The organism is Pseudomonas phytophila (genome assembly GCF_025643095.1).
GTDB classification, from domain to species: Bacteria; Pseudomonadota; Gammaproteobacteria; order Pseudomonadales; family Pseudomonadaceae; genus Aquipseudomonas; species Aquipseudomonas quasicaspiana.
On the sequence record NZ_CP081201.1, the window covers coordinates 3,209,247 to 3,266,735 of the forward strand.

The 57,489-nt window shown below is 58.2% G+C and carries 50 protein-coding genes, 1 pseudogene and 2 riboswitches (1 of these 53 cut by a window edge); of the genes and pseudogenes, 33 read left to right on the forward strand and 18 right to left on the reverse strand.

Annotated features, from left to right (window positions below):
• Positions 1–94 precede the first annotated feature (94 nt).
• Both K3169_RS14600 and K3169_RS14605 read right to left on the reverse strand, forming a co-directional pair.
• A complete protein-coding gene (locus tag K3169_RS14600) occupies positions 95–1,171 on the reverse strand; it encodes an NAD(P)H-dependent flavin oxidoreductase (RefSeq protein ID WP_263272127.1) in 1,077 nt (358 codons plus the stop codon).
• Positions 1,155–1,310, reverse strand: coding sequence for a hypothetical protein (locus tag K3169_RS14605; protein ID WP_263272129.1), 156 nt, complete (start codon positions 1,308–1,310; stop codon positions 1,155–1,157). The genes K3169_RS14600 and K3169_RS14605 overlap by 17 nt, the downstream gene beginning before the upstream one ends.
• Between K3169_RS14605 and K3169_RS14610 the strand changes: the two genes are divergently transcribed.
• Together K3169_RS14610 and K3169_RS14615 are read left to right on the forward strand one after the other, a co-directional pair.
• Positions 1,309–1,941 carry a TetR/AcrR family transcriptional regulator gene (locus K3169_RS14610; RefSeq protein ID WP_263272131.1) on the forward strand — a complete coding sequence of 211 codons (633 nt, stop codon included), beginning with the start codon at positions 1,309–1,311 and terminating at the stop codon, positions 1,939–1,941. The two genes, K3169_RS14605 and K3169_RS14610, sit on opposite strands and share 2 nt — an antisense overlap.
• A 46-nt stretch (positions 1,942–1,987) precedes the next feature.
• A complete protein-coding gene (locus K3169_RS14615; protein ID WP_263272132.1) occupies positions 1,988–2,971 on the forward strand; it encodes an MDR family oxidoreductase in 984 nt (327 codons plus the stop codon).
• A 168-nt stretch (positions 2,972–3,139) separates the two neighbouring features.
• On the opposite strand, the gene ada is transcribed toward K3169_RS14615, so the two are convergent.
• From ada to copC, 3 genes are all read right to left on the reverse strand, one after another.
• Positions 3,140–4,252: a bifunctional DNA-binding transcriptional regulator/O6-methylguanine-DNA methyltransferase Ada gene (ada, locus tag K3169_RS14620; RefSeq protein ID WP_263272133.1), complete on the reverse strand. Its 1,113-nt coding sequence runs from the start codon at positions 4,250–4,252 to the stop codon at positions 3,140–3,142.
• Positions 4,253–4,339: 87 nt separating this feature from the next.
• Positions 4,340–5,212 (reverse strand): copper homeostasis membrane protein CopD, encoded by an 873-nt coding sequence (gene copD, locus K3169_RS14625; RefSeq protein ID WP_263272134.1) that lies wholly within the window; start codon positions 5,210–5,212, stop codon positions 4,340–4,342.
• 3 nt (positions 5,213–5,215) lie between these two features.
• Positions 5,216–5,605 carry a copper homeostasis periplasmic binding protein CopC gene (gene copC / locus K3169_RS14630; protein ID WP_027898553.1) on the reverse strand — a complete coding sequence of 130 codons (390 nt, stop codon included), beginning with the start codon at positions 5,603–5,605 and terminating at the stop codon, positions 5,216–5,218.
• A 908-nt stretch (positions 5,606–6,513) separates the two neighbouring features.
• Here copC and K3169_RS14635 point away from each other — a divergent pair.
• The 10 genes from K3169_RS14635 to K3169_RS14680 all read left to right on the forward strand — a co-directional run bounded on the left by K3169_RS14635 (position 6,514) and on the right by K3169_RS14680 (position 18,851).
• On the forward strand, positions 6,514–6,906 hold the full coding sequence (locus tag K3169_RS14635; RefSeq protein ID WP_122398310.1) for a cupin domain-containing protein: 393 nt from the start codon (positions 6,514–6,516) through the stop codon (positions 6,904–6,906).
• The gene (locus K3169_RS14640; RefSeq protein WP_263272135.1) at positions 6,899–8,398 is read left to right on the forward strand and encodes a methionine--tRNA ligase; all 1,500 of its coding nucleotides are present in this window, start codon (positions 6,899–6,901) and stop codon (positions 8,396–8,398) included. The genes K3169_RS14635 and K3169_RS14640 overlap by 8 nt, the downstream gene beginning before the upstream one ends.
• A 15-nt stretch (positions 8,399–8,413) precedes the next feature.
• Positions 8,414–9,550: an NAD(P)/FAD-dependent oxidoreductase gene (locus tag K3169_RS14645; RefSeq protein WP_263272136.1), complete on the forward strand. Its 1,137-nt coding sequence runs from the start codon at positions 8,414–8,416 to the stop codon at positions 9,548–9,550.
• Entirely contained in the window at positions 9,547–10,515 is a 969-nt protein-coding gene (locus tag K3169_RS14650) for an ABC transporter substrate-binding protein (RefSeq protein WP_263272138.1), read from the forward strand. Before K3169_RS14645 ends, K3169_RS14650 begins: the two co-directional genes overlap by 4 nt.
• Before the next feature lie 32 nt (positions 10,516–10,547).
• On the forward strand, positions 10,548–11,864 hold the full coding sequence (locus K3169_RS14655) for a SidA/IucD/PvdA family monooxygenase (RefSeq protein ID WP_263272139.1): 1,317 nt from the start codon (positions 10,548–10,550) through the stop codon (positions 11,862–11,864).
• A gap of 10 nt (positions 11,865–11,874) precedes the next feature.
• On the forward strand, positions 11,875–13,884 hold the full coding sequence (sbnB, locus tag K3169_RS14660) for a 2,3-diaminopropionate biosynthesis protein SbnB (RefSeq protein ID WP_263272141.1): 2,010 nt from the start codon (positions 11,875–11,877) through the stop codon (positions 13,882–13,884).
• Between the two features lie 11 nt (positions 13,885–13,895).
• The gene (locus K3169_RS14665) at positions 13,896–15,632 is read left to right on the forward strand and encodes an FAD/NAD(P)-binding protein (RefSeq protein ID WP_263272292.1); all 1,737 of its coding nucleotides are present in this window, start codon (positions 13,896–13,898) and stop codon (positions 15,630–15,632) included.
• Between the two features lie 46 nt (positions 15,633–15,678).
• Positions 15,679–16,311, forward strand: coding sequence for a LysE family transporter (locus K3169_RS14670; RefSeq protein ID WP_263272142.1), 633 nt, complete (start codon positions 15,679–15,681; stop codon positions 16,309–16,311).
• Between the two features lie 228 nt (positions 16,312–16,539).
• Positions 16,540–17,694 carry an iron-containing alcohol dehydrogenase gene (locus tag K3169_RS14675; RefSeq protein WP_263272144.1) on the forward strand — a complete coding sequence of 385 codons (1,155 nt, stop codon included), beginning with the start codon at positions 16,540–16,542 and terminating at the stop codon, positions 17,692–17,694.
• On the forward strand, positions 17,691–18,851 hold the full coding sequence (locus K3169_RS14680; RefSeq protein ID WP_263272146.1) for a serine hydrolase domain-containing protein: 1,161 nt from the start codon (positions 17,691–17,693) through the stop codon (positions 18,849–18,851). The genes K3169_RS14675 and K3169_RS14680 overlap by 4 nt, the downstream gene beginning before the upstream one ends.
• Here the strand turns inward: K3169_RS14680 and ftrA are convergent.
• Complete coding sequence (gene ftrA, locus K3169_RS14685) at positions 18,838–19,791, reverse strand: transcriptional regulator FtrA (RefSeq protein WP_027902353.1); 954 nt, start codon at positions 19,789–19,791, stop codon at positions 18,838–18,840. The genes K3169_RS14680 and ftrA overlap by 14 nt on opposite strands.
• Positions 19,792–19,924: 133 nt before the next feature.
• Between ftrA and K3169_RS14690 the strand changes: the two genes are divergently transcribed.
• The 4 genes and pseudogenes from K3169_RS14690 to K3169_RS29610 all read left to right on the forward strand — a co-directional run bounded on the left by K3169_RS14690 (position 19,925) and on the right by K3169_RS29610 (position 22,647).
• Positions 19,925–20,530: a DJ-1/PfpI family protein gene (locus K3169_RS14690; protein WP_027902354.1), complete on the forward strand. Its 606-nt coding sequence runs from the start codon at positions 19,925–19,927 to the stop codon at positions 20,528–20,530.
• A gap of 370 nt (positions 20,531–20,900) precedes the next feature.
• Positions 20,901–21,212 (forward strand): LysR family transcriptional regulator, encoded by a 312-nt coding sequence (locus tag K3169_RS14695; RefSeq protein ID WP_231667441.1) that lies wholly within the window; start codon positions 20,901–20,903, stop codon positions 21,210–21,212.
• Positions 21,182–21,754, forward strand: a complete 573-nt coding sequence (locus K3169_RS14700) for a LysR family transcriptional regulator substrate-binding protein (protein ID WP_263272148.1) — start codon at positions 21,182–21,184, stop codon at positions 21,752–21,754. The genes K3169_RS14695 and K3169_RS14700 overlap by 31 nt, the downstream gene beginning before the upstream one ends.
• Before the next feature lie 648 nt (positions 21,755–22,402).
• A pseudogene (locus K3169_RS29610) lies at positions 22,403–22,647 on the forward strand (hypothetical protein).
• Positions 22,648–22,906: 259 nt separating this feature from the next.
• On the opposite strand, the gene K3169_RS14705 reads toward K3169_RS29610, so the two are convergent.
• The 3 genes from K3169_RS14705 to K3169_RS14715 all read right to left on the reverse strand — a co-directional run bounded on the left by K3169_RS14705 (position 22,907) and on the right by K3169_RS14715 (position 25,422).
• A complete protein-coding gene (locus K3169_RS14705) occupies positions 22,907–23,806 on the reverse strand; it encodes a hydroxymethylglutaryl-CoA lyase (RefSeq protein ID WP_263272150.1) in 900 nt (299 codons plus the stop codon).
• Positions 23,807–23,846: 40 nt separating this feature from the next.
• Positions 23,847–24,236: a MerR family transcriptional regulator gene (locus K3169_RS14710; protein WP_027899355.1), complete on the reverse strand. Its 390-nt coding sequence runs from the start codon at positions 24,234–24,236 to the stop codon at positions 23,847–23,849.
• A 256-nt stretch (positions 24,237–24,492) separates the two neighbouring features.
• Entirely contained in the window at positions 24,493–25,422 is a 930-nt protein-coding gene (locus tag K3169_RS14715; RefSeq protein WP_255878507.1) for a LysR family transcriptional regulator, read from the reverse strand.
• A gap of 171 nt (positions 25,423–25,593) precedes the next feature.
• Between K3169_RS14715 and K3169_RS14720 the strand changes: the two genes are divergently transcribed.
• From K3169_RS14720 to K3169_RS14730, 3 genes are all read left to right on the forward strand, one after another.
• A complete protein-coding gene (locus K3169_RS14720) occupies positions 25,594–26,817 on the forward strand; it encodes an acyl-CoA dehydrogenase (protein WP_263272151.1) in 1,224 nt (407 codons plus the stop codon).
• A 483-nt stretch (positions 26,818–27,300) separates the two neighbouring features.
• Positions 27,301–27,597 (forward strand): transposase, encoded by a 297-nt coding sequence (locus K3169_RS14725; protein WP_095096866.1) that lies wholly within the window; start codon positions 27,301–27,303, stop codon positions 27,595–27,597.
• Positions 27,513–28,427, forward strand: coding sequence for an IS3 family transposase (locus K3169_RS14730; RefSeq protein WP_231677976.1), 915 nt, complete (start codon positions 27,513–27,515; stop codon positions 28,425–28,427). The genes K3169_RS14725 and K3169_RS14730 overlap by 85 nt, the downstream gene beginning before the upstream one ends.
• A 475-nt stretch (positions 28,428–28,902) precedes the next feature.
• Here the strand turns inward: K3169_RS14730 and metH are convergent, their stop codons facing one another.
• The gene (gene metH / locus K3169_RS14735; RefSeq protein WP_263272153.1) at positions 28,903–32,610 is read right to left on the reverse strand and encodes a methionine synthase; all 3,708 of its coding nucleotides are present in this window, start codon (positions 32,608–32,610) and stop codon (positions 28,903–28,905) included.
• A gap of 165 nt (positions 32,611–32,775) precedes the next feature.
• Between metH and K3169_RS14740 the strand changes: the two genes are divergently transcribed.
• The 3 genes from K3169_RS14740 (at position 32,776) to nfuA (ending at position 37,188) form a co-directional block, all read left to right on the forward strand.
• Positions 32,776–35,079, forward strand: coding sequence for a fatty acid cis/trans isomerase (locus K3169_RS14740; RefSeq protein ID WP_263272155.1), 2,304 nt, complete (start codon positions 32,776–32,778; stop codon positions 35,077–35,079).
• Between the two features lie 419 nt (positions 35,080–35,498).
• Positions 35,499–36,524, forward strand: a complete 1,026-nt coding sequence (locus K3169_RS14745) for an acyltransferase family protein (protein WP_099271299.1) — start codon at positions 35,499–35,501, stop codon at positions 36,522–36,524.
• Positions 36,525–36,594: 70 nt separating this feature from the next.
• A complete protein-coding gene (gene nfuA / locus K3169_RS14750; protein WP_027902653.1) occupies positions 36,595–37,188 on the forward strand; it encodes a Fe-S biogenesis protein NfuA in 594 nt (197 codons plus the stop codon).
• A gap of 211 nt (positions 37,189–37,399) precedes the next feature.
• Here nfuA and cobM read toward each other — a convergent pair whose 3' ends face one another.
• From cobM to K3169_RS14770, 4 genes are all read right to left on the reverse strand, one after another.
• On the reverse strand, positions 37,400–38,146 hold the full coding sequence (gene cobM / locus K3169_RS14755; protein WP_263272157.1) for a precorrin-4 C(11)-methyltransferase: 747 nt from the start codon (positions 38,144–38,146) through the stop codon (positions 37,400–37,402).
• Between the two features lie 37 nt (positions 38,147–38,183).
• Entirely contained in the window at positions 38,184–38,600 is a 417-nt protein-coding gene (locus K3169_RS14760) for a cobalamin biosynthesis protein (RefSeq protein WP_263272294.1), read from the reverse strand.
• 206 nt (positions 38,601–38,806) lie between these two features.
• Positions 38,807–39,514 (reverse strand): CbtA family protein, encoded by a 708-nt coding sequence (locus tag K3169_RS14765; RefSeq protein WP_263272159.1) that lies wholly within the window; start codon positions 39,512–39,514, stop codon positions 38,807–38,809.
• A 9-nt stretch (positions 39,515–39,523) separates the two neighbouring features.
• Entirely contained in the window at positions 39,524–39,709 is a 186-nt protein-coding gene (locus tag K3169_RS14770; RefSeq protein WP_122805329.1) for a CbtB domain-containing protein, read from the reverse strand.
• Positions 39,710–39,805: 96 nt separating this feature from the next.
• A riboswitch (cobalamin riboswitch) is annotated at positions 39,806–40,030 on the reverse strand.
• 57 nt (positions 40,031–40,087) lie between these two features.
• A riboswitch (cobalamin riboswitch) is annotated at positions 40,088–40,327 on the forward strand.
• A gap of 124 nt (positions 40,328–40,451) precedes the next feature.
• On the opposite strand from K3169_RS14770, the gene cobW reads away from it, so the two are divergent.
• The 4 genes from cobW to K3169_RS14790 are packed head-to-tail and all read left to right on the forward strand — an operon-like array spanning position 40,452 to position 47,001.
• On the forward strand, positions 40,452–41,516 hold the full coding sequence (cobW, locus tag K3169_RS14775; protein WP_263272161.1) for a cobalamin biosynthesis protein CobW: 1,065 nt from the start codon (positions 40,452–40,454) through the stop codon (positions 41,514–41,516).
• Positions 41,517–41,519: 3 nt separating this feature from the next.
• On the forward strand, positions 41,520–45,281 hold the full coding sequence (gene cobN / locus K3169_RS14780) for a cobaltochelatase subunit CobN (protein WP_263272162.1): 3,762 nt from the start codon (positions 41,520–41,522) through the stop codon (positions 45,279–45,281).
• A 20-nt stretch (positions 45,282–45,301) separates the two neighbouring features.
• Entirely contained in the window at positions 45,302–46,336 is a 1,035-nt protein-coding gene (locus K3169_RS14785; RefSeq protein ID WP_411567049.1) for an ATP-binding protein, read from the forward strand.
• A 26-nt stretch (positions 46,337–46,362) separates the two neighbouring features.
• A complete protein-coding gene (locus K3169_RS14790) occupies positions 46,363–47,001 on the forward strand; it encodes a vWA domain-containing protein (protein ID WP_263272165.1) in 639 nt (212 codons plus the stop codon).
• A gap of 229 nt (positions 47,002–47,230) precedes the next feature.
• Here the strand turns inward: K3169_RS14790 and K3169_RS14795 are convergent, their stop codons facing one another.
• Complete coding sequence (locus K3169_RS14795) at positions 47,231–47,497, reverse strand: hypothetical protein (protein WP_027901210.1); 267 nt, start codon at positions 47,495–47,497, stop codon at positions 47,231–47,233.
• A gap of 378 nt (positions 47,498–47,875) precedes the next feature.
• Here K3169_RS14795 and K3169_RS14800 point away from each other — a divergent pair, with 378 nt between their 5' ends.
• Positions 47,876–49,204, forward strand: a complete 1,329-nt coding sequence (locus tag K3169_RS14800) for a sigma-54 dependent transcriptional regulator (RefSeq protein ID WP_263272167.1) — start codon at positions 47,876–47,878, stop codon at positions 49,202–49,204.
• A 13-nt stretch (positions 49,205–49,217) separates the two neighbouring features.
• Here K3169_RS14800 and K3169_RS14805 read toward each other — a convergent pair whose 3' ends face one another.
• On the reverse strand, positions 49,218–49,745 hold the full coding sequence (locus tag K3169_RS14805) for an AAA family ATPase (protein ID WP_263272168.1): 528 nt from the start codon (positions 49,743–49,745) through the stop codon (positions 49,218–49,220).
• Positions 49,746–50,123: 378 nt separating this feature from the next.
• On the opposite strand from K3169_RS14805, the gene K3169_RS14810 reads away from it, so the two are divergent.
• Positions 50,124–50,954, forward strand: a complete 831-nt coding sequence (locus K3169_RS14810; protein WP_263272170.1) for an undecaprenyl-diphosphate phosphatase — start codon at positions 50,124–50,126, stop codon at positions 50,952–50,954.
• Between the two features lie 5 nt (positions 50,955–50,959).
• Positions 50,960–51,391 (forward strand): DUF1294 domain-containing protein, encoded by a 432-nt coding sequence (locus tag K3169_RS14815; RefSeq protein WP_263272172.1) that lies wholly within the window; start codon positions 50,960–50,962, stop codon positions 51,389–51,391.
• Between the two features lie 20 nt (positions 51,392–51,411).
• Here K3169_RS14815 and K3169_RS14820 read toward each other — a convergent pair whose 3' ends face one another.
• Positions 51,412–51,756, reverse strand: a complete 345-nt coding sequence (locus K3169_RS14820; RefSeq protein WP_263272173.1) for an MmcQ/YjbR family DNA-binding protein — start codon at positions 51,754–51,756, stop codon at positions 51,412–51,414.
• A complete protein-coding gene (locus K3169_RS14825) occupies positions 51,746–52,687 on the reverse strand; it encodes a LysR substrate-binding domain-containing protein (protein ID WP_099271310.1) in 942 nt (313 codons plus the stop codon). Before K3169_RS14825 ends, K3169_RS14820 begins: the two co-directional genes overlap by 11 nt.
• A gap of 129 nt (positions 52,688–52,816) precedes the next feature.
• Between K3169_RS14825 and K3169_RS14830 the strand changes: the two genes are divergently transcribed.
• The 4 genes from K3169_RS14830 to K3169_RS14845 form a co-directional block, all read left to right on the forward strand.
• Positions 52,817–53,428 (forward strand): FMN-dependent NADH-azoreductase, encoded by a 612-nt coding sequence (locus K3169_RS14830; RefSeq protein WP_122398044.1) that lies wholly within the window; start codon positions 52,817–52,819, stop codon positions 53,426–53,428.
• Positions 53,429–53,653: 225 nt separating this feature from the next.
• Positions 53,654–55,720 carry a maltose alpha-D-glucosyltransferase gene (treS, locus tag K3169_RS14835; protein WP_263272175.1) on the forward strand — a complete coding sequence of 689 codons (2,067 nt, stop codon included), beginning with the start codon at positions 53,654–53,656 and terminating at the stop codon, positions 55,718–55,720.
• Positions 55,721–55,815: 95 nt separating this feature from the next.
• On the forward strand, positions 55,816–57,150 hold the full coding sequence (locus K3169_RS14840) for a sensor histidine kinase (RefSeq protein ID WP_049827031.1): 1,335 nt from the start codon (positions 55,816–55,818) through the stop codon (positions 57,148–57,150).
• A gap of 55 nt (positions 57,151–57,205) precedes the next feature.
• A protein-coding gene (locus tag K3169_RS14845) for a DUF3830 family protein (protein WP_027901218.1) crosses the window boundary here: on the forward strand, positions 57,206–57,489 show its 5' portion. Its footprint extends 142 nt past the window's final position; 284 of the gene's 426 nt are visible here — the first part of the coding sequence; the start codon lies at positions 57,206–57,208; the stop codon falls past the right edge of the window.

Sequence of the window (57,489 nt, forward strand, 5' to 3'; positions counted from 1 at the left end):
TCCATGGCGTAGTCGGTATCCGAACGACCTCAATGTCGGGGCGTTCGCTATATAACGGAATATATAGCGAGGTCAGACCCCATGGAAGCTAAGTTTATGAATGGGTCAGTTTTTCCAGCGCCCGATTGGCAATCATGCGGGTCAAATCTTCGGCACCCTGCTCATGCTTGATCCCGACCGCCTGGCCAGCCCAGAGATTCATGAAATCGCCATTGCCCTGCGGTTCAGCAATCGCTCGCAACGGCATTAGCGCACCTCCGGCCAGAGGAAAAGCCGGTGCCAAAGGGCTCATCGGGCCCAGTTCCGACATGATCCGATTGACAATGCCCCGCGCCGGGCGGCCGGTAAAAATATTGGTCAGTGCGGTCTGGCTTTCGTCAGCGGTCCGCAGCGCCTGGTAGTGAGGCTTGCTGACTTTGGCCTCCGCGCAGAACAGGTAGGCCGTACCGACCTGTACTGCTGACGCGCCCAACATGAAGGCGGCTGCGACTCCACGGCCGTCAGCGATTCCCCCGGCGGCAATCACCGGCACGCTGACTGCGTCGACGATCTGCGGTACCAGGGCCATGGTCCCCACCTGTGTGTCCAGTTCAGTGCTGAGGAACATCCCGCGGTGCCCGCCAGCCTCGTAGCCCATGGCAATGATCGCGTCGCAGCCGTGGCTCTCCAGCCAGACGGCTTCGGCGACGGTGGTGGCGCACGCAATGACCTTGGCTCCGGTGGCCTTGACCCGCAAAAGCAAGGCGGTTTCGGGCAGGCCGAAGTGAAAACTGACCACTTCAGGTTTCAATGCTTCGACCAGCTCACAACTGACAGCATCGAAAGGTGCTCGGCTGGAGACAGGTGGCGGTGCGTCATAATCTGCGCCGAGCTCCTGATAGTAAGGCTGCAGCGCTTCCTTCCAGCGTACGTGGCTTTGCGGGTCATCCTGCGGTGGCTGGTGGCAGAAGAAATTGAGGTTCAGCGGGGCAGTGCTGTGCTGACGGATGAGGGCCACTTCATCGCGAATCTGCTGCGGGCCCAGCATCGCACAGGCAAGGGAGGCCAGGCCGCCCGCGTTGCCTACCGCAATGGCTAGTGCCGAACCGCCAGCACCCGCCATGGGCCCAAGAAGAATCGGCAGTTGAATGCCAAACAGGTCGAGGATACGGGTATCAGGCCAGGCGCTCATAGACGGCTCCATGCGATGTGGTTGAAGGGCTTTTTGAATAGTTGTTCGAGGCGCTATTGAGCGTCGGCGCGGGGCGTTTGGCAACCACCGGGGTAAGCGTATTGACATAAAAGACGATCGGTCTAATATTGCGCATCATGAATGCACCTGAATTGAAACGCCGTCCAGGCCGCCCGCCCAAGGTCGACAGAGAGAACTTCGAGACCCGTGAAGCGCTGATTCGCTGCGGCACCGAAGTGCTCACCGAACAGGGCTTCACGGCCACTGGCATCGACTACATCCTCAAGCGGGTTGGCGTGCCCAAGGGCTCGTTCTATCACTACTTTCCCAGCAAAGAAGCCTTCGGCCATGCGGTGCTGAACAACTACGCCGGTTACTTCTCGCAAAGGCTTGATCGCTGGCTGCTGGATGAAACCCTGACTCCACTTGAGCGTCTGGTCGGCTTCGTGCAAAACGCCAAGACCGGCATGGCCCGTCATGAATATCGCCGCGGCTGTCTGGTGGGCAACCTGGGGCAGGAAGTCTGTCTGTTGCCGGAAGGCTTCCGGGACATCCTGGAAGGCATCTTTCTCGACTGGCAAGCGCGCTTGAGTGCCTGTTTCCGGGCTGCTCAAGCCCATGGCGAACTGGCTCGCGGTGCAGATTGCGATGAGCTGGCGGCATTCTTCTGGATTGGTTGGGAAGGTGCGGTGTTGCGGGCGCGTCTGGTTGCCAGCGATGCGCCACTCAACACCTTCATCACGGGGTTTCTGCGCGGGCTACCGCAATGAACCTTTTTGGCTATTAAAAGACGATCGGTCTAAATTGGAGGCACCCATGTTCAAAGGCATCCTCATCGAAAAAGACGACAACGGCTATCGTTCAAGGCTGGCTGAGTTGAGCGAGGATTCGCTGCCCGAAGGCGACGTGACAGTGGACGTCGCCTACAGCACGCTCAACTACAAAGACGGGCTGGCAATTACCGGTGATGGGCCAATTGTGCGCAGTTTTCCGATGGTGCCGGGTGTCGATCTGGCTGGCACCGTCACTGCCAGCAGTGACCCTGATTTTGCGGTGGGCGACCAAGTGGTGCTCAACGGCTGGGGAGTCGGTGAAGGGCATTGGGGCGGGCTGGCGCAGAAAACCCGCTTACAGGGCAAATGGCTGATTAAACTGCCCGACACGTTCAGTGCTGCACAAGCCATGGCCATCGGCACCGCAGGTTACACGGCAATGCTCGCAGTGATGGCGTTGGAGAGTAACGGCGTAACCCCTGACAAGGGTGATGTGCTGGTCACTGGGGCCAACGGCGGCGTGGGCAGCTTTGCCGTAGCGATCCTGTCCCGGCTGGGGTATCGGGTGGTGGCATCCACCGGGCGTCTGAATGAAACCGCTTACCTTGAACAATTGGGTGCGGCTGAGGTGATCGATCGCAAGACCCTGTCCGGGCCGGGTCGTCCGTTGAGCAAGGAGCGTTGGGCAGGCGCCATTGATTCGATCGGCAGCCACACCCTTGCCAATATCTGCGCCGCTACGCGCTATCGCGGCACCGTCGCTGCGTGCGGACTGGCCCAGGGTATGGACTTTCCAGCGTCTGTGGCGCCATTCATTCTGCGCGGCATCACCCTCGCGGGCATCGACAGCGTCACCCGTCCTCGTGCCGACCGGATCGCCGCGTGGGAGAGGCTGGCAACCGACCTGGATCTATCGTTGCTGCCACTGATCAGTCGTGAAATCGGCTTGAGCGAGGTTGTCGATATTGCGCCGAAGCTATTGGCGGGTGAGGTCAGGGGCAGGGTGGTAGTGGATGTGAACCGGTAGGAGGTGTCCCCGAGCGCTGTCGTGCAGCAAATATGCCCCCCTGTAGGAGTGAGCTTGCTCGCGATAGCGTCAGGCGGGCGGTAATTTCTCAACGGGTCTACCGCTATCGCGAGCAAGCTCACTCCTACAGGGGCCGGTGTTTGGAGCGCAATAGCGGTGTCCTGCGGATTACTGGCTTTCTTTGAGCGACAGCGCAACGCCGGGCTCTCGTGCCAGTTCAACCTCCCGATCCAGCAACTGCTGCTTGCGCTCAACGCCCCATCGATACCCTGAAAGACTGCCGTCGCTGCGCACCACTCGATGGCAGGGAATGGCCACTGCCAGTTGGTTGGCACCGCAGGCCATGGCCACTGCACGGAAGGATTTCGGGGCGCCGATGCGCTGAGCGATTTGCGCATAACTGGCGGTGCTGCCAGGCGGAATGTCTTTGAGCGCCAGCCACACCCGCTGTTGAAACGCCGTGCCCCGCATGTCCAGCGGAAGGTCCAGACCCAGGTTCGGCGATTCGATAAAGCCCACCACGTTGGCGATCATCTGCTCGAAGTCATCGTCCGCACCGACCAATGTGGCCTGGCGAAATTGATCCTGAAAGTCCCGCACTAAAACTTCCGGATCATCGCCAAGCAGAATGGCGCAAACGCCGCGCTGACTTTGAGCCACCAGAATCGAGCCTAATGAGCACTCACCGATGGCGAAGCGAATCTCTGTGTCGTTACCGCCCTGACGATACTGGGCCGGTTTCATGCCGAGCAGCGCATCCGATGCAGCGTAAAAACGGCTGCTGGAGTTGAAACCTGCATCGTACAGCGCGTCGGTGATCGAGCCGCCCGAGCTCAGTTGCTGGCGTATCCTTTTTGCTCGATGCGCATCGGCGTAAGCCTTGGGTGTCAGGCCGGTGACGGTTTTGAACACCCTGTGGAAGTGGTACGGACTTAGCCCCGCATCCTGCGCCAGCGCTTTGAGGCTGGGGGCCGACTCAGCCTGTTCAATGCAGCGACAGGCGCTGGCCACCAGGGCAGCATGCTGTTGAGCAACGTGGCTTTGGTCGGCTGCTATGCGTTTGCTGGGCCGATAACCGGCCGCTTCCGCCTGCTCCGGGTTATCAAAAAACACCACATTGTCCGGGTTGGGCAGCCGCGACAGGCTGCTCGGGCGGCAATACACGCCGGTTGTCCGCACCCCATAGACAAACTGCCCGTCAGCCGACGCATCCCGGGCCAGCACTGAGAGCCAGCGCGGATCATTTTCAGTGGCCGAAGAGGACGATCTGTTGCGAGTCATGAGCCGATACCTTGCACCGATACAATGAGTTCCAGCTTATGCAGTGGCCGAAGAGACTGCACCCCGAGTCTTGCGGTCAAACTCGACCTATTCGGCAAGCATCGGCGGCAATGTTCCCAGCAGTGACACTGCCGCCAGTGCAGCCATGCCAAACAGGCATTCGACCATGATGCTCACTCGCACGATGTCGAGGCGTAACTCGTGACGACTGAGCATCAACCTGTTGAACAGGGCCAGCGCCAACATGCACAACACCATGCTCACTTTGACGGCGAGCACCAGACCGAAGCCGGAAAAAGCCGGTGCAGGCCATGGTGCGCCACTCATGACGCGGACGTTGATCAGCCCGGTCACGATGATCAGCGCCACCATGAAGTACCCAAACCCGCCAAAACGTAGCAGGACGGCCCGCATATCAATATCTGCGTGGCGGCCCGGCACCAGTAGCGACATCAGCAACAGGCAAAGACCACCCAGCCAGGCGCCGACCGCGAGCAGGTGAACGAACTGATTAAGGATCAACATCCCGCCGTAGAACCCGTCGAACATTGCCACATGCCCAACGGGGGCCAAGGTAGCCAGAAGCAGGATCGCGAGTAGCAGGCGCAATGAGGGAGGCGGGCTACCCGGCTTGAGCAGCAGCGCCAGCAACACCAGATTCAGAGCCATATGCCAGGTCCAGAACTTGCCGAATGATGTGTGGCTCAGCACCAGCAGTAGGGTCTGTGGGTCAACGCTCTGCGCCCAACTGCCTGCCATGCTCGCGGCGGTCAGCATCAACCAGGCAATGGCGCTGATCAGTGCTGACCCGGCAAGCCAGCGCATCACCCGATTGGGCAGCAGATGTTTACCGCGCGCGAGTCGTGAGCGCAGCAACAGGTCGTGGGACAGGTACATTCCAAACAGCGTCAACAGCACCCAGAAGTGCACAAAACGACACAGGATGAGTGCGGTCTGCATGGATCAGGGGCTGACAGTAAAACTGTAGCTGCCTTCGCTTTTGTGGGTATCAACCGAGACGGCGTGCCATTCAACCTTGTAGTCGCCCGCAGCCAAAGGTGCTGCGGGTGTCACGATCAGGGTTTTCTTGTCCGCCGGATCGGTTGCGATAGCCGGAACTGGCTCAACCATGTTTTTTCCGCTTTTCGCGGTTGAGGTGATGGTGACCTTGGTGAATTTCTCTTCGACACCTTCCGAGAATTGCAGGCGCAGCTCTTTTGGGCTGGTGACAGTGCTTTTAGCCGCGGGCAGTTGACTCTCAAGATGCGCGTGAGCGGAAGCGTTTGCAGCCACGGTCAGGGACGCGAGAACGGTAAAGGTCGTGAGGATGTGCTTGAAGCGTTGGGCAGACATCAAAAATTACCTGTATGCGGAAGCTGAATGTGCGCTTTGAATCGGCAGTCGATGGGCTAATAGACCAGAAACTGCCGTGCGACTCCAGTGCTGAGCACCACATCAGGGCAAAACCCAAAAAAAAGCCACCGCACAAAAAGTGAGGTGGCTGAAAGTCTTAACCAAAGGAGTGATGAAGCGGGAGCATCAATCTGGCGCTTTCTGATGCGGAGTCAGAAAACGATTGAAACATGTTCTTCATCGCCGCCAACACTAACACCGGCCGGAAGATTTGGACTATTACGAAAGTTGATAGTGACTATTATCGGTTTTGCATGATGGCTCTTCGGCGTGATTTATTGCAGTTTCGATTATTTAAGAGTAACTGTTCGATGAAATTCTTTCATGTCAATAACGCGGTTTTTCGTTGTATTTCGTGGTGTTTCTAAATGGGTAGTCCTGCCGCCACATAAAAGTCGTACGTGCCCAGTCATTATATGTTGTTGAGAAGGCGTCGCTCCCCGAAGCAACTGAGACCTGTAGGTGCTTGTGCGCTCTCATCAAACTTAAGATAACTAACTTGATTTAAATGCGTTTTCTGTTGGAGCGAGGCTTGCCCGCGAACCAGTCGACTCGTTAGCCAGGCGCACCGCGTTAACGTTCTTCGCGGGCAAGCCTCGCTCCAACAGATCCCGTGTTTGCTACGAAAAAACCGGGACTGCTCCCGCAGAAAAGCTTTCTGATAGATGCATTGGTTTATAAAAGCTAACCCATGTAGATAACGATAAAAACCTCGCTCGAAGCGCGACCCTGCCGCCCTGAAAATCTAAAAATTCGATACGCAGCTGTTGTTATATCAATGGATCCGATAGCCACTTTTCGTCGTCGATAGCATGCTCCTGGCCATCAATTAGCCACGGAGGCTGAACATGCAGAAGTTCGAAATACTTCGACAAACCCGCTTCGATAATCTCGTCCATGAGTACGGCCTGGATGGCAGTCGTTTACTGCCATGGGAGGGCTATCCCATGCCGTTCGCCGGGGGCTGGTGCGTGGTCCGGCCCGGAACAAGTAGTGAAGCGCATACCCAGATCGATCAGGAAATCTTCATCGCCATCAAAGGCCGTTCGCGACTGATCGTGGGCGAGCGTGAGCTGGAGTTCGGCGTGGGCGATATCGCGGCGATTCCGAAACACACCAATCACTACATCATCAATGACTCGCAAGAGGACTTTCACTTCTACGTGGTCTGGTGGGACATGAACTACGTCAATGACTTCGTCGCGCAGCACAGCGAAACCACGGGGTGCCTGAATGACTAGGTTCGTTGTCACCATCACGCCGCCGACACCCAATGGGGACCTGCACATCGGGCACATCGCCGGGCCTTTTCTCGGGGCGGATGTGTTCACCCGGGTCCAGCGCCAAAAGGGTCACGATTGCGTACTGGTTTCCTACTCCGACGATTACCAGTCGTACATGCTGCGCAAAGGGCTGGAGCAGGGCGTGGATCCGGTGGAACTGGCCGGCCGCAATTCCGACCGGATTGAAGCGTCGCTGGCGGCGATCAATATCAGACCCGACAACTGGATGCGGCCCCACGGTAACGCGTTCTTCGCTGATGCGGTGCGAGAGGTTTTTGACAAGGCCCGTGAGGCGGGTGTTATCGAATTTCGTAACTCCAGCGAAGCGTACTGCCCGGATTGTGACGTCTGGGGCTATGAAGCATTCGCTCGTGGTATGTGTAACTACTGCGGTGCCGAGTCCGATGCCAGCCAGTGTGAAAACTGCGCTCAGGCTCCCGACTCCGAACTGATGACCGGACTGCGTTGCAAGCTCTGCAGTGAGCCGGTTCAGTGGCGCAACAGCCATCGGGCATTCCTCAAGCTGGCGCAGTTCAAGCCCGCGTTACGCGACAGCCTGCTCAATCGCAAATGGCGCAAACCGCTGGACAGCTGGCTGCCCGAGACGCTCGAACATCTGCACGACTGGGGCGTGACACGACCCGGCGACGCGGGGCTGGATCTGGCCGAAGGTGATTCGTGCCGGGTACACACCTGGTTTATGGGGCTGGCCGGTTACATGGCCGCGTTCCGCGAACATGCCGCTCAGACAGCCGAACCTCAACTGTTCCAGCAGTACTGGCAATCGGGGCAGGGCACGCTGGTGCATTTTCTCGGTTTCGACTGTGTGTTCAGCCACGCGGTGGTCTACCCGGCCTTATTGTCGGTGCTGGACGATCTGCAAATCCGCCAACATTTCATGCCCAACCAGTTCCTCAAGCTTGATGGCCTGAATCTATCCACCAGCCGCAACCATGCGATCTGGGTAGCCGATCTGGCACGGCAGGCCTGTGCCGACAGCGCCCGGCTGTATCTGGCGAGCATTGCGCCGGAGGAATGCGAAGGCGATTTCCGTCTGCAGCATTTCCTGCTCTGGCGCGAAGCTCTGTTTGGCGATTTTTTCCCTGCTTTGCTTGAGACAGGTGCGCAGCAACGCGGCAGTTGGTGGAGCGGCATGTGTGGACCTGACGCCGGATTGCTCGAAGCGCTGCGGCTGCAATGGATCAAGGCCACCCAGCCGGAACAGTTCTCCATGAAAACCATGGCGAGCGTGCTCCTCGACGTTATTGCCATCGCCCGTATCCGTCTGGGCGAAGGGCGCCCGGTCAGCCACTTCGCGGCGTTCATCGCGGTCACCGGTGAGGCGCTGATCCCCGACACCGCAGCACGCATCGTCGAGTCATTCGAGCTGCCACTGGACAGGGTCAGCGCAACGATTCTCACCGGCTCGGCCGCTGAATACTGCATTTGAACGGACGCACACCTCATGTTGATGGACTATGACGTCGCAGTAATCGGCGCGGGCATTGTCGGCGCCAGTATTGCGGCCCGGCTAAGCACCGCCGGGCTGGCTGTGGCCTTGATCGATAAGGGCGCCGCAGGCGCTGGCGGAGCGAGTGCGCTTTCCGGCGGACTGGTGCGGCTGTATGACCCTGATCCACTGTTGATGGACCTGGCTGCGTTTTCCATCGACCTGATGGACGACGGTATTTTCGCCAACACATACGCCCGGGCCTTGCGGCGCAGCGGCGCCATTTACCGCGCTGCGCCTGAGCAAATGGACAACCTTTGCCGAGCCATCGAGCAGCATGCCAGCCCTCGTTATCCCATGCGCCTGATTGCCAGTCGCGAACTGGACGGCGTGCAGTTTCCACATTGCCCGGATCAGGCCCGGGTCAATCTGTACGAGCCGCATGCCTGCATCGGCAATGTACGGCTGGCGACGCAACTACTGGCAGATGTCGTGCGGCGCAATGGCCTGTTGCTGGAGCATTGCGAAGTACGCGCCATTGATTGCAAATCAACTCACGAGGTCCAGATACGGCTGGACGAAAGCACTCTGCGCTGCCGTGCGGTCGTGGTGGCGGCCGGTGGCTGGAGTCGGCAATGGGTACCGGGTCTGCAACTTGAAACCCGCTCCATTCCGCTGGCCCGGGTGCTGACCGACACAGAATGCCGCATGCCGCTGATTGATGCAGTCAGCCAGAGTTACCTGATCCCTCTGACCCGTCAGGTGGTGCAGACCGGCTGTGGCTTTCGCGACACGCAGCAATCCCCGGATGATCTGCCACCCACCGACCTGCGCAATCGGCAAAACGCTGTTGAGCGGGTGCGCCAGCTCACCGGCTGCATGCATCCTGAGGTGCTTGACGTGCTGCCGGGGTTTGACAGCTACAGCCCTGACGGTCGCCCGCTGCTGGGCTTTGTCGGGGAAGACAGTCCGGTGTTCCTTGCCAGTGGCATGTCCGGCCTGGGCTTCAAGTTCGCTCCGGGCATCGCTCAGATAGCTTTTGAGCAGATGCAAAGCCGCCTGCTGGGTCAGGAAGCCAGCGCCGGCTGGTCGGCACTTTGCTCGAGGCGTGCCATGCAACATGCAGACGTTGTCGCTGGAGTGCAGCCATGACGATGCTCAAAGTCGGCGTGTCGGCCTTGTTTAATCCTGCGGACACCCCCCACGCCAGAACTTTTCTACGGGCGATGTGCGTAGCGCGAAACTTCATACCTGCGCTGGCTCAGGTGCAGTGGCATTTTCTTGATGACGGCGCTAATCGTGTGCGTGCCGAGCAGGTCGCGGAGCAGATGGTGGCCGCCGGCGTCGATCTGATGATCGGCCATTTTTCATCCGACGCGGCGTTCAGCGCGGCACCTGTTTATCGGCAATCGGGCATCCCGCTGCTGACCCCGGCGGCGACCATCGATTGCCTGACGCAAGACCATCACAACGTGTTCCGTTTTTGTCCGTCGGACCGGCAATTGACCAGGGATCTGCTCGGCTGGATCGCGGTTAAAGGCTGGCAAACCTTGCACATCAGCGCCGACCACAGCGCTCACGGACAAGCCCTTGCCAAGGGTATTGCCCGGGCCGCGCGGGATTACGGCATACACAAGACCGACGAGCGCGAGCAGGCGCAGGTGGAAGTGTTTGCCGGACGCCTGCGCAGCAGTCGCGAGCACTGGCAGCGACGTCGCGCCCAGGGCAGTCAGCGGCCGCTGATCCTGACCGATGACGCCGCTTCGCCCTATCTGGGCAACGCCGCTGCGGACGATTGCAACACCTGGGTAATCGGCTTCGGCAATGCCGAAACCAAAGCGCAGCCATGTCCAGGCACCTTGCAATACACGGCGCTGTTCGGAACAGCCGCTGAAACTGCGCCTGAAACCTACTACCGGGAAAGCCTGCTGCTGTTCCACGTGCTGGGCGCATTGACCAGCCGCAATTCGCGTCGAGCCGAGCTGCTTCATGCGCTCAATCACACCACCTTCAACACGCCGATGGGCGAGGTCAGTTTCGACCAGGGTGAGCGCCGGGGCGCATTTAACACCCTCTGGCGGGTTGGCCCTCAAGGGCTGCAGCCCATTTCCGAATAGCAACGCCTTTCAACACTATGGATGGGACGCAAATGAGTGCATCAACAGCAGGGGGCGTTCACGCAGACGCCGTGTGTATTGGCTTCGGCCCGGCAGGCATCGCGCTGTCGTGTGTCTTCGAAGACGCACGCGATGCGGGTTCGCCGCTCGGTGAGCTTTCCGTACGTTTTCTTGAAGCCGCCCATGACACACAATGGCATCGCGAACTGCTGCTCAGCGGCACCGACATCAATCATCACGTGTTCCGTGATCTGGTCACGCCGCGCAATCCGCGCAGCCGCTTTTCGTTTGCCATGTACCTCAAGGATAAGGGCCGCCTGTTCGATTTCGGCCTGCTAGGTCGCCCGGCCAGCCGCCATGAATGGTCGGATTACCTGCGCTGGGTCTCGGCCCAGGTGGATGGTCAAACGCAGTTCAACGCGCCAGTCAGCGAAATCCTGCCGGTGATGGAGGAGGGACGCCTGAGCGCTGTGCGCGTCGAGACGCCGAATGGCCGTGTCGAAACCCGCAATATCGTGCTGTCCAGCGGCAGCGCGCCTTCTATCCCTGAACTATTTCAGGGTCTGCTCGGCCCGACGCTGTTCCACACCTCGCAATTTCTGACCCGCTTGCAGGCGTTCGGTGACTCATTGCCCAAACGCTGGCTGGTAGTCGGCTCCGGCCAGAGCGCCAGTGAGTCGGTACTCGAGCTGATCGCCCGTGAGCGCAACCTTCTTGTGCATTCGGCCCATCGTTCTGCGGGTTTCAAACTGACCCAGCTCGGGCAGTTCCCCAACCGGGTTTTCGCGCCGGATCACGTGGATTACTTCCACAGCCTGGACCCTGCCGCCCGCCAGCGTTTCCTGTGCTGGAGCCGTTCGACCAACTACGCCGGTATTGACCCGGACGAAAGCCAGAAGCTGTTCTCGTTGATCTACGAAGACGCCATCGCCGGCCGCCAACGCCTGCGTACCCATGGCTACAGCGAGATCCGCCAGGTGGAAAAAACCACTGATGGTTACCGGGTCACGCTGACAGACACCTTTAGCTTGCACAGTCAGGTGCTGGAGGTAGACGCCATCGTGCTGGGGACCGGTTATCAGCAACCTGTCATGCCGCCGCTGTTGAGCAATTTGCAGCCGTGGCTCAAAGCCGATGTGGATGGAGGACTGGTGATTGATCGCGATTACCGCGTCGCCACCCAGGGCCAGTGCGACGTGAACGTGTGGGTCAATGGACTCTCCGAACGCAGCCACGGTATCAGCGACAGTCAGTCGTTTTCGCTGATGGCATTGCGCGCCGAGCGTATCGCGCTGGGCCTCGAACGCGCCGTGCAGGCGCAAACCCTTGAACCGCTGCTGACGGAATGACGTGACCCTCATGTACAACAATATTTCCGAAATCGTTCACGACCAGACGTTTCTCAAAGTAGCGGGGATCGGGCCTGAGTTCTTTTTAAAAATGGAGTCGCTGAATCCTGCGGGCTCGATCAAGCTCAAGACGGCCGTCGGCCTGGTCGATGATTTGCAGAGCCGGGGTCAGATCAACGCGGACACCGTGCTGATCGAATCCTCGTCGGGCAATCTGGGGGTGGCGCTGGCGATGATCTGTGCCGAGCGCGGCATCAGGTTCACGTGTGTAGTAGATCCCAACAGTTCCAATCACAACATCCGCCTGATGCAGACCTATGGGGCGGAGGTCATCCAGGTCGATGCGCTGGACGCCAACGGCGGATATCTCGGTACGCGCATCGCGCTGATCCGCCAGAAAGTCGCGGCAGACCCGCGCTACGTGTGGCTTAACCAATACGAAAACGCCGCCAATCCGCGTGCTCATGCCCGAACTACTGCGCAGTCCATCGGCCGCCACTTCGGCCATGTGGATTACCTGTTTGTTGGCGCGGGGACCACCGGCACCCTGATGGGCTGCGTGCAGTATTTTCGGCGTCACCACCCTGCGACGACGATTGTGGCGGTGGACAGCGTGGGCTCGGTGACCTTTGATACGGCGCCCGGCAAGCGTTTCATTCCAGGCCTTGGGACGAGTCAGCGGCCGCCGATTTTCAATGCCGAAGGCATTCACTATCTGGAAATGGTCCCGGAAGAGCGGACCATTGCCATGTGCCGTTTATTGGCGCGCAGTAAAGGTCTGCTGGTGGGCGGTTCCACCGCGACGGTCATCGCGGCGGTGCATGCCTGGCGTGAGCGCATTGAACCGGGTTCGGTGGTCGTTGCGTTGTCGCCGGACTGGGGCGAGCGTTACCTCGATACCCTCTACTACGATCACTGGGTCGAGCAGCGTTTTGGCCGTCAGGTGTTGCAGATGACCCTGGATGACATGCCCATCGAGCCGTCCAGGACCACCGATTTGCACAGTGCACGTCTGAAGCAATCGGCCTTTCATGTGGTGGATGGCAAGACCGTTGCGCGGATTCTTGCCGAGGATCCAGTGGCTTGCATCGACGATGTCCAGCAGGCCTATCTGGAGCATCACGCCGGGCGCAGCATCAACCCCGACAGTTACTTTCTGCGCTTTCCCCTCGCACCGGCCAATCGCATTATCGCGCTGCCTGCCAGCCTGTCCGGTGAGCAACCGGTCAGTGGCATCAAGTGGATCTCCAGTTTCCCCGGCAACATTGAGTCCGGTCTGCAACGTGCCTCAGCGGTACTGATCCTCAATGATGCGCGCAGCGGTTATGCCTATGCCTGCCTGGAAGCGTCGCGGATCAGCGCCATGCGCACTGCGGCTTCAGCGGTGCTGGCGGCGCGCTGGCTGAACAGGCAGCAGCGCAGGATAGGGCGCTTGTCGGTGGTAGGGTCCGGGTTCATTGCCCGAACCATTCTCGACATGTTCGTCAGCGATGGTTGGCAGATCGACGCGCTGGAGGTGTTCGACCTGCACAGTGATTCAGCCGCCGCACTTGTCGGTCACGCCACCGTGCAGCATGAGCTGACCTGCCAGGCGGTGGACCTCAATAGCGCGTTGCAGGCCGACGTCGTGGTCTTCGCCACCACTGCGCCGAGCCCGTATGTTATTGAGCAGCGCTTTCGGCCTGAGCAGATCCTGCTCAATATTTCCCTGCGGGATCTGGGGACGGACATCATCGCCCAGGCCAATAACATCCTTGACGACGTCGAGCACTGCCTCAAAGCCCAGACCTCGCCGGATCTGGCCGTTCAGCGCTATCAACACCGCGCATTCATCACCGGCACCCTGGCGCAACTGATGCTGGGCGAAGTGGAAGTCAGCCCGGACCGGCCGACGATTTTCTCGCCGTTTGGCCTCGGTGTACTCGATCTGGCGGTGGGCAAGCGGGTCTATGACCGCGCAGTGGAGCAGGGCGCGGCATTGCCGGTGCCGGAGTTTTTCTTCGAATCGAAGCGCTGGTGATGACCATGCCAATGTTCATCGACGCTCAACGCATTGCCATCATCGGCATGGGCTCTCGCGGCCTCAGCGTGCTGGAGCAGCTGATCGGAGCGGCCCGACGGGATCCGCACACGCCGCTGCTGATCGATCTGTTCGATCCACAAGTGCCCGGCAGTGGTCTGCATCTGCCGGAACAGCCTGACTACCTGATGCTCAACACCATGGCGGGCCAGTTGTCCGGGTTTTCATCGGCGTACCCGGCCTCGGAGCCTGATGAAGCGCCGGGCCTGACCTTCCTGCAATGGTGCACCGCCAAGGGGCTGCGTCTGGATGAACGCGGTCACGTAAGCGTCAGCGGGCGCGGGCGGGCCATCGAGTTTGCTGACTTTGTGCCGCGCAAGCTGCTCGGCCGTTACCTGCGCGATTGCTATCGGTATCTGCTGACGCTTTGTCCGGCGCATGTGCAGGTCAAACATCGTCGCGACCGTGTCATTGGCTGTCGCCCGAATCCTGACGATCAAGGCTTTCACCTGGATACCGCTGACGGACTGCACCTTGAAGCCGAGGCAGTGTTTCTAACCACCGGACATGCGCCTCAACCGGAGGCAAGTTGCGATGCTAAATGCGTAGCGATTGAAGGCCTTGGCTTGAGCGCCATGGATCAAATCGCTCACCTGACCGAAGGTCGCGGTGGCCGTTTCGTTCGTGGCGACAGCCAGAGCGCCTGGCGTTATCAGCCTTCGGGGCGGGAGCCGCAGATTTATCTGTTTTCCCGTTCGGGCCTGCCATTTCATTGCCGGCCGCAAGGCAGGCCGTCCGCTTCGGTGACGCAACGGTTGTTCTTCACGGCGCAGGCCATTGTCGAACTGCGCAAACACAGTACAGAAGGCCGACTGGATTTCGCTGAACAGATTTTGCCGCTGATCGAAGACGAGATGCGCGCCGTTTTCTATCTGGCGAAGGTGCGCCTGCAACAACCTGGGCAACTGGAGCGCATTAGCCAATCACTGCAAAGCGCGAATGAAGCCAAAGCGCTGCGGGATGTTTTTGCGGCATTGGTTGAGGAGTTTGGCCCGTTCGAGCCGCAGGACTATCTGAGCATTCGCGGTTGGCGAGGTGATCCGCAGCACTACCCGCAATGGTTTCGGCAGTGGATTGCCTGCGATCTGGCGCGCGGCTGCCTGGGTGTTGATGCCAGCCCGCTCACACAAGCGCTGGAGGTCTGGCGTGATTGCCGAGACCTGTTGCGCCTGACCGCCGATCATGACGGCCTCAATGATCGCTCGACCCTTGAGTTCTTCGGCGCATGGGCGGGCCTTGGCAATCGGCTGGTCGGTGGGCCGCAGAAAGAACGGTACGAAGATTTGCTGGCGCTGCTGGATGCAGGCGTGGTCACGCCTTTAGCACCTGACAGCATCCACGCTATTGAAATCGACGAACTGATCAATGCCCGCAACCCCCATAGCGGCCTGAGCCAGAGCCGTTCGCCCTTGATCAACGACATGCTGGCACAGGGGCTGATCAGGGCCGCGCATCCATACCCGGCTGACGGTATCGCGGTTGATGCCCAAAGCCGGGCGTTACGTCGTGACGGTTCAACGCACCAGCGCCTATGGGTGCTTGGACCCTGCGTCGAAGGCAGCACCTTTTACAACCATTACGTGCCAACGCCGGATCCAGCCTGCAAAGCGCCGTTGCAGGCACGGATTGCGGTGCAGGCATGCCTTGCTGCGCTGTACGCCGAGGTCGAGAACCTGGCGGTGTATTAACCCGAAGCATCCACCTCTGTCCCATCACTGAAAAAGGATTATCTCCATGGTCGAGATCACTTTGCTGACCGCGCTCGCCGGCGCTTTTATCGTGCTGATCATCAGCCCCGGCCCGAACTTTCTGGTCATCACCCAGTTGTCCATCAGCCAGTCCCGGCAGCAGGGCATCTGCGCCGGGCTAGGCGTCGCGTCGGGCAGCATCATCTGGGCATTGCTGGCCTGCACGGGGCTGGGGCTGATGTTCCAGCAACTGCCCTGGGCGCAACCCGCTTTGCAGTTGCTGGGAGGCGCCTACCTGATCTGGCTGGGCAGCAAAAGCCTGCGCAATGCCGGGGCGCAACCCAAACCGCGCAACATCGGCGAACTGGGTATTGGCAGCCTGGGGCGGGCGTACCGCTTCGGTCTGCTGACCAACATGACCAATCCCAAGGCATTGGCGTTCTACACCAGCGTGTTCACCACCGTGTCGACTCCAGGCTTGCCAATGTGGGTGCGCACTGCCGGCGTTTCGATCATTGCCGTGCTGGCCATCTCCTGGTTTGTGTTGCTCGCCACCCTGTTTTCCATTCCCGCCGTGCAGGCGCGTTACCAGCGCATGAAAAAGGCCATCGACCTCACTACGGGTGTGTTCATGGTTGCGTTTGGCCTGCGCTTGTTGATCGGGTTGTGGCCTGCCTGATCCGCAACCTGCGCAACCCCCTATCAAACAAATCATGAATCACTGAATAGGTGCGATTTTTGTGGGAGCGGTGCTTGCCCGCGATAAGAGCACCGCGATTTACCCTTCAGACCGCGTCGCCCTTATCGCGGGCAAGCACCGCTCCCACACGGAACTGTGTTTGCTGCGCGACAGTGCGGTGTCAGGGGCACGGGGCAGCTCTTATTGATTTGAACAAGGATGAACACCATGCAAAACAATGATTGGCACTACCCAACTTCAATCCGGGTAGGGCCGGGGCGCGTTCGGGAATTGGCCAGTGCCTGCGAAGCCAGCGGTATTCGTCGGCCACTGTTGGTGACTGACCGTTTCCTCGGCGGTACCGAAATGATCCAGAGTGCGCTGGCCGACTGCCGGAAGGCGCTTGGCATCTGCGGTCTTTTCGATCAGGTCAAAGGCAACCCGACCGGGACCAACGTCGCCGAAGGGCTGCAAGCCTACAAAGCAGGCGGTCATGACGGGGTAATTGCCTTTGGGGGCGGTTCGGCGCTGGATGCGGCCAAGGCCATCGCGTTGATGTCCGGTCAGACTCGCCCGCTGTGGGACTTTGAGGACATCGGCGAAAACCATCGGCGCGCTGATCCTGATGGCATCGCTCCGATTATCGCCTTGCCTACCACGGCCGGGACAGGCTCGGAAGTCGGCCGGGCCTCGGTGCTCACGGACGAACAGGCAAGGGTCAAACGCACCATCCTGCACATCCGGATGATGCCGCGAGTGGCCATTCTCGATGCCAACCTGACACTCGGCTTGCCCGCTGACCTGACCGCAGCAACCGGTGTCGATGCCTTGACCCACTGCATGGAAGCCTACTGCTCGCTGGTGTATCACCCCATGGCGGAAGCCGTCGCGGTGAAGGGCATGCAGATGATCAAGCAGTTCCTGCCCCGCGCGGTCGCCGATGGCAGCGACCTTCAGGCCCGGCAGGAAATGCTCGTCGCTTCCAGCCTGGGCGCGGCTGCCTTTCAGCGTGGGCTGGGCGGTGTGCATGCGATTGCTCAGACGCTGGGCGCCCTGTACGACCATCATCACGGGTTGCTCAACGCAATCCTGATGCCCTACGTGTTGCAAGCGAATCAATCGGTGCTGGGGCCGCAGATGGATGAATTGGCGGTGGCGCTGGGTTTGACCCGGCCGGGCGTTAACGGGGTGATGGATTGGCTGCTGACGCTGCGTGAGCAAATCGGTATTCCCCATACCCTTGGCGCGTTGGGTATCGACGAGCGTGACGCCGCGCTGGTGGGGCAGATGGCCTTTGCCGATGGCTGCTCGCACACCAATCCGATCCGCCATTCGGCTGAGATGTACACGCAGATTTTCTGCAATGCGGTGCGAGGCCGGTGATTGTCGATGAAGCAACGATCAAGCGCATTGACGACGTCTGGCATGGCGTCGTTGATGAGGGCCGGATTGTCGGTGGCGTGTTGCTGCTGGCGCAGGCGGGCGAGCTTCGTTGTGCCTGCGCCCGGGGTTGGGCGGATCGTGAGGCTCTGAGGCCTATCACTCGCGATGAGCGTTTCAGGCTGGCGTCGCTGACGAAGCTGATAACTTCGGTCTGCATCCTGTGCTTACAGGAGCATGGCCTGTTGAGCATTGATGATGCAGTGACCCGCTGGCTGCCGGACTTCACGCCAAAACTGGCGGACGGCTCGATGCCGATTATCACGCTACGCCATCTGCTGTCCCACACGTCGGGGCTGGCCTACGGTTTCGAGTTGCCCCCGGGAAATGCCTATGAGCAGGCCGGAGTCAGCGACGGGCTGGACCTCGTCGCTTTCGATCAGGCTGAAAACCTGCGACGGCTGGCGAGTATTCCTTTGCTGTTCAAACCAGGCGGTACGTGGCGGTATTCAATCGCCACCGACGTGCTGGGTGTGGTTATTCAGCGTGCGACAGGCATGACGTTGCCTGAGGCCATTGAGCATTGGGTCACCGGGCCGCTGGGGATGAGCGCTACCGGGTTTCAGGAGGGCGATCGGCAAACCCTGGCGTGTGCCTATAAGGACGACGCCTGTCTGCCGGTATTGATCAACGGCACTGATGAGCTGCGTCTGGAAACAGGTCGAGCCAGCGTATCGGCTTGTCGCAGCGGTGATCCACACGCCTGGCCATCGGCCGGGGCCGGGATGATCGGCAGCGCTGATGACTACATGCGTTTGCTGGAATGCTTGCGGCTCGGCGGCGCGCCGTTATTAACCGAGGCTGCCACGTCCAGCCTGTTAAGTAATGCGATTGGCGAAGTGCAGATCGAGGGCAGGGGGCCGGGCTGGAAGTTTGGCCTCGGGCCCATGCTGTTGACCGATCCGCAGCAGGCCCGGCAGTTACAGGGGGCCGGAAGCTGGTCGTGGTGCGGGATTTACGGTTGCCATTATTGGGTCGACCCGCAAGCCGCGATCAGTCTGGTGACGATGACCAACACTGCGGTAGCGGGTGCCTGGGGAGCATTTCCTGACGCGCTGATCGAAGCGATTTACTCGCAGCGAGCCATCAAGCCCTGGTGAATTGCTTACGGTAGCTGCTGGGGCTGACGCCGACGATGTTGCGGAAGTGGCGACGAAAAGACTCTTCGGAACCGAACCCGGCCACCTCCACGACTTCAGTCAGACGCATGTTCGACGACTCGAGCAATTCCTTCGCGTAGGCAATGCGCTCGCCCAGCAGCCAGTCGTTGGGGGTCAAACCGGTGCTTTCCATGAAACTGCGATGCAGCGTGCGGGTGCTGACGGCTGCGTGATCCGCCATGTCCTTGATACTGTGCTGGCGTTGCAGATCGCTGCGGATCCAGTCCATGAGCTTTGATATCGGGCCTTCGCTGGCAGAGACCAGCTGGCGCGAGGCGTATTGCGATTGACCGCCTTCGCGGTGGGGCGGGATGACCATGCGCTGCGCGACCATGTTTGCCACTTTCGCGCCGTGATCGTTACGCACCAGGTGCAACATCATGTCCAGGCCTGCCGCAGAACCTGCAGCGGTAACGATCTGGCCCTGATCGACATACAGCTCGTTGGGCTGGATGGTCAGCTCCGGGTACATGCTGGCCAGCAGATCGGTATAGCGCCAGTGAGTCGTGACACGCTTGCCTTCGAGCAAACCCGCCGCCGCCAGGACAAATGCACCGGTACAGATCGAGCAGATACGTGCGCCACGAGCATGCGCCGCCTGCAACTGAGCGATCAGCTTGGGAGGAACCTCGGATTCGACCCCGCGCCAGCCTGGCACGATGATGGTATCGGCGTTCTCCAGCAACACTTCGCCGGGCGTCGGCACGATGGTAATGCCGCCTGCCGCCGTGATCTGCCCTTCATCCACCGGGAAGGTGGCGAACTCATACCAGGTCACACCCAGCTCGGGTCTTTTCAGGGCGAATACTTCAACCGTGCAGCCGAATTCGAAGGTGCACAGCTGGTTGTAGATGAGCGCGACGACAAGATGATTTTTCATGGCACGATGTTACCGGATATTGGCATTTCCGCCAGTAGTCCGGTGCAAATGTACTGGTTAACCTGAAGCCCTGAAATCAGGCGGTTGCCTAAACATTTGCCAGCGGTCGCCGGTGCGATCCAGGAGTACGTTCGTGTCTATCAACATCGGTATCTACGTCTACGACGACGTCGAAGTTCTCGATTTCGCAGGTCCTTACGAAGTCTTCACCACCGCGACGCGCATGCACTTGCGTAAAAGCCGCGATGACCGGGCGTTGTTCAACGTATTCACCATCGGCCGTACCCTCGACCCGATCCGCGCCCGTGCCGGGCTGAAAGTCGATCCCGATTTCTCCATCGATGACCACCCGGTGATGGATTGCCTGATCGTGCCGGGCGGTGTGGTCAATGCCGAGCTGGAAAAGGCTGACGTGATCCACTGGATCAGCGGCCAGTCCGTACCGGAGCGCGTGGTGGCGGCAGTCTGCACCGGTGCCTTTCTGCTGGTCAAGACCGGCAAGCTGGCCGGTAAGCAAGTGACCACGCACTGGGAAGACATTGATGACCTTAAAGAGATGTTTCCGTCGGTCGATGTGCTTAGCACGTTGCGTTGGGTAGACGAGGGCGCTTTCGTGACCTCGGCGGGGATTTCTGCCGGCATCGACATGAGCCTGCACCTGGTGGAGCGCCTGCACAGCCGAGAGCTTGCCGAGCGTACTGCATTGCAACTGGATTTCGACTGGACCGAGAACGATTGATCTGATTGCGTTGGGCATCTGGTCGACAGGGTCGACAGGGTCGGCCAGATCCATCCTTGCTTAGAGTTTTCCTGTCAAACAAGACACATGAATCACTGAGTTCAAGTGCCCCCCTGTAGGAGTGAGCTTGCTCGCGATAACGTCAGCTCAGCCGATAAATCCGGCGGTCACGAAACCGAATCGCGAGCAAGCTCACTCCTACATGTCCGTATTTGCTGCGCGATAGCGCGGTGCCATGTACACCGGGGCAGTTCCTGCATTTTCTATCCCCGCCTTTTTCTGTAACAAGCTGGCATAGCAGGTTTGTTGCACGCCACTATCTCCTCAACGCGCAGTCCAGAGCCTTCAACGCTTACAGAGTGCAAGAAAAATGAATACCCACTTCTTCAAAATCGTCCAGACCGTTGCTTCCCATGGCTCGTTTTCGGAAGCCGCTGCGATTCTGGGTTGCAGTCAATCGAACATCAGTTACGCCATCAAGGAAGTGGAAGACTATTTCAACAAGCGGCTTTTCATCCGCAGCCGGGCCGGGTGCGTCCTGACGCCGGAGGGTCAGGTCATCAGCCGTACGCTGGACAGTCTGTTGGCGACGCTTGAGCAGCTAAAAAAAGTCAGCTCAGCGGCAGTGTCACGGTTCATTACTGTAGCCATATGGACGAGACGTCTCTGGCGGCATGCGTAGAGGCGATGACCCGGCTGCATCCGGGGGTGCATTTGAATGTGGAGCATGGCAGCGAGCAGCATCCGACGCTGGATGTGTTGCGACGGGAGTTGGCGGATATTCTGATCCTGCCCACGACGACGCTTGATGAGTATCACGTTGAGCATGTGCGCTGGTCGGATGCTTATGTGTTGGTCGCTGCCCGAAGCCGTTTGCTGACTCCGCGGCCGTTTCACGAGTTGTGCGAGGGCGTGAGGTATGTGTCCTGGCGTCATGCGGGTGTGGAGCGGTTGCATGGGGAGTTGGCAGCCGCTCAGGTGCGCCTTAGTCATCGTGGGGAGTTGAGTTGTGTGGCGACGTTGCTGGATCTGGTCGGGAAGGGGCAATGTATGACGATTTTGCCCAGTCGACTGGTTCCGGACGATGGTCGTTTGTTCGAATGTGTCCGGTTGCCGGTGCAGGTGGAGCGCAGTATCAGTGTTATCGCCCGGCCGGGGTCGTTGTTGTCCAATGCGGCGAATGAGGTGATTGAGGTGCTGAAGCGGCTGCCGGTGGGGGATTAGGCCCCACCGAGTCGTAGCCGCGTTATCGACGCCCGATTGCCCGGTAAACACAGGATCCCTGTGTGAGGCTCTATGTTGCCTGCAAGGTGAATTGCTACGCGGGACCGGCTAAAGCCGGGAAGGCGGTATTTCGGACGAGAAATTCCAGCGCCTGTAGCGGCCTCTTCCCGGATAAAGCCGATCCCACGACATCGCACAGAACCTGTGCGAATTCATTCGCGAAGAGGCCGGTATACCCGCAGCCTAAGTTTTGGCTGAAACACGCTCTTGATCTGCTCTTGATCTGAGCGCCCCGTTAAACCACGCCGGCCGGAATTCGATATTGCTGCGTGGGGTGAACCGGCAGGGATGCCGGTTTAGCCGCCTCAGGCCATGGATGGCCGGTGGCGGCGGCCCCACGCAGCAATGTCGGATTACGGGTATGCCGAGCGACAGCGAGGGACCCAGTGGTGGGGCAAGAGCCTTTTGCTTACTTTTGGGCTCCTTTCAAAAGTGAGGCGCTGTAAAAGCGCAACCAATATCAGCCTTCACGCGGAAACGGATATGTGAAGAGCATCTCGCGCTTCAATGGATACGGCCCAGTGGCCGCCCTCACCAAATCCCAGAAAGCACGAAGGGGAGCCTGGGCTCCCCTTCAAGGTATTTTCGATGCTCTTTTTTGTTGTTGGGCGGCCTGTTGTTGTTTTTGGTGGCCGTACCCTTGTCGCTGTTTTTAAGCGATCCCATTGGGGATCAAGAGCAAACGTATTTTTTTGAGCGCTGATGCGGCTTTTATCGTGTTGATCCAACCAGGTCTGGAGCTACCTCAGGGTAGTTTTGTTGTTCTCTGTCCGGCTGCGAGGGTCTTCTTCAAGGTCCTCAGAAAAGCTATCCACTCCAAAAAAATCTGTTAGCTGCGCCTCTGTCCGTGTTGTTCTTGTTATGTCAGAGCCGATTCGTCTTGTTTTTATTGGGTTACTGCGCATTGTTATTTTTGTTGTACTGAAGATATAGCAGGAGGCGTGCCAGTTTTTTAAAGGCCTTTGAAATCAGGGGTATGGAGGAATTTGGGCGCTTTGGATTGAGTGAAAATCCTTGGCGACTGTTTCCGTGTTACCCGTTTTTTCCTGCGTACTGAGGTCAGGGTAACACTCTGTGACATCATGTCGCACCTTATGCCGACAGGCGTGCCTTGGCGACCTTCGAGCCGTTGACCTTGCCAAGGGCGTCGCAGATGCCTTGCCCGGCATTGATCAGCCGGTTCAGATTGACTCCGGTTTCGATCCCCAGCCCATCAAGCAGGTAGAGCACATCCTCGCTGGCAACGTTGCCACTCGCACCTTTGGCGTAGGGGCAGCCGCCCAGCCCGGCTACGGAGCTGTCGAATACGTGGATACCTTCCAGCAGGCTGGCATAGATGTTGGCCAAGGCCTGGCCGTAGGTGTCGTGAAAATGCCCGGCGAGTTTGCCCCGGGCGATGCGCCCCGCGACGACATCGAACAGCTCACGGGTTTTATCAGGAGTGCCGACACCAATGGTATCGCCGAGGGATATTTCGTAGCAGCCCATGCCAAGCAGCTCATTGGCGACTGCTGCGACTTGCGCGGGCGCGATTACGCCTTCATATGGACAGCCCAATACGCAGGAGACATAGCCGCGGACCTGCATGCCGTGCAAGCGTGCGGCTTCCATGATCGGGGCGAAGCGTTCCAGGCTTTCACTGATTGAACAGTTGATGTTGCGTTGCGAGAAGGTTTCGGACGCAGAGGCAAACACGGCAACTTCTCTGACGCCAGCGGCGAGGGCATCTTCAAAGCCGCGATAGTTTGGGGTCAGTGCGGCGTAGGTCACCTTGTCATTGCGCTGAATGCCGGCGAAGACTTCTGCCGAGCCCGCCATTTGCGGTACCCACTTGGGTGACACAAAACTACCGACTTCGATGTAGGTCAGTCCGGTCGCTGATAGCTCATCCACCAGTTTTACTTTGTCCGTGACGCTGACAGGCCGCGATTCGTTCTGCAATCCGTCGCGAGGTCCCACCTCTACCAGGCGCACTTTTTCAGGTAATGGCATGTCTGACTCCTTCTCAAATGACTCGAGAATAATTCTGCAATTATTTGATTTTTATTGTTTTACTCAGCTCCAGCTTGCAGCGTTCTTCAGCGGTATCCAGCTCCAGTTGCATGTGCTGGATATCCAGCAGTTGCTGTTCCAGCTGAATGCGACGTTCGCTGATTTTGCCGAGCATGGTCTGCAGTTGTTTGTGGTTGCCGCCGGTAGGGTCGTACAGCTCGATCAGTTCTCTGCATTCGGCCAAGGAAAAACCGATGCGCTTGCCACGCAGAATGAGCTTGAGAGTGACTTTGTCTCTGGCCGAGTAGATACGCTCCAGGCCACGTCTTTCGGGGGCTAGCATGCCTTGTTCTTCGTAAAAGCGAATCGCCCGGGTGGTGATGTCCAGCTCGCGGGCGAGGTCGGAGATGCTGTAGGTTTGGCTGGTCATGTACGCGCTCGGCGGGAAAACAGAGGCTTAACCTAAGGTTCCCTTTACGTATACGTCAAGCAGCAAATACTGCAGGGCTTACTCAGCTCCATGGCTTGGAATGTATTTCTGTGTGAGCCGGGCTTGTCCGCGATAAACGATAACGCGGTGTGCCTTGCAACCGCGTCTCATGCATCGCGGGCAAGCACCGCTGCCACAGAAGATCGGCGTCTATGATTAAAAAGCGTTTAAATAACAGATGATTACAGTCTGATATTCAAGCCATCTCTAGCTTGTTCTCATGCGCCGTGACCTGCTGACACAGCTCGATGATCTGCTCGCGCATCCAGCGATTTGCCGGGTCCTGGTCGGTGCTTTCATGCCAGTACAGGTGCGTTTCCACCGCCGGAACGTCACTTACCGGCAGCGGGAAGTAGCGCAGCTCATGACGTTTGGCGAAGCGTTCCGGCACGGTCATGACCATGTCGGTCTGTTGCAGTACTTGTGAAGCCATCAGGTAATGCTGTGAGCGCAGGGCCACTTTGCGCTGGATGCCCATTTTCCCCAACGCCAGGTCGACATAACCGAGCCCGCTGCGACGGCTGGAAATATGAATGTGCGACGACGACAGGTAGTCATCCAGCTTGAACGCTTCCTTGCCCGCCAAAGGGTGACCCTGGCGCATGGCGCAGACGTATTTATCAGCCATCAGCTTGACGTGCCGCACCTGCGGGTCAGTGTTGAGCGGTGCATCCACGGCGAAATCAAGGCGACCGGCAGCCAGTTCTTTGGTCATCTCCCGACGCTTCGACAAGAAGCTTTCGATGGTCACCTGCGGTGCCTGGCGGCGCAGACGCTGAAACAAGGCGGGCAGGATCACTGCTTCAGTCAGGTCAGTCATGCTGATCCGGTAGTTTTTTACGGCCTGCAACGGGTTGAAAATCCGGCTTTCCTGCACCGAGACTCTCAATAGCGACAGCGCGTTGCGCACCGGACCGATGATGTTCTGGGCCATCGGCGTGGGCACCATGCCTTGGGCGGTGCGGACGAACAGCGGATCGTTGAAGGTTTCGCGAAGGCGGGCCAGCGCATTGGATACCGCGGGCTGAGTGATGCCGACGATTTGTCCGGCGCGGGTCAGGTTGGCTTCTGTGTAGATCGCGTCAAAGACAATGAAAAGGTTGAGATCGACCTTGCTCAGGTTCATGCCGTGCGCCTCTTGTGTTGTTCTTGTTGTGTCGCTGCCTTGGCGGAGCGTGGCCCGATCATATATCGGTTATGAATGTTTATACACGCGGAGAATAGATTAGATAAATGTTGGTGGGCGGCCTAGCATCGTCACATGACCTTACAAACCTCACTCAGAAGGTAGTTGCCCATGGATTTTGCCTACTCCCCGAAGGTTCAGGAATTGCGCGAGCGCGTCGCGGCGTTCATGGATAACCACGTTTATCCCGCTGAGCCCATATTTGAGCAGCAAGTGGCTGAGGGCGACCGTTGGCAGCCTACGGCGATCATGGAAGAGCTCAAAAGCAGGGCCAAAGCCGAGGGTTTGTGGAATCTATTCCTGCCTGAGTCTGAGCTGGGGGCCGGTCTGACCAATCTGGAGTACGCGCCATTGGCAGAGATCATGGGGCGTTCATTGCTGGGGCCGGAGCCTTTCAATTGTTCGGCGCCTGATACCGGCAACATGGAAGTGCTGGTGCGCTATGCAAGCGAGGCGCAGAAAAAACAGTGGCTGGAACCGTTGCTGCGCGGGGAGATTCGCTCGGCCTTCGCCATGACCGAGCCTGATGTTGCCTCGTCGGATGCCACCAATATGGCCGCTCTTGCTGAGCGCCAGGGTGATGAATGGGTCATCAACGGGCGCAAGTGGTGGACGTCGGGTGCCTGCGATCCGCGCTGCAAGATTCTGATCTTCATGGGCCTGAGCAATCCCGATGGGCCTCGTCATCAGCAGCATTCGATGATCCTTGTACCGACCGACACGCCCGGCTTGAAAATTGTCCGTCCGTTACCCGTATTCGGTTACGACGATGCGCCTCATGGGCACGCTGAAGTCGTCTTCGAAAATGTTCGGGTGCCTTATGAGAACGTGCTGCTCGGGGAAGGGCGCGGCTTTGAAATCGCCCAGGGGCGGCTAGGACCGGGGCGTATCCATCACTGCATGCGCTCGATAGGCATGGCTGAACGTGCGCTGGAGTTGATGTGTAAACGAGCAATCAGCCGGGAGGCTTTCGGGCGGCCGCTGGCGCGGTTGGGCGGCAATGTCGACAAGATTGCCGACTCGCGGATGGAGATTGATATGGCGCGCCTGCTGACGTTGAAGGCGGCCTACATGATGGACACGGTAGGTAATAAGGTCGCGAAAAGCGAAATCGCCCAGATCAAGGTGGTGGCGCCGAACGTGGCGTTGAGGGTGATTGACCGGGCAATCCAGATTCATGGCGGTGCAGGGGTGTCCAACGACTTTCCGCTGGCGTACATGTACGCCATGCAGCGCACGCTACGCCTGGCCGACGGCCCGGATGAGGTACACCGGGCTGCGATTGGCAAGTTCGAGATTGGCAAGTACGTGCCGAAGGAAATGCTGCGGGGCTGAGCTCAACTTTCATGCTGCAATTCTTGTGTACATATCCGTTACCGCTGTCACGGCTGATATTGGTTGCGCTTTTACAGCGCGTCACTTTTGGGGCCCAAAAGTAACCAAAAGGCCTTTACCCCACCACTCGGCACCTCGCTGGTGCTCGGTGTACCCGCCCGCAGATCCTGAACCGTGGGCCGCCGCAACGGGCCATCCATGGCCCAATGCGGCTAACCCGGCGTCCTGCCGGGTTGCCCACGGTTCAGAATCTGCGTTCGGCCAGCGTGTTTAACGGGGCGCCCAAGATCAAAATCAAAAGCGCGGCGGCCTGATAGCCGACCTGATTGTGTGGGTTTGCTGGGTATCTGTAGGAGCTGCCGAAGGCTGCGAAGCGGAGTGTCAGGCAACGAATGCGTTGGATGTGGTGGCGTCTCGCGAACAAGTTGTTGTGGCTCAATATTTATGGACCATGATGTAGGAGTATCAACCTAAGGAAGCATCATGGGATTTCGGGTCGTTACAGCCGAAGAAAAAGCCGAGGCTATTCGCCTTGTCGTTGAGTTGAATTACTCAGTGCCTAAAGCGTGTGAGCAGACTGGCGTAGGGCCTACCGCGTTGCGGCGCTGGGTTTCACGGTGGCGCAAGGAGCAGGTAGGAGCCGCGCAAACTACCCGGCCTCAGGATCAAGATCTCATCGACTCGCTGCAGGCCAGATTGGCACTGCTGGAGGCCGAGAACGATGTTTTAAAAAAGCAGTTGCCCTCTCATCTAAAGGTGCTGTTTGGCCGAAGAAAATGATTGAGGGCGCTACAAAGAAGCTGTCGGTTCGACGCTTGTGCTGCGTACTGAGCATACCTCGCAGCAGTTATTACGCCATGCGTCGGCCTCGAGCTAAACGCAGTATCGAGCCGCAGTTAGAGAAGAAGATCCGGCTTTTGCACAAAGAACATCGAGGCGCGCTGGGCAGTCGCGGATTTGTTAAAGCGCTGAAGGCACAAGGCGTCCAAATGGGGCGTCATCGTATGCGCAGCTTGATGAAGAGTCTGGGTTTGGTGAGGCGTCGGGCACAGCATGCGCACTATCGACGGGCTACCAAACCGTCCAACATTGCGCCCAATGTGCTGGCACGACGCTTTAACCCTGAACATCCCAACACGTTCTGGGCGGGAGACATTACCTATATCCGTGTCGGTGGTAGTTGGCTGTACCTGGCAATTGTGATGGATCTTTTCTCGCGCAGGATCGTTGGCTGGGCGTTTTCAAGGACGGCCGATACCGAGCTTTCATTGCAGGCTTTACGACTTGCGGTGGGGCTGCGCCGACCTTCTTCCGAGCTGGTGTTTCACTCGGATCAGGGATGCCAATACACCGCTGACCGCTTCGTTAGCTATCTGGCCGAGAAGCAAATCGTGCAGAGCATGAGTCGGCGCGGAAACTGTTGGGACAATGCGGTAGTGGAACGCTACTTCCGATCACAGAAACACGATTGGTCACCTGAGAACGGTTACTCGAATCACTTCGAGGCAGAACGAGACGTGATGGATTTTATTGCTCACTACAACCATCGACGTTGCCACTCTGCCTCGAATAACCTGCCGCCAGCTGTTTTCGAAAAACTGGCGGCCTAACACTCCTACGGAACGGTCCAAAAAAACTGGACCATTACAAGTTCGCTCCTACCGGTCCGCGGTGTTACCTCTGGATCGCTTTGCTTTTGATCTGCTTTTGATTTTGATCTTAAGCGCCCCGTTAAACCACGCCGGCCGGAATTCAACATTGCTGTGTGGGGTGAACCGGCAGGGATGCCGGTTTAGCCGCCTCAGGCCATGGATGGCCGGTGGCGGCGGCCCCACGCAGCAATGTCGGATTACGGGTATGCCGAGCGACAGCGAGGCACCCAGTGGTGGGGTAAGAGCGTTTTGCTTACTTTTGCGCCCCAAAAGTGAGGCGCCGTAAGGGCGCAACCAATATCAGCCGTGACAGCGGTAACGGATATGTACACAAGAATCGCGGCATGAAAGTGCAGTAGATACCTATGCTTATCGCGGGCAAGCTCAGCTCCCAAAGGACTGCATTATCAATTCAATCCCTCAGGATTGCAGCTTACTCGTCATACCCCAGATTCGGCGCCAGCCAGCGCTCGGTCACGCTTAGCTCCTGACCTTTGCGCGCGGTGTAGCTTTCAACCTGATCCTTGTCGACCTTGCCCACGGCGAAGTATTGCGCCTGTGGGTGGGCGAAGTACCAGCCGCTGACCGCTGCCGCCGGGAACATGGCGTAGTGTTCGGTGAGGAACACGCCGCTTTTGCCTGGCTTGCCATCCGGCATCGGGTCCAGCAACTGGAACAGGGTGCCTTTCTCGGTGTGATCCGGGCAGGCTGGATAGCCGGGAGCAGGGCGGATGCCCGCGTATTGCTCTTTGATCAGCGCATCGTTGTCCAGTTGCTCATCCTTGGCATAACCCCAGTGCTCTTTACGCACTTGTTGGTGCAGCCACTCGGCGCAGGCTTCGGCGAGACGGTCGGCGAGGGCTTTGACCATGATTGCGTTGTAGTCATCGCCAGCATCCTGATAGGCCTTGGACACTTCTTCAGCGCCAATGCCCGCAGTGGTGATGAAGCCGCCCACGTAGTCAGTGATGCCGCTGTCTTTAGGTGCAACGAAGTCGGCCAGCGAGAAGTTCGGTTTGCCGTCGGTCTTGATGATCTGCTGGCGGAGGTGATGCAGCTTCGCCAATGGCTGGCCGTCGTCGCCATAGACTTCCAGATCGTCGTCATTCACCTGATTGGCGGGCCAGAAGCCAAATACGGCACGTGCGCTGATCAGCTTTTCGTCGATCAGCTTGCGCAACATTTGCTGAGCATCGGCGAACAATGACGTGGCAGCCTCGCCTACGACTTCGTCAGTGAGGATGCGCGGGTACTTGCCTGCCAGATCCCAAGAGATAAAGAACGGCGTCCAGTCGATGTATTCGGCCAGCACGTCCAGGTCGATATTTTCCAGCACCCTGGCGCCGGTAAACGTCGGTTTGACCGGGTCGTAGGCTGCCCAGTCAAATTGCGGCTTCTTGGCGACGGCAGCGCCATAGCTCAGGCGCTCGGTGCGAGCGCTACGAGCCGAAGTACGCTCACGCACTTCGATGTATTCAAGACGGGTTTTCTCGATAAAGGCTGGTTTCAGCTCTTTGGACAGCAACTGTGTGGCGACGCCAACGGCACGAGAGGCGTCCGTTACGTAGATCACCGCGTCGTTGCTGTACTTGGGTTCGATCTTCACTGCGGTGTGGGCTTTGGAGGTGGTCGCACCGCCGATCATCAACGGCAGGTGGAAGTCCTGACGCTGCATTTCCCGGGCAACGTGGACCATTTCATCCAGCGAAGGGGTAATCAGCCCCGACAGACCGATGATGTCGCACTTCTGTTCTTTCGCCACCTGCAGGATCTTCTCTGCAGGGACCATCACGCCCAGGTCGACGATGTCATAGCCGTTACAGCCCAGCACCACACCGACGATGTTCTTGCCGATGTCGTGCACGTCGCCCTTGACCGTGGCCATGAGGATTTTGCCCTTGGCTTCTGGCTTGTCGCCTTTTTCCAGCTCGATGAACGGGATCAAGTGGGCAACCGCCTGCTTCATCACACGAGCCGACTTCACTACCTGCGGCAGGAACATTTTTCCCGAACCGAACAGGTCGCCGACGATGTTCATGCCGGACATCAGCGGGCCTTCAATCACCTCGATCGGGCGTGCAAAGGACTGGCGGGACTCTTCAGTGTCTTCAACGATGTGGGTCGTTATGCCTTTAACCAGCGCGTGTTCCAAGCGCTTGTTCACCGGCCAGCCGCGCCACTCTTCGGTTTCCGCTTCTTTAACGCTGCCATCGCCCTTGAACTTGTCGGCAATTGCCAACAAGGCGTCGGTGCCGTCAGTTGTGCGGTTGAGTACTACGTCTTCGACACAGTCGCGCAACTCGGCCGGGATCTGGTCGTAAATCTCCAGCTGCCCGGCGTTGACGATGCCCATGCTCAGGCCGTTACGGATCGCGTACAGCAGGAATACCGAGTGAATCGCTTCCCGCACCGGGTTATTGCCCCGGAACGAGAACGACACGTTGGACACACCGCCCGAGGTCAGCGCGTAAGGCAGTTCATCGCGGATGTAGGCACAGGCATTAATGAAATCGACTGCGTAGTTGTTGTGCTCTTCGATACCGGTGGCGATGGCGAAGATGTTCGGGTCGAAAATGATGTCTTCCGGCGGGAAGCCCACTTCATTGACCAGAATGTCGTAAGAGCGTTTGCAGATTTCCTTCTTGCGGGCTTCGGTATCGGCCTGACCGGCTTCGTCGAACGCCATGACCACAACCGCAGCACCATAGCGCTTGCAGAGTTTTGCGTGATGAATGAACTGCTCGATGCCTTCTTTCATGCTGATCGAGTTGACGATGCCTTTGCCCTGGATGCACTTGAGGCCAGCTTCGATCACTTCCCACTTGGAGGAGTCGATCATGATCGGCACCCGGGAGATATCCGGCTCGCCTGCGATCAGGTTGAGGAAGGTCACCATGGCCTTCTTCGAATCCAGCATGCCTTCGTCCATGTTGATGTCGATCACCTGGGCACCGGCTTCGACCTGTTGCAGGGCGACTTCCAGGGCTTCGGTGTAGTTATCTTCACGGATCAGGCGGGCAAAACGGGCGGAACCGGTAATGTTGGTCCGCTCGCCGACGTTGACGAACAGCGAGTTGCGGTCAATGGTGAACGGTTCAAGGCCCGACAGGCGACAGGCTTTCGGGATGTCCGGAATCTGCCGCGGCGCATAACCGGCGACGGCTTCGGCGATGGCCTTGATGTGGCCCGGTGTGGTGCCGCAGCAACCGCCGACGATGTTCAGGAAGCCGCTTTGCGCGAATTCTTCAATGATTTTTGCCGTCTGACTCGGCAGTTCGTCGTACTCGCCGAATTCGTTAGGCAGGCCTGCGTTAGGGTGCGCGGAAACGTAGGTGCTGGCTTTGTTCGACAGCTCTTGCAGATAAGGGCGCAGATCACTGGCACCCAGCGCGCAGTTCAAACCGACCGAAATCGGCTTGGCGTGACTCACCGAGTTCCAGAACGCTTCAGTGGTCTGACCGGACAAGGTACGGCCGGAGGCGTCGGTGATGGTCCCGGAAATCATGATCGGCAATTCAAAACCGATCTCTTCGAAAACACCTTGCACAGCAAAGATCGCGGCCTTGGCGTTCAGGGTATCGAAAATGGTTTCGATCAGGATCAGGTCCGCGCCGCCCTCGATCAGGCCACGTGTCGCTTCGGTGTAGTTTTCCACCAACTCATCGAACGTGACGTTGCGATAACCAGGGTTGTTAACGTCCGGTGAAAGCGAGCATGTGCGGCTGGTCGGGCCGAGAACACCCGCGACGAAACGCGGCTTGTCCGGCGTTTCCATGGTCTTGGCATCAGCGACTTTACGCGCCAGTCGAGCGCCTTCGACGTTCAGCTCATAGACGATCTCTTCCATGCCGTAGTCGGCCTGGGAAACCTGAGTCGCGTTGAAGGTGTTGGTTTCCAGAATATCGGCACCGGCATCCAGATAGGCCTTTTCGATAGCGCCGATCACGTCCGGGCGGGTCAGCACCAGCAAGTCGTTGTTGCCCTTGACGTCGCTGGGCCAGTCAGCAAAGCGTTTGCCGCGATAGTCTTCTTCCTCGAGGCGATAGCTCTGGATCATGGTGCCCATGCCGCCGTCGAGGATCAGGATCCTCTGCTGAAGAGCTTGCTGGAGAGCATGAAGACGGGCGCTGCGATCAGACATAGGGCTACCTGGAAAAGATCGATACATAAAGGTCGAAATGATAGCAAACCCGAACGGTTTTGGTGTTGATAAGACTTTGGTATGAATATCGCTCATGTTGGGCCGCAATAACCTCTGTAGAATTACGGCGTTTTTTCATCTTTTCAGACCTTCTGGACGCTGGATATGCCGTATCGCTTGGTTGTAAGCATCGCAGTGTTGTCGATGTGCGGCATATTTCAGGTCCAGGCGGGCGACAAGCCCGTGGAGCCGAACATTTCCTATGTTCGGGATATCCAGCCAATCCTTACCGAGAAGTGCGTCGCCTGTCATGCCTGCAATGATGCGCCGTGCCAGTTGAATCTGGGCGCCGGGGAGGGCGTCGCTCGGGGTGCCAGCAAGGTTCCGGTCTACGAAGGCGATCGCAGCGTGGCTCAAGCGCCCACCCGTTTGTTCATCGATGCCAGCGGACCGAAAGCCTGGGAGAGCAAGGGTTTCTACTCGGTGCTTGATGCCCAGGACAGCCAGGCTGCGTTGATGAGCAGAATGCTGGACTTGGGGCGTAACGTGCCGCTGGAACCGAACGCGAAGATCCCGGCTGAAATCGTGCTGGGCCTCAATCGGGAAAATCTTTGCGCTCAGCCGGGAGAGTTCAATGCCTACGCTCAGGCTCATCCCAAGGAAGGCATGCCCCTTGCCGTTGCCGGGTTGAGCGACGCTGAGTACGAGACCCTGCAACGCTGGTTCGCCGTGGGTGCTCCGGTGGATGACAAGGCGCAAAGCCCCTCAATCAGTGAACTGGCGCAGATTACTGAGTGGGAAACCTTGCTCAATCAGCCCGGTTCGACTCAGGCACTGGTGGGCCGCTGGCTGTACGAGCACCTGTTCCTGGCGCACATCTATTTTGCAGGCGGTGAGCCGGGGCATTTCTTTCAATGGGTACGTTCGCGGACGCCAAGCGGTCAGCCCATTGATGTGATTGCCACCCGCAGGCCGGACGATGATCCCGGCAGCGACTTTTATTACCGCCTTGCGCAAGTCAAAGGTGTGATCGTCCACAAGACGCACATTACTTATGCGCTGGGTCCGCAGAAGATGGCACGGGTCAAACAGCTGTTCTATGGCAACGACTGGCGTGTGGATTCGCTGCCGGGCTATGGCCCCGGACGTCGTGCCAATCCGTTTGAAACCTTTGAAGCGATTCCTGCCGCCGCGCGCTATCAGTTCATGCTGGATAACGCCGAGTACTTTGTCCGTACTTTTATTCGCGGGCCTGTGTGTCGGGGGCAGATCGCAACGGACGTGATTCGCGACCAGTTCTGGGTGACGTTTCAGGATCCGGCCCATGATCGCTATATCGTCGATGCCCGCTATCGGGGGCTGGCCACGCCACTGCTGGCGATGCCGGGGCAGAACGATGATGTCGGCAGTGTGCTTGGTCTGTGGCACGCCTATCGGGACAAACGCAACGAATACGAAGATCTGCGCCGTGACAGCTACGCGCATATGCCTCCGCCGGGCTGGGCCACGTTGTGGGCGGGTAACGATAACTCGCTGCTGACAGTCTTCCGTCACTTCGACAGTGCTTCGGTCAATAAAGGCCTGATCGGTGACGTGCCACAGACTTTCTGGCTGTTCGACTACCCGCTGCTGGAGCGCACGTATTATCAACTGGCGGTGAATTTCGATGTTTACGGAAACGTGTCCCATCAGGTGCAGACGCGGCTGTATTTCGACCTGATCCGTAACGGCGCCGAAGTTAACTTTTTGCGGCTGATGCCCGCAGACAAACGCGACGACCTGTTGAGCGACTGGTACCGCAACGGCGGCAAACTGAAGATGTGGCTGGATTATCAGGACATCGACGATGACACGCCGAGTGGCATACCGCTGGATGAAAAAGATCCGAAGCGCGATTTCGCCTTGAAGCTGATAGAGCGGTCCGGCACGTTGAATGCTGCGCCGGATCCGATCAATCGTTGTTCCGGCGCTTATTGTTCCCGAGCGGGTATCAGTGACAGTTTCGCTCAGGTCGAGCAGTCCTTGAGCCATTTGACGTCCCGCCCCGAGGCGGGCTTGAAAGTGATCGATTATTTACCTGAAGCGACGATGCTGCGGATCGAGGACAGCAGCGGCAAGCGGATGATGTACAGCATGCTGCGTAACCGGGCGCATACGAACGTGGCGTTTTTACTGGGTGAATCTCATCGTTATGAGCCGGGGCTGGACTCGCTGACGATTTATCCCGGTGTATTGGCCAGCTATCCAAACTTCATGTTCAACGTACCTGCCAGCGAGGTGCCCGAGTTTGTTCAGCTCATGCAGCAAGCCAGGCATCAGGCACAGTTCGAGAAAATTGTGGAACGCTGGGGCGTGCGGCGCAGCAACCCGCAGTTCTGGACGTATTTCCATGACCTGACTCGCTACATTCAGGAGACGGACCCTGTTGAGGCGGGTGTGATGGACATGAATCGGTACGAGAATCTGTAGATTTGCGTCGCCCTAATCGCGGGCAAGCCTCGCTCCCACAGGCGATCGCGCTATCCGTAGGACCGGCTTTAGCCGGGAGGGCGTCGGGACATTTACTACATACTCTTCGTCAGAAATACCGCTCTCCCGGCTAAAGCAGGTCCTACGGGATTGCAAGCAAACATAGAATCTCCCACATGAGATCGCATTTCTCCTGTGGGAGCGAGGCTTGGTCTGGGCGGCATTCCGACGATTAGGGCGACTCCTTTTCCCTGTCCAACCCACACCCCACATGGCCCGCAGCCATCTACCGCTGACCGGAAAACTCATTTTTTCATGACCTTTTGTGAACTGTCACGGTCCGACCCCGTGAGTGTCCTTGTGCGTGCGGTTGTATTCGCGGCCTTGGATTGTTGTTTAAAGAGGCAATGAGGTTTGTGATGTTGATTTCTGTTCAAGCCCTGCGGGCACTCGCCGCGTGGGTCGTTGTATGTCATCACTTTATGCAGATTTTCTTCAACTTCCACGCCAGTGGCCCGATTGGCGACTTTTTCGTGACGAAGGGGGCAGTGGGGGTTGATATCTTTTTCGTCATCAGTGGCCTGGTGATCTTTCTCTCTACTCAGAACAGCGAAATGCCGGCCAGGCGCTTCATGCTCAATCGTATTATCCGGATCGTCCCCGCTTATTGGTTTTACACGGCAGCCATGGGTCTTTTACTGGTATTTGCTGCGCCGTTGCTTCCACATCAGGTAATTAACTGGCAGACGTTCATGCTGTCGTTGTTTTTCATCCCTGCGGAAAATCCCGGTGGTTATGGCCTGTACCCCACACTCAACGTGGGCTGGACGCTTAACTACGAGATGTTCTTCTATCTATTGTTCTCCACCGTCTTCCTGTTCAAGCAGCGTCATCGGCCATTGATCGTGGCTGCGGCGCTGTTCGCAGTGTGTGAAGTGTTGGCGCGTTCCGGGCTGATCAGCCGTTTTTATGGCAACGACATTATTTATGAGTTCTTGCTCGGTATTGGCATAGGCATCATTTATCGCCGAGGCTGGATCAAGGAAGGGTTCTGGCTACCGTTGCTGGGTATCGCCACGGGGCTGGTGGTCATTTATCACGTAGGCGGCGATCAGCAGCGGTTGCTTAACTGGGGCCTGCCAAGCGCGTTGATCGTGCTGTCGTGTATCGCCATGGAGCCAGTATTCCGGGGCAACAAGCTGCTTAAAGTGCTGGGCGACTGTTCCTATTCGGTTTATCTGCTCCACGTATTGGTACTGTACGGTGGCTGGCTTGCTTCGCAGCATTACGACCTTAACCCTTACTTGGTATTCGCCATTTGTGTGCCTGTCATCGCGCTTGGCGCATGGATAAGTTACGAATGGCTAGAGAAGGGTTTATACCGTCGCATGAAGGGTTGGCTCGACGATCGACGGGCCAGAAACGCTTCTCAAGCGCTTTCCTGACAAAAATACTAGGACTTTGTGTGAAGCTGGCGATTGGCGTAAACTGCCCGCACGTCTGCGAGGAATTTTCATGACCGCTATTACAATTACCGATGCTGCCCACGATTACCTGGCCGATCTGCTGGAAAAGCAGAACACCCCGGGCATTGGCATCCGCGTGTTTATTACCCAGCCTGGCACCCAGTACGCTGAAACCTGCATTGCCTACTGCAAGCCCGGCGAAGAAAAACCGGAAGACAAGGCCATCGGCCTGAAGAGCTTCACTGCCTGGATCGATGGTTTCAGCGAAAACTTTCTGGACGATGCCGTTGTTGATTACGCCACCGACCGCATGGGCGGCCAGTTGACGATCAAGGCACCCAACGCAAAAGTACCGATGGTCAACGCTGATAGCCCGATCAACGAGCGCATCAACTACTACCTGCAAACCGAGATCAACCCTGGATTGGCCAGCCACGGCGGTCAGGTCACGTTGATCGATGTGGTTGAAGAGCAGGAGCAGCACATCGCTGTTCTGCAATTCGGCGGCGGTTGCCAGGGTTGCGGTCAGGCTGACGTGACGCTGAAGGAAGGTATCGAGCGCACATTGCTTGAGCGCATCCCAGAGCTGCACGGCGTACGCGACGTGACTGACCACACGCAGAAAGAAAACGCTTACTACTAAGCAGTTTGCTGCGCCGTGTTAAAAAGCCCCGACGTGTTCGGGGTTTTTTGTGTGATCGGGATACCTGAGCATCCCGCGGTTATAAGCTGGAATGCTAATCCTCTGTGGGAGCTGGGCTTGCCCGCGATGAGATTGATTAACTTTAGATCGCGCCACCCTCATCGCGGGCAAGCCCTGCTCCCACAGTAAATTGTGCTTACCGCGCGCCCTCTTACTTCCTGAACAAATGAGCATGCCCGGCGCGGTACAGCGATGACTCGCTGAACGCATCACTGGATAGCACACGGCCTACCAGAATCAATGCCGTGCGGCGAAAGCCTTTTTCTTCGACCCTGGTTTCAATATCCGCCAGCGTGCCAATCACCCAGTCCTGATCCGGCCAACTGGCGCGATGCACCACTGCGATCGGGCAATCTGCTCCGTAGTGCGGTATCAGTTCAGCAACTATTTTCGGCAGGTTGTTGACCCCCAGATGAATCGCCATGGTCGCCTTGTGGTGGGCCAGATCGGCCAGGGCTTCGCCTTCTGGCATTGACGTCTTGTCTGCGTAACGGGTCAGGATCACCGTTTGGGAAATATCCGGCAGCGTCAGCTCGGTCTCCAGCAGCGCAGCGCAGGCCGCAGTAGCTGTAACGCCCGGGATGATCTCGAACGGAATGCCCAACTCACGCAAGTGACGAATCTGCTCACCAATCGCGCCATACAGGCTCGGGTCACCGGAGTGTACACGGGCCACATCCTGGCCTTGTTCATGAGCCGCTTTCATCAAGGCAATGATCTGCTCCAGGTGCAGTTCGGCACTGTTGCTCACCTGAACCGCCTGATGACCCTCCAGAACGGCAGCAGGCACCAGCGAGCCTGCATAGATGATCACCGGGCAACTGCGGATCAATCGTTGGCCCTTGACCGTGATCAGCTCAGGATCGCCGGGACCCGCGCCGATGAAAAAAACCGTCATGAAGACTCCAGATGTGTAGGGGCAAAAATCGCGATTATCAGCGAATTGGCCGGGCAATGGCCAAGGCAAAGGTGACTTGAGAAGATTTCTGGCGGGGGATCAGCAGCTCGGCCGTCCCTGATTGGCTTGCCAGCGCCAGCGCTGAGCTTTCTGCGATGCCATAGCAGCCGGTGTGATCATAGGCGATTTGGGAGCGATGGCTAAGCTGCGGTTCGTAAGCGGCCAATTGTTCGGCGTTGAAGAAACTCAACGGCAAATCAAGCTGATTCGCGAGCTCCAGCAGTCCTGGCTCTCGGCTTTTCAAATCTATGGAAGCGAGGGCGCTGATGTCTTTAAGGCGCAGATTATGACTTTCAAGGCTGCGCTCGATCAGTTCCAGCAGTGCGCCCGCAGAGCAGTCGCGCTGGCAACCGAGGCCGACCACCAGGGTCGGACGCTTGTTATCAAGCAAAATATTACTCACTGAATTGAAATGCTTTTCTGCAGGCGGTCGCCCGGTGGCTCTGATACAGCGCTGCCGAGCAGCAAACGGGTGATCCTGGAGCCAACTTGTTGGCGAGACGTCGGACCTGCATCGTCAGAAATTCCGCTTCGCCAACAAGTTAGCTCCTACCGGTCCAATGTTTGCTGCGCGACAGCGTATGTCAAAGTTGCTCAAGGTCACGCTTGGTCCTGCTCAGGATTGTTACGACGGAACAGCCATGTGCTGATCAGCCCCATGGCGATCCAGAACACTGCGTTGGTCAGCAGCGAAGCCATCACGAATTGCGACTCCAGCGCCTCAGGTGCCAGGCTCTCGTGGGTTTCAGGCTGCGGTGCACCAATAAGATGAGGCACTACCAGAATCGCCACCCCCAAGGCTTTCAATAACCAGTTCTGGGCAAACACGATCAGCGCGAGCGCGACAGCCGTCGAGGCCGCGGTGCCAATCCACCAGATTTGTCGCTGATTGAGGTCCGCTGCAGCGGTGCCCGGCAGCTCGGGCGGCAGGCCCAAAGTTGGCGCCAGAGTAAACACCGCAAAGCCGGCCAGCCCCCAGAACAGGCCTTGCGAAGTCTTGCCAGGCGCTCGCAACGTGTACAACGCGGCCAGCATTAGTGCGAAACCGACGGCGACCACCAGATTGCCCCCGGTGGTCGACACGATGCGCTGCCAGCCGTCTTCCGGCGACCAGGCTTCATCATCATGCACGTGACCAGCGGGTGCGGCTTCGCCATGTGAATGCTCATGAACCTGCTCGGCAGGCGTGTTCTCGTAGGTTTCGGCTTGCAGGATCAACGGAGTGATCCAGAAACTTTGCAGCAGGGTCAACAGCAGGGCGGCGAGCAGGCCGGTGAACCCGGCCGTTTGAGCGATTCGCTTGAACATGGTCAGGTCTCAATGGCAAGGGAAGGCGGCGCTGTGCCGGGTGTCGTGAGCGGCATTGTGGACCGCTTCGATATGCGAGAACCCGGCAAAATAGACCAGGCAGGCGCCAAGAATGGCTGCGCTGATGGCGGCGGTCAGACGTTGGCTCTGGGTAGTTGCAGTGTTGGCGGAATGGCTGGTTGTACTGATCGACATGGCGCTTCCCTCTTGATGTCGGCAAGCAGGCATGCGCAGCACTATCCCACTGACGAATATCAGGGGAGTGCAACTGCGCCCGCCCACCGCGGGTTCGTTATTTGTTTCATGTCGGGCCGGTCTCCGGGCTTGCGAGGGGTTGAGCGCTGAATGGCGCCGACCTGCAAGAATCGCCTTCCCATGCCGTGATGCGCACAGTGGATCTGATTCTTCGCTCGCTTACCGTTGCGGGGGCAGCGCCGGACTTGCACAGACCAGAGGTCTGAACTCACCGGTTTCCCGTTTCACCCCGTGAGGGGCACCCGTAACAAGGCATGTAGGAGAGCATGCGCCTGCGTGGAACGTCAATCAGTTGATTGACCTGCCCGCAGTCACTGCGTAGCCTTGCGGGTTCGAGGTTCTCCAGTCTATCTGCGGGTCAGACGATTTGGAGCTAAGACGGGAACGCGGTAATGCCGCGGCTGCCCCCGCAACTGTAAGCGGTGCTGATTTATCGCACGGTCATTGCACTCTCTGTACAGCCACTGCCCGTCAAGGGCGGGAAGGCGCAATGACTGCCCTGGAAGCTTTCCATGGGTACCGCAAGCCAGGAGACCTGCCTCGATTCGGGCCTTGAGCCCGACGAATTCTCACTACAACCGGGCGGGGTGATCCGGTGGCGAATCGTATCTCTGTGGCTACACATCTGTGGCTACACAGGGTTTTCGTCCCGCTTGCCCGCCGTATTGCCAAAGGGCATCCGATGAAAACACTGGCCAAACTTCCCGTCACTATCGTTACCGGCTTCCTCGGTTCGGGCAAAACCACCTTGCTGCGCCATATGCTGGATAACGCGGAAGGTCGACGCATTGCGGTTATCGTCAATGAGTTCGGCGAGCTGGGCATCGACGGCGAAATCCTCAAACAATGCACCATTGGCTGCACTGAAGAAGAGGCGGTTGGCCGCGTTTATGAGCTGGCCAACGGCTGTCTTTGTTGCACCGTGCAGGAAGAGTTCTTCCCGGTCATGCGTGAACTGGTTGCGCGTCGTGGCGATCTGGATCACATCCTCATCGAAACTTCCGGTCTGGCCCTGCCAAAGCCACTGGTACAAGCCTTCCAGTGGCCGGAAATTCGCAATGCATGCACCGTCGATGCGGTAATTACTGTTGTCGACAGTCCGGCAGTACTTGCAGGTACGTTTGCTGCATTCCCTGATCAGGTCGACGCTCAGCGCAAGCTCGATCCGAACCTGGATCATGAGTCGCCATTGCATGAGCTGTTCGCCGATCAACTGGCCAGCGCCGATCTGGTCATCCTCAACAAGTCCGACATGATGGACGCGGCCGGTCTGGCTGCGGTGCGCGCTGAAGTCTCCGAAGAGCTGCCGCCTGCGGTCAAGGTCATCGAAGCCAGCAGCGGTCGTCTGCCGATCAATGTCTTGCTGGGGTTGGGGGCTGAATCCGAGCAGCATATCGATGGCCGCAAGACCCATCATGATCACCACGAAGGCGATGATCATGATGACCACGACCATGACGCGTTCGACTCCATTTCGATCAAGCTGCCTCAATCCGAAGAAACCCTGCTGCTTGCCGCGCTGACCCAACTGGTCGTGCAGCACGGCATCTTGCGGGTCAAGGGTTTCGCGGCCATTGCCGGCAAACCGATGCGCTTGCTGATTCAGGGTGTAGGCACGCGTTTCGACAAACACTTCGACCGCGCCTGGAGTGCTGATGAAGAGCGTGCCACTCACCTGGTGCTGATCGGTCAGAAGCTTGATGCTGCGGCACTTGAATCCCAACTGCGCGCTGCGCTAGCGGACTGACCCATGCACCTGTTGAGAACCCAGCCCGGTGGTTTTGTACCGGACGACAGCATTGCCGACCTCGGACAAACCCCCGCTGAGCTGGTGATTCTCTGCAGTGGCGATTCCAGCCTGGCATTGCTCGCCGAAGCGGCGCAGCAACTGCCGGACGATTACCCGAGCTTGCGTCTGGCTAACCCGATGCAGGTTCAGAACCATGCTTCCGTCGACCTCTATTTCGATGAAGTGCTGCGCCACGCCAAGGTCATTCTGATTTCTCTGCACGGCGGGATCGGCTATTGGCGCTACGGTGCTGAGAGACTCATGGAGCTCGCAGCCCGCGGCGTGCAGGTGATCATGGTGCCGGGCTGTGATCGCCATGACCCCGAACTGACTGAGCGCAGCACCGCACCCGCTGAGGATTGCCACCGGTTATGGCAGTTTCTGCGTCAGGGTGGCATGCACAACGCGCTGGAGTTCTACCGTTGCATCGCGAATCGCCTGCTGGATCGGGATTACGCCTGGTCCGAGCCCAAAGCATTGCCGCGTACTGCGGTTTACCACCCAAAAGGCGTCAGCGCCGATCCTGAAATATGGTTCGCTGACTGGGTGCCGGATCAGCCAGTCGCAGCGCTGCTGTTCTATCGCTCACACCTGCAGGCTGCCAATACCGCGTTCATCGATGTGTTTTGCGCCCGCTTGCAGACCCAAGGCTTGAATCCTTTGCCCATCGCAGTGGCCAGCCTGAAGGAAGCAGGCTGCATGACGGTGGTTGAAGACTGGCTGGACGAGTTCGGGGTTGAGCTGATCCTCAACACCACCGGCTTTGCTCAGTCCAGCCCGGAAACGCCTCATTTGCGGCCATTCCGACGTAACGTCCCCGTGATTCAGGCGATTTGCGCTCAGGATAACGAACCTGGCTGGCGGGCCAGCGAGCAAGGTCTGGGTGCCCGGGATCTGGCGATGCACATCGCGTTGCCCGAACTGGACGGGCGAATCATCAGTCGGCCGATCAGCTTCAAGGATCTGGCCTGGCACAGTGAGCGCAGTCAGTCGGATGTGGTCTGCTATCGCCCGCAACCCGAGCGCATGGACTTTGTTGCCGAACTGGCGCGTCGCTGGATATTGCTCGGGCGCTTGCCTAATGCTGACAAGCGCGTTGCGTTGATTCTCGCCAATTACCCCACGCGCGACGGACGCATCGGCAATGGTGTCGGCCTCGATACGCCAGCGGCGGCGCTGAATATCCTGCGAGCCATGCAGGGCGAGGGTTATCCGGTTGCCGAATTGCCGGACACCGGTACTGAGTTGATCCACCAGTTGCTCGGTGGCGTCACCAATGATCTGGACAGCATCGACCTTCGTCCCTGCCACCAAAGCATGGCGCTCGACGAGTACACCGCTGCGTTTGAGCAACTGCCTCTGGCCAACCGTGAAGCGGTGATTGCACGCTGGGGCGCGCCGGATAAAGACCCGATGTTCCGCAGTGGGCGGGTGATGATTGCCGGGATCAGGTTTGGCCTGACCTTCGTCGGCATTCAGCCGGCACGGGGTTATCAGGTGGACGCCAGTGCGGTTTATCACGACCCGGATCTGGTCCCGCCCCATGGTTATCTGGCGTTCTATTTCTGGCTGCGCAAAGCCTATGGCGCCCATGCCGTGGTGCATGTGGGCAAACACGGCAATCTGGAATGGCTGCCGGGCAAGGGCGTCGGTCTGTCGGAGACCTGCTGGCCGGATGCGATTCTCGGCGCGATGCCTAATATCTACCCGTTCATCGTCAACGATCCGGGCGAGGGTGCCCAGGCCAAACGCCGTACCCAAGCCGTGATCATCGATCACCTGATGCCGCCGCTGACCCGTGCTGAAACCTATGGGCCGTTGCGTAACCTGGAGTTGCTGGCGGATGAGTATTACGAAGCGCAGTTGCTGGATCCCCGTCGCGCGTTGGAGCTGCAACGGGACATCCTCAAGCTGGTCCGCGAAACTCAAATCGATCGTGAGCTGGCGCTGGGTGATGCCTTAAAGGATGACGATGCGGCGACATGGTTGCCACGGCTGGACACCTATCTGTGTGATTTGAAGGAATCGCAGATTCGCGACGGTCTGCATATCTTCGGTGAATCTCCCGTCGGCCGTCTGCGCATCGATACTTTGCTGGCGTTGTTGCGCATCCCGCGGGGTGACGGTCGCGGTGCGCAGTCGAGTCTGCTGCGTGCCTTGAGCAAAGCCTTCGAGCTGGGTTTTGATCCCCTGGATTGCGAACTTGCCGAACCCTGGCTGTCTGCTAGACCTGAAGCGCTGCTCGCTGTCAGCACTGATCCATGGCGCACGGCGGGTGATACCCGTGAGCGTCTTGAGCTGTACGCCGCGGGGTTGATCGAACAGGCTGTCAGTAATACTGAATTCAGTATTCCCTTTGAAAACAAAGACCTATTGGAAATTGTTAATAATCTTAAAGAGGTTGTGGCGCCGCGACTCGACGCCTGCGGTCCGGGAGAAATCCAGGGCTTACTGGACGCCTTAAGCGGACGTTTCGTGCCTGCGGGCCCAAGCGGCGCGCCGAGTCGCGGGCGTATAGACGTGCTGCCCACCGGGCGAAACTTCTTCTCGGTCGATGTGCGAAATCTGCCTACCACCACAGCGTGGCGTATTGGATTTCAGTCAGCAAACCTGTTGCTGGAGAGGCACTTACAAGACAATGGTGATCATTTACGTCAGCTTGGTCTGTCGGTATGGGGCACCGCAACCATGCGTACTGGCGGCGACGATATTGCCCAGGCCATGGCGTTGATGGGTGTCAGGCCGGTCTGGGCGACGGGCAGTCAGCGCGTTGATGACTTCGAAATTCTGCCGTTGAGCTTGCTGGATCGGCCGCGGGTTGACGTGACGCTGCGAGTCTCCGGTTTTTTCCGCGATGCTTTCGCCAATCTGATCCGGCTGTTCGACGCTGCGGTACAAGCCGTGGCGGCACTGGACGAGCCCGACGATATGAATCCGTTGGCCGCCAAAGTTCGCGAAGAGCGTGCCGCCTTGTTGAGCACTGGCGTCACCGATGATGACGCTGCGCGTCAGGCAGGCTGGCGTATCTTCGGTGCCAAGCCTGGGGCTTACGGTGCGGGTGTGCAGGGCGCGATCGACGGTCGCCTCTGGCAGAGTCGGGATGATCTGGCCGAGGTTTATCTGAATTGGGGCGGTTACGCCTATGGTGCCGCCGATGAGGGCACGCCTGCGCGGGAGCGCTTTGCAAAACGCTTGTCGCAAGTTCAGGCGGTAGTGCAGAACCAGGACAACCGCGAGCACGACCTGCTCGACTCGAACGACTACTACCAGTTTCAAGGTGGCATGCTTGCAGCCGCCGAGAGCCTCAGCGGCCAGAAGACTGCCAGCTATCATGGCGATCATAGCCAGCCAGACTTGCCGAAGATCCGGACGCTGAAGGAAGAGCTGAACCGGGTCATACGCTCCCGTGCGGCTAATCCGAAATGGATCGACGGCGTCAAACGCCATGGTTACAAAGGGGCCTTCGAGATGGCCGCCACCGTGGACTTCCTGTTCGCGTTCGACGCCACCACCGAACTGATTGACGATCACCAATACGCACTGTTGGCCGATGCCTATTTGCTGGACGCGTCGACCCGGGAATTCATTCAGCAGCACAACCCTGACGCCTTGCGGGACATGACCGAACGCATGCTTGAAGCGCAACAGCGCGGCTTATGGCAGGAACCGGGTAATTACCGTGACGCGCTGGAAAGCCTGTTGCTGGACATAGAAGAGAGCTGATGACGTTGCCTGACGAGACTTTGAGCGATACCCCGCATTTTCCGCTGGCCGCCGTTGTAGGGGCTGACGAACTGAAATTGGCGCTGTGCCTGACCGCCATCGACCCGAAAATCGGCGGTGTGCTGATCGAGGGGCCGCGTGGCATGGCGAAATCGACACTGGCGCGTGGTCTGGCCGATTTGCTGGCCAGTGGTCAGTTCGTCACCTTGCCCCTTGGTGCCACTGAAGAGCGGCTGGTGGGCACGCTGGATCTTGACGCCGCGTTGGGCGCAGGCCGAGCCGAGTTTTCACCTGGCGTGCTGGCCAAGGCCGACGGCGGCGTGCTGTATGTCGATGAAGTGAATCTGCTGGCGGATCACCTGGTTGACCTGCTGCTGGACGTTGCGGCCAGTGGCGTCAATCAGGTAGAGCGTGACGGTATTTCCCATCGCCACCCAGCGCGATTCGTGTTGATTGGCACCATGAACCCGGAGGAAGGCGAACTGCGTCCTCAACTGCTGGATCGCTTTGGCCTGAACGTGGCATTGAGCGGGCAGACCTTGCCGACCGAGCGCGGGCAAATCATCCGCCGCCGTCTGGACTTCGACAGCGACCCGCAGGCTTTTTGTGCGCATTGGAGCGAGCAACAACAGGCGCTAAAGCTGCGCTGCGAACAGGCACGCAAGGTTCTGGGCAACATCGAGCTGGATGATCAGTCACTCACGGTCATCACCGAGCGCTGTTTTGCGGCGGGTGTCGATGGCATGCGCGCTGATCTGGTCTGGCTGCGCGCCGCCCGCGCCCATGCGGCATGGCGCGGTGTGTCAGCGATTGAAAAGCAGGACATTGACGCCGTGGCGGAGTTTGCCTTGCGTCACCGTCGCCGTAATACCTCTCAAGAACAGCCGCCTCCCCAAGATCAGCAGCCGCAACAACCTGCATCGCAGCAAAATCCGTCAACTCCCGAACCACAGTCCGCGCCGGATCAAGGGCAGGGCAGTTGGGGCGAATTGCCTGCGCAGGCCATGCCGACAGGCGCTCGTCGTGAAGTGCCGAGCTGGCCAAAAAAGCCCTAGGCATCCGTCCTCGCACTGTTCCGGGGATGGATGCCAAGCCCCGGCGCGGTAAAGCTCCCGGTGGTCGAACTGGCGCGTTGCGCAGCGGTGCCAACGGAGCCATTGCCTGGTTGCCGACGCTGTTACGCGGGCGGCCCAAGGTTCGCGCCGATCTGATCCGTCAACCCAGAAGTCAGCAGCCCGGTGAATTGTGGTTGGTGATCGTCGACGCCTCGGCCTCGACCAAGCGCCATCAGGCCTTGGGCCGGGCTAAAGGGTTGTTGGCTCAACTGTTCGACGACGCTTACCGTCGTCGTGTACGTCTGGCGTTGCTGACGGCGAACGGCAACACGCCGCGCTGGCAACATCAGGGCCTCAAGGCATCCCGTGCATTACAGCCCTGGCTGGACGAACTGGGGGCGGGTGGTGGCACGCCATTAATCGATGCGTTTGATCAGGCACGCCAGTGGCTGGATAGACGCAAGAAGCAGCATCCTGCCGAGAAGCAGCACCTTCTGGTCATGACGGACGGACGGGTCAAGGATTCAGGCGGGTTACCGCCATTCAACTGCCCTGGCCTGCTGATCGATATCGAAAGCGGACCGATCCGCCTGGGAAGGGCACAGCATATGGCGCTGAGCCTGGGGATTGAGTATCAGCACATTGATGAGCTGAAGGCTCGTTAGGCAGGCAGACCTGCCGAACAGCTGGAATGCGGCCTGTGTAACTTGCTCCGTGCCCTGAAGCAGCGCCGTCGCAAAGCAAACATTGGACCTGTAGGAGCGACCGGGGGTGGCGTTCCACCTTGCCCGCGATTCGGTCTGTCAGTCGATGAATTTATCGTTTGTGCTGACGCGATCGCGGGCAAGCGCGCTCCTACAGAAAAGCATTTCGAATAAGGTGACTGCGTTGACTTCAGGCAGGCATGGTCCACGGCTCAAGGCGGTGGCCTTCGTTGCTGATTTCAGCACGGGCCAGTTCGAGTTCGTTGGCCAGGCGCTTGGCATCGGAGTAAGTGCTGCGCGCGATCTGGCGGCGGCCAATACGATTGCTGGTACGGTCGATGACCGTCAGGCTCAGCTCGCCGTTACCGTCTTGCGGTGCCCAGGCGACGCATTGGAAAGGTTCAAAAGCGTGTCCAGCGATCAAGAGTGCATCGTTGAAGCGCAGTGGGGCGTTCATGGTTATTTCCTCAAGTGCCCATATCAAAATTGTGCGCTGTCGGTTGGGCTTACCGTTCAGCGGGTTACTTGTGTTGATGACACTCGATAGCTGTCAAGTCACACAGGTCGCCGATTATTTTCAGATTTTTTTGAATGCCCCCTGTGTTCACCGTGCGCAAAGCTGAAGTTCGACGAATATTCCAGCACAGCCGCACGGTCCGGAAATATCCACTCTGCGGACCATCAACGGCTAATTACCTTTCGATCTGGCCCCTATAGTCAATCGGTCCAAGCGACTGTCAAAAATTTGCTAACGTTCAAATCAATATCCTCAACTGACTGTTTATAAAATGATTTTATAAACGTGATTGTCACACCGCAGCGCCAAGGAATCCCCATGCATGAATCGGCACCACCACTGCGACGTTTGTTAATTGTTGATCCTTGTGATGATTGTCATCAGCTCATTCCCGTTCTGCGCGCCGCTGGCTGGGATGTCGACAGCAGTACCGTTGAAGCCGCGGTCAGTCGCAGTTGCGATGTGGGTTTGATTCGCCTGATGCCTTATCACTTTGAGCACCCGGAAGTGGTCAAGGAGCTGATCACGCGCAGCCACACCGAATGGATCGCCGTATTGACCCCGGATGACCTGCGCCGGGAGAAGATCGGCGATTTTGTCTGCGAATGGTTTTTTGACTTCCATACCTTGCCGTTCGATGTTGCACGTATGCAGGTCACGCTGGGGCGCGCCTATGGCATGGCGCGCTTGCGGGCTCAAGGGGCGGTTTATGTATCAGGGCCCGATCATGAGATGCTCGGCGAAAGTCGCCCCATCCGTGAGTTACGCAGGCTGCTGAGTAAACTGGCGCCTACCGAATCGCCAGTGCTGATACGTGGCGAGCCCGGTACTGGCAAGGAGCTGGTGGCGCGCACTCTGCATACCCAGTCCCATCGGCGCAGCAAGCCATTCATTGCGATCAACTGCGCGACGACGCCCGAGCACCTGCTTCAGGGCGAATTATTCGGCTACGAGAAAGGCGCGTTCGAAGGGGCCAATGAACTGAAAATTGGCTGCATTGAGGCGGCCGATGGCGGCACGTTGTTTCTCGATGAAATCGGGGACTTGCCGATGGAGCTGCAGGCCAGTCTGCTGCGCTTTCTTCAGGACAAACAGGTTGAGCGCGTCGGAGGCAGAGAAGCCATCGTTGTCGATGTCAGGGTGCTGGCCGCCACCCACGTTGATCTCGAGTCCGCCATTCGCAAAAAACGCTTCCGCGAAGACCTGTATTACCGCCTGAATGTGCTTCAGGTTGGCACGGCACCGTTACGCGAGCGACACGGTGATCTGGCATTGCTGGCCAATCATTTTGCGCATTTTTACAGTCAGGAAACCGGTCGGCGCGTGCGTAACTTCAGTCAGGATGCATTGGTTGCAATGGGCAAGCATGACTGGCCGGGTAATGTCCGGGAGCTGGCCAACCGGGTTCGCCGTGGACTGGTGCTCGCTGAAGGGCGACAGATTGAGGCCGCTGATCTGGGGTTGCTCGGTGACGACGACGTCATCAGTACGATGGGTACCCTGGATGATTACAAATCCCGGGCAGAGCGGCAGGCGTTGTGTGATGTATTGACCCGCCATAGCGACAATTTGAGCGTTGCTGCCAAGGTGTTGGGGATTTCTCGGCCGACATTCTATCGATTGCTGCACAAGCACCAGATTCGTTGAGCTGCCGCGCACCTCAGACGTGTTTGAGCAGTTGTTCAACTGCCGTGAAGGCTCGCTCACGACGTTGCGTCCAGTCACCGCCGATCACCTGAAAGGGTTGGTGATGCGTCTCAAGCCAGTGCCGGGTATCGCGGAAGAATGCCTGTCGTGAACTCAGCTCGGGTTGGCAGCGCTGACCATCGCCGATCCAGTCAACGCCGTCAGGATCGAGCAACAAATGCAGATCGTACTGACGAGCCAGCAGTGCAGGCTCGATCCACGCCGGACAATCCCCGAATAGTGTCTGACTCCACAGAATATTGCTCAGCAGATGGGTATCAAGAATCAGCAACCCGGGTTGAGAGGCACGAGCGGCATCTTCGCTGTCCACTTGGCCTTGAGCGATTGCGGGAATATCTGCGTAGGTGGTGTCCCGCTGGTTCTGTTCGATGAAAAGCCGTACATATTCCCCTACCAGAAGCCCGCCGAAGCAGCGCTGTATTTCGCCTGCCAGCCAGCTTTTGCCGCTGGACTCAGGACCTGTCAGCACAACAACTTTCATCAAGCCGCTACCTTTTCCGGAGCTAAAATGGCACCCGTTGCCGGTGCGATTGTTCTGAGTGCGGGCATTGCGATTCCTGGGAGGCCGAAAGCGGCGGCGATTGTAAGCGTATACATCGGTTAGCGCAGCGACTCAGCGAAAAAAACGCTGATAGCGGCCACTGAAAAACAGCTTCCATTACGTCAAGGGTTGCACGTCAGGCGTCAATGGCAGCGTACTGCCTGAAGGTCTGATAGGATCGCCACGCCTTGCGCAGGTTGACGGTGTAAGCGTCCGTTTTTAACGGACTTTTCACCTTTCGACGGGCATATTTGCGCGCTGTTTGAACATGACAATATCAAGAAGCCTGCTTCGAGCAATGCTTCACTTGGGGGAATGATGGATCTTTGGACCGCCGCTCAGGCATTGATTCTCGGGATTGTAGAGGGGCTGACGGAGTTCCTGCCCATTTCCAGTACCGGACACCAGATCATCGTCGCGGACTTGATCGACTTCGGTGGCGAACGGGCGATGGCCTTCAACATCATCATTCAGCTCGGCGCGATCCTCGCGGTGGTCTGGGAGTTTCGGCGCAAGATCCTTGATGTCGTGACGGGCCTGCCAAAACAGCGTCAGGCGCAACGTTTCACGATCAATCTGCTGATCGCGTTTCTACCGGCCGTTGTGCTGGGTGTGATCTTTGCCGACTTGATTCACGAATACCTGTTCAACCCCATCACCGTGGCGACTGCCCTGGTCATTGGCGGTGTCATCATGCTCTGGGCTGAGCGCCGCGATCACGTGGTGCATGCTGAAAGCGTGGATGACATGAACTGGCGTGATGCCCTGAAAGTCGGCTGCGCCCAATGTCTGGCGATGATCCCGGGGACTTCTCGTTCCGGCTCGACGATCATTGGCGGTCTGCTGTTTGGTTTGTCGCGCAAGACCGCTACCGAGTTCTCCTTCTTCCTGGCGATGCCGACCATGGTGGGCGCTGCGGTGTATTCGGGCTTCAAATACCGGCACCTGTTCCAGCCTGCGGACTTCCCGGTATTTGCACTGGGTTTTGTGGTCTCATTCATCTTTGCCATGATCGCTGTGCGTGGGCTGCTCAAGTTCATTGCCACTCACAGCTATGCCGTGTTCGCCTGGTATCGCATCGTCTTCGGTATCCTGATTCTGGCGACCTGGCAGTTCGGCTGGATTGACTGGACCAGCGTGAACGGCTGACGGACATGGATCAGCGTATAAAATCGAACAAAACCGCAACGGCGAAACAGAATCCGTCGCGGTATCCGCGGGTGAAGCTGGCGGTCTTTCTCGCCATTTGTGCGTTACCGGTGGCGGGCCTCACCTCGTTGCTGCTCAACGGGGTGTGGTTGCCCGGTGCGATCTATCTGGCGATGAGTCTGCTGGCATTCTTTCTGTACTGGCGCGACAAGCGTCATGCCAGAGCAAATGAATGGCGAACGCCGGAGAAGATCCTGCACGCAGTGGAGCTGCTGGGTGGCTGGCCGGGCGCGTTGGTGGCGCAACAGGCATTGCGTCATAAAACCCGCAAGCTGTCCTTTCAACTGGTGTTCTGGCTGATCGTTGTGTTGCACGAAGTGGTCTGGATTGACCGCCTGCTCCTTGGCGGTAATTACCTGAGCAGACACTTCTACTAAGCAGTCACAGCTTCAAGCCGTCACAGCTTGAGAGCAATCTGCTGTTTCTTCGGCAGCTTGCTGACTACCAGTTGATGGGATCGAGTCAGCAGCTCGCGCAATTCCCCATCGCTCAGGGAGTAGGGCGTGGCGACGCTGATCCAGTAAGCCCGCGCCAGATACGGCGCGGGACGAACGCCTGGCCTGTCGACATAGCCGAGGAACAGATCGGGTCCCACCTTGAATGACAAGCCTTTGCCAGCCAGGTCCATCACCGCAAACATCTTGTTGCCAGCGACCGAAAACACCCGTGTGCCGCCCCATTTGTAATCTTCCCGAGTGCCCGGCAGTTGCAGGCAAAACCCGGCGACATCTTCAGTGTTCATTGGTCTGCTCCGTTGTCTTCAGAACATCGCTCCAGAGCGGTTCGTTTTTGAATGCAAGGCTGACATGTTCGATCCACGCGCGCACGGCGGGGAGCATGCCTCGGCGCTGCGTGTACGCGGCCTGAACATTGCCGCTTGGGAGTGACCAGTCGGGCAACAGGCGGATCAACTGACCACTCGCAAGTTCTTCATGGCAGTTCATCAGCGGCAGCAATGTGATGCCCAGGCCCTGTACGGCTGCATTCTTGCGAATAGGAAAGTCATCCACCACCAGACGCGGCTCAATAGCCACCTCGCAACGCTCGCCATGGCTGTGCAGCAACTGAAAATGCACTTTGCGATCCGCCTCGATGGCGCCTAATGCCAGCAAGCTGCCAAGGTCCTGAGGGTGCGTGATGCTGCGTCCGCTGATTAATGCAGGGGAAGCTACCAGTACGGTGCGGGCGGGGTACAGCTGCCGGACAATCAGGCTCGGATCTTCATCGCCAATGTCGCGGACCCGCAGCGCTACATCAATGCCCTCATTCACCAGATCAACCCGGCGATTCACCAGAATCAACTCCAGTTGCACCAGCGGGTGGCGGATCAGGAATTCATTGACCACCCCGGACAGGTTCCAGTGTGTCATCCCCACCGGGCAAGACACCCGCAAACGCCCTCGGGGCTCAGCCGAAAGCGACGCAACGGCTTCGTCGGCCATTTCCGCTTCTAGCAACATCGCCTGACAGTGGCTCAGGTAACGTTCACCCACAGCGGTCAACGCCAGTTTGCGCGTGGTGCGCTGCAGCAGGCTCACGCCCAGACGCAGCTCAAGCTCGGCAATGCGCCGGGACAGGCGGGATTTAGGGATGCCCAGCAGACGTCCGGCAGCCGCGAAACCGCCGAATTCCACCACTTTGGCGAAGTAATACAGATCGTTGAGGTCTTGCATGCTTAAACCGATTGTCCTGTGTGTAGAACGAACTATCGCATTTATGCCGACTAATCAGCGATTGGATTGCGCTGTAGGATTATCCCCACTTGATCGCCAGCTGGCGACTTTTCAATTGGGAAGCACGTTATGAAACTTTTGCACATCGATTCCAGCATCCTCGGCGATCACTCCGCGTCTCGCCAGCTCAGCCGCAACGTTGTTGAAGCATTCACCGCTGTAGAGCAGAACGCACAGGTAACTTACCGCGATCTGGCCAGCGATTCTCTGAACCACTTTTCCCCGGCAACACTTGCCGCTGCGGGAACCCCTGAAGAAGGCCGTGATGCCGCACAGAAGCAGGAAGTGGCTAACAACGAGCAAATTCTGCAGGAATTCCTCGACGCTGACGTGGTTGTGATTGGTGCGCCGGTTTACAACTTCACACTGCCTACGCAGCTCAAAGCCTGGATTGATCGCATCGCAGTTGCCGGTCGTACGTTTCGCTACACCGAAACCGGCCCTGAAGGTCTGGCTGGCGGCAAGCAGGTAATCATCGTTTCCACTGCCGGTGGCGTGCACGTTGGCCAGCCGACCAGCGTGGGTCATGAGGACTACCTCAAGGTTCTGTTCGGTTTCATTGGCGTGACTGATTTGAAATTCGTCTTCGCTCATGGTCTGGCTTACGGCGACGAACCACGTGCCAATGCGCTGACTGCTGCGCAAAAGCAGATCAAAGAAGAGCTGTTCGCGACGGCCTGATGGCGTCGGCGGGTCTGACGACTGCGCCTGCCACAGGCTTGCAAAAAAACTCCGGCGTCCATTGGGCGCTGGAGTTTTTTGCGTTATGGACCACGCTGATCAAACAAAAATGCAACGTTTGCCGCCCGCGAGGCTCTTACAGCGGGTAATACATGACTCAATCGGAACAGTTGAATCTTCTCCGATCGTTTCGCCCGATTCACGAGAAACGGATGATTGGAATTTATGACGACACCGGACAAGCAGTACGTAGAGTGGCTGGTTGAACAATCAATGCTCAATGCCGCACGCCAGCGCGCCAGGTTGTATTCGGGGCAGGGCAGATTGTGGCAGCGCCCGTTCGCCGAATCCCGGCCCAGAGACGCGTCGGCGATCGCCTCCGTCTGGTTTACTGCTTATCCGGCGTCAATCATCACCCGCCCGGGTGGCTCTGTCCTTGAAGCCCTGGGCGATGAAACCCTATGGCATGCCATGTCGGAAATCGGTATTCAAGGCATCCACAACGGGCCGCTGAAAACCTCCGGTGGCCTTCAGGGGCGGCAACACACGCCGACCATCGACGGCAATTTCGACCGTATCAGTTTCGGCATCGACCCTGAATTGGGCACCGATGCGCAATTGCTCAGCCTGAGTCGCATTGCGGCTGCGCATAACGCGGTGGTGATCGATGACGTGATTCCGTCCCACACCGGCAAGGGTTCTGATTTCCGTTTGGCAGAAATGGCCTACGAGGACTATCCGGGCCTCTATCACATGGTGGAAATCCGTGAGGAAGACTGGCAGTTGCTGCCGGACATTCCGGCGGGTCGCGATGCGGTGAACCTGATGCCTGAGGTGGTGGATGCCCTCAAAGACAAGCACTACATTGTGGGTCAGTTACAGCGGGTCATTTTCTTCGAGCCAGGCGTCAAGGAAACCGACTGGAGCGCCACGGGTATTGTCCAGGGCGTGGACGGCAAGGCGCGGCGCTGGGTGTATCTGCACTACTTCAAGGAAGGTCAGCCTTCACTGAACTGGCTGGACCCAAGCTTTGCAGCTCAGCAAATGATCATTGGTGATGCGCTGCATTCCATTGATGTCATGGGCGCACGGGTTTTGCGTCTGGATGCCAATGGCTTCCTCGGCGTGGAGCGCAAGGCTGAAGGCAATGCCTGGTCCGAGAGTCACCCGTTGTCGATTACGGGTAACCAGCTATTGGGGGGCGCGATCCGCAAGGCGGGCGGTTTCAGTTTCCAGGAACTGAACCTGACCCTGGATGACATCGCGTCGATGTCCCACGGCGGCGCCGATCTGTCCTACGACTTCATCTCGCGCCCGGCCTATCAGCACGCACTGTTGACGGGCACCACCGAGTTCCTGCGGTTGATGCTGCGTCAGGTTCACGCGTTCGGTATCGATCCGGCGTCGCTGATTCATGCGCTGCAAAACCACGACGAATTGACACTGGAGCTGGTGCATTTCTGGACGCTGCACGCCCATGACACATACCACTATCAGGGCCAGACGCTGCCAGGCAACATCTTGCGTGAACACATTCGCGAGGAAATGTACGAGAAGCTGACAGGCGAGCACGCTCCGTACAACATGAAGTTCGTCACCAACGGCGTGTCCTGTACCACCGCCAGTATCATTACGGCTGCGCTGGGTATCCGCGATCTGGACGCCATTACGGAAGAAGACATTCAGAAAATTCAGCACATTCATCTGCTGTTGGTGATGTTCAACGCCATGCAGCCCGGCGTGTTTGCGTTGTCCGGCTGGGATCTGGTTGGCGCATTACCGGTGCCTGCCGAGCAGGTTCAGCATTTGATGCAGGATGGCGACACCCGCTGGATCCATCGTGGCGCTTACGACCTGGTCGATCTGGACCCTGACTCGGAGTTCTCTGCGGGTAACATGCCGCGCTCCCGCACCCTTTACGGCAGTATCATCAGCCAGCTACAGCGCCCGGATTCATTTGCCTCGCAACTCAAGAAGATTCTTGCTGTGCGTCGGGCTTATGACATCGCTGCGAGCAAGCAGATTCTGATTCCGGACGTTGAACACCCAGGCTTGCTGATCATGGTCCACGAGCTGCCAGCCGGGAAGGGCACGCAGATTACTGCGCTGAACTTCAGCTCGGAGCCGATTGTGGAAACTTTGCATCTGCCAGACATCGCGCCCGGCCCGGTGGTAGACATCATCAACGAACGGGTCGAAGGGGATCTGACTGAACAGGGCGAATTCACCATCACTCTGGATGCTTATGAAGGCCTGGCATTGCGGGTGGTGAGCGCATTCCCTGCGTTCTGATTGTCGGTTTCTGTACTGACTTTGCGGCTCCGTTGACGAAATGACGACATATCTGGCCTGATAATGCCCGGATGTAAACCGTCAACGGAAGCTGCATGGATATCAAACACAGTCTCAAACAGCGCATCGTCATCGTTTTCACGCTGATGAGTACTCTTGTTGCCTTGATCTTTGCGGCAGGCATTGTCGTTACCGTTCATCTGGTAGGCAAAAAGTTGACCGCACTTTCAATGAATGGCGACCTGCACAGGTTGCTGTTGATGGACGACGTCGCCAACTGGACTCACCGTCCGGAGAAAGATTCGTTTTTCTACATACAGGACGCGTCCGGCCTTTTCGCAATGCCCGAGAGCCTCAAGCCATTGAAACCCGGCTTTCACCGAATCAAAAAAGACAATGTCGATTATTACGCCATGGTGGATATGGTCGACGGTCGTCAGTACGTATTGCTGCGGGATCAGACCGCAACCATTCAGCGCGAGCGTATTCTGTTCGCCATCGTGCTGGTCGGGTTCGTCCTTAGCGTCTTGTTGGCGTTACTACTGGGCCGACTCCTGGCGCAACGGGTCATGGCGCCCGTGGTGAAGCTGGCGGGCGAGGTGCGTGATCGTGACCAGGCCATGGATGCGGCGCCGACACTGGCAACGAATTATGCTCATGACGAAGTCGGCGAGCTGGCGGTGTCTTTTGATGAAACCCTGGGCCGTCTGCGTGCTGCCTTGACCCGGGAAAAGATGTTCACCAGCGACGTCAGCCACGAACTGCGCACTCCGTTGATGGTGTTAGCCAGCTCTTGTGAGCTGCTGCTGGAAAATCCTGCCGTTGATCCGCGCTCCCGTAATCAGGTGTTAAGAATATCCCGCGCCAGTGAGGGTATGCGCCAACTGGTGGAAACCTTCCTGTTGCTGGCGCGGATCGACACCGAAGTACCTGGCCACGGTCCACGCGCAACGCTGGTTGCGGTCGCCGACGAGTTGGTGGACATGTGGCGCAAACCCATTGAAGAAAAAGGCCTGACCCTGCGTTACGAGCCGGGTGTCGGTTCGGATCGTTTATATAACGCAACGCTGCTGCACTCGGTCATGAGCAATCTGCTGCGCAATGCCTGGCATTACACGGACGAAGGTTTCATCTTTTTGAGCTTGAAGGGTGATCGCTTTTCCGTGGAGGACAGCGGCATCGGCATACCCCTGGAAAAACAACAGGCCATGTTCCAGCCTTTTGTCCGGGGCGATGAGCAGCGCGGCGAAGGGCTAGGCCTCGGCCTTTCCCTGGTGCAGCGCATCTGCGTCCACCAGGGCTGGTCGGTCAACCTTGAAAGCCGGATACCCCAGGGATGCTGTTTCGAGGTGAGCTTGTCTGCCTCAGCAGTGTCCGCAGATAGACCCGATAGCGTCCGCAAGCCTGCTTCAGCAAGCCAGCCCGCCTAGATACTGATACGTAACGTCGCAACCTGAAACCTATTTATCTTGAGAGCAGCTCTGCATGACCACTCTGAAAATCACTGCCGGCGGATACGAGTTTCTCGCTGAAACCCATCCTGATGCGCCGCACACCGTTGCTGCGTTTCTGAAGTTGCTGCCTTACCGGCAGAAGCTGATCCATGTGCGCTGGAGCGGCGAGGGCTGCTGGGTTCCACTGGGTGAGTATCAGTTGCTGCTGAACGATCAGCCGATTGGGTTCGAAAATCACACCAGCCACCCTTCAGTGGGCGACATTCTTTTTTATCCGGGCCCTTACAGTGAGACTGAAATCCTCATCGCCTACGG

Excerpts from the sequence above, each read along its gene's own strand:
- K3169_RS14795 (WP_027901210.1), bottom strand. The coding sequence starts at position 47,497 with ATGAACGCCCCACTGCGCTTCAACGATGCACTCTTGATCGCTGGACAC.
- K3169_RS14790 (WP_263272165.1), top strand. The coding sequence starts at position 46,363 with ATGGATGCCAAGCCCCGGCGCGGTAAAGCTCCCGGTGGTCGAACTGGC.
- sbnB (WP_263272141.1), top strand. The coding sequence starts at position 11,875 with ATGTACAACAATATTTCCGAAATCGTTCACGACCAGACGTTTCTCAAA.
- K3169_RS14605 (WP_263272129.1), bottom strand. The coding sequence starts at position 1,310 with ATGATGCGCAATATTAGACCGATCGTCTTTTATGTCAATACGCTTACC.
- K3169_RS14725 (WP_095096866.1), top strand. The coding sequence starts at position 27,301 with ATGGGATTTCGGGTCGTTACAGCCGAAGAAAAAGCCGAGGCTATTCGC.
- copD (WP_263272134.1), bottom strand. The coding sequence starts at position 5,212 with ATGCAGACCGCACTCATCCTGTGTCGTTTTGTGCACTTCTGGGTGCTG.
- cobM (WP_263272157.1), bottom strand. The coding sequence starts at position 38,146 with ATGACGGTTTTTTTCATCGGCGCGGGTCCCGGCGATCCTGAGCTGATC.
- K3169_RS14645 (WP_263272136.1), top strand. The coding sequence starts at position 8,414 with ATGTTGATGGACTATGACGTCGCAGTAATCGGCGCGGGCATTGTCGGC.
- K3169_RS14650 (WP_263272138.1), top strand. The coding sequence starts at position 9,547 with ATGACGATGCTCAAAGTCGGCGTGTCGGCCTTGTTTAATCCTGCGGAC.
- K3169_RS14705 (WP_263272150.1), bottom strand. The coding sequence starts at position 23,806 with ATGCCATTACCTGAAAAAGTGCGCCTGGTAGAGGTGGGACCTCGCGAC.
- K3169_RS14600 (WP_263272127.1), bottom strand. The coding sequence starts at position 1,171 with ATGAGCGCCTGGCCTGATACCCGTATCCTCGACCTGTTTGGCATTCAA.
- K3169_RS14715 (WP_255878507.1), bottom strand. The coding sequence starts at position 25,422 with ATGAACCTGAGCAAGGTCGATCTCAACCTTTTCATTGTCTTTGACGCG.
- cobN (WP_263272162.1), top strand. The coding sequence starts at position 41,520 with ATGCACCTGTTGAGAACCCAGCCCGGTGGTTTTGTACCGGACGACAGC.
- K3169_RS14840 (WP_049827031.1), top strand. The coding sequence starts at position 55,816 with ATGGATATCAAACACAGTCTCAAACAGCGCATCGTCATCGTTTTCACG.
- metH (WP_263272153.1), bottom strand. The coding sequence starts at position 32,610 with ATGTCTGATCGCAGCGCCCGTCTTCATGCTCTCCAGCAAGCTCTTCAG.
- K3169_RS14640 (WP_263272135.1), top strand. The coding sequence starts at position 6,899 with ATGACTAGGTTCGTTGTCACCATCACGCCGCCGACACCCAATGGGGAC.
- K3169_RS14710 (WP_027899355.1), bottom strand. The coding sequence starts at position 24,236 with ATGACCAGCCAAACCTACAGCATCTCCGACCTCGCCCGCGAGCTGGAC.
- K3169_RS14745 (WP_099271299.1), top strand. The coding sequence starts at position 35,499 with ATGTTGATTTCTGTTCAAGCCCTGCGGGCACTCGCCGCGTGGGTCGTT.
- K3169_RS14695 (WP_231667441.1), top strand. The coding sequence starts at position 20,901 with ATGAATACCCACTTCTTCAAAATCGTCCAGACCGTTGCTTCCCATGGC.
- K3169_RS14615 (WP_263272132.1), top strand. The coding sequence starts at position 1,988 with ATGTTCAAAGGCATCCTCATCGAAAAAGACGACAACGGCTATCGTTCA.
- K3169_RS14800 (WP_263272167.1), top strand. The coding sequence starts at position 47,876 with ATGCATGAATCGGCACCACCACTGCGACGTTTGTTAATTGTTGATCCT.
- copC (WP_027898553.1), bottom strand. The coding sequence starts at position 5,605 with ATGTCTGCCCAACGCTTCAAGCACATCCTCACGACCTTTACCGTTCTC.
- K3169_RS14675 (WP_263272144.1), top strand. The coding sequence starts at position 16,540 with ATGCAAAACAATGATTGGCACTACCCAACTTCAATCCGGGTAGGGCCG.
- treS (WP_263272175.1), top strand. The coding sequence starts at position 53,654 with ATGACGACACCGGACAAGCAGTACGTAGAGTGGCTGGTTGAACAATCA.
- ftrA (WP_027902353.1), bottom strand. The coding sequence starts at position 19,791 with ATGAAAAATCATCTTGTCGTCGCGCTCATCTACAACCAGCTGTGCACC.
- K3169_RS14720 (WP_263272151.1), top strand. The coding sequence starts at position 25,594 with ATGGATTTTGCCTACTCCCCGAAGGTTCAGGAATTGCGCGAGCGCGTC.
- K3169_RS14765 (WP_263272159.1), bottom strand. The coding sequence starts at position 39,514 with ATGTTCAAGCGAATCGCTCAAACGGCCGGGTTCACCGGCCTGCTCGCC.
- K3169_RS14830 (WP_122398044.1), top strand. The coding sequence starts at position 52,817 with ATGAAACTTTTGCACATCGATTCCAGCATCCTCGGCGATCACTCCGCG.
- K3169_RS14820 (WP_263272173.1), bottom strand. The coding sequence starts at position 51,756 with ATGAACACTGAAGATGTCGCCGGGTTTTGCCTGCAACTGCCGGGCACT.
- K3169_RS14815 (WP_263272172.1), top strand. The coding sequence starts at position 50,960 with ATGGATCAGCGTATAAAATCGAACAAAACCGCAACGGCGAAACAGAAT.
- K3169_RS14700 (WP_263272148.1), top strand. The coding sequence starts at position 21,182 with ATGGACGAGACGTCTCTGGCGGCATGCGTAGAGGCGATGACCCGGCTG.
- cobW (WP_263272161.1), top strand. The coding sequence starts at position 40,452 with ATGAAAACACTGGCCAAACTTCCCGTCACTATCGTTACCGGCTTCCTC.
- K3169_RS14610 (WP_263272131.1), top strand. The coding sequence starts at position 1,309 with ATGAATGCACCTGAATTGAAACGCCGTCCAGGCCGCCCGCCCAAGGTC.
- K3169_RS14740 (WP_263272155.1), top strand. The coding sequence starts at position 32,776 with ATGCCGTATCGCTTGGTTGTAAGCATCGCAGTGTTGTCGATGTGCGGC.
- K3169_RS14665 (WP_263272292.1), top strand. The coding sequence starts at position 13,896 with ATGTTCATCGACGCTCAACGCATTGCCATCATCGGCATGGGCTCTCGC.
- K3169_RS14825 (WP_099271310.1), bottom strand. The coding sequence starts at position 52,687 with ATGCAAGACCTCAACGATCTGTATTACTTCGCCAAAGTGGTGGAATTC.
- nfuA (WP_027902653.1), top strand. The coding sequence starts at position 36,595 with ATGACCGCTATTACAATTACCGATGCTGCCCACGATTACCTGGCCGAT.
- K3169_RS14810 (WP_263272170.1), top strand. The coding sequence starts at position 50,124 with ATGGATCTTTGGACCGCCGCTCAGGCATTGATTCTCGGGATTGTAGAG.
- ada (WP_263272133.1), bottom strand. The coding sequence starts at position 4,252 with ATGACTCGCAACAGATCGTCCTCTTCGGCCACTGAAAATGATCCGCGC.
- K3169_RS14655 (WP_263272139.1), top strand. The coding sequence starts at position 10,548 with ATGAGTGCATCAACAGCAGGGGGCGTTCACGCAGACGCCGTGTGTATT.
- K3169_RS14670 (WP_263272142.1), top strand. The coding sequence starts at position 15,679 with ATGGTCGAGATCACTTTGCTGACCGCGCTCGCCGGCGCTTTTATCGTG.
- K3169_RS14805 (WP_263272168.1), bottom strand. The coding sequence starts at position 49,745 with ATGAAAGTTGTTGTGCTGACAGGTCCTGAGTCCAGCGGCAAAAGCTGG.
- K3169_RS14770 (WP_122805329.1), bottom strand. The coding sequence starts at position 39,709 with ATGTCGATCAGTACAACCAGCCATTCCGCCAACACTGCAACTACCCAG.
- K3169_RS14635 (WP_122398310.1), top strand. The coding sequence starts at position 6,514 with ATGCAGAAGTTCGAAATACTTCGACAAACCCGCTTCGATAATCTCGTC.